At 63.9% G+C, this 57,381-nt stretch carries 51 protein-coding genes and 2 pseudogenes (1 of these 53 only partly in view); 30 read left to right on the top strand and 23 right to left on the bottom strand.

What is annotated here, in order from left to right; translation table 11 throughout:
• From AB4118_RS00265 to AB4118_RS00250, 4 genes and pseudogenes are all read right to left on the bottom strand, one after another.
• Window positions 1-1,143 carry the 5' portion of an ABC transporter substrate-binding protein gene (locus tag AB4118_RS00265; protein ID WP_441487842.1) on the bottom strand. Its footprint begins 387 nt before the window's first position, so 1,143 of the gene's 1,530 nt are visible here — the first part of the coding sequence; it begins with the start codon at window positions 1,141-1,143; its stop codon lies off the left edge, out of view.
• A 98-nt stretch (window positions 1,144-1,241) separates the two neighbouring features.
• Window positions 1,242-2,735: an amidase gene (locus AB4118_RS00260; RefSeq protein ID WP_441487841.1), complete on the bottom strand. Its 1,494-nt coding sequence runs from the start codon at window positions 2,733-2,735 to the stop codon at window positions 1,242-1,244.
• 185 nt (window positions 2,736-2,920) lie between these two features.
• Window positions 2,921-4,015, bottom strand: coding sequence for a calcium/proton exchanger (gene cax / locus AB4118_RS00255; protein ID WP_441488327.1), 1,095 nt, complete (start codon window positions 4,013-4,015; stop codon window positions 2,921-2,923).
• A gap of 67 nt (window positions 4,016-4,082) precedes the next feature.
• A pseudogene (locus AB4118_RS00250) lies at window positions 4,083-4,254 on the bottom strand (potassium channel family protein); the annotation flags it as partial.
• Between the two features lie 569 nt (window positions 4,255-4,823).
• Here AB4118_RS00250 and AB4118_RS00245 point away from each other — a divergent pair.
• Window positions 4,824-5,888, top strand: coding sequence for an AI-2E family transporter (locus tag AB4118_RS00245; RefSeq protein ID WP_441487840.1), 1,065 nt, complete (start codon window positions 4,824-4,826; stop codon window positions 5,886-5,888).
• A gap of 119 nt (window positions 5,889-6,007) precedes the next feature.
• On the opposite strand, the gene aptA is transcribed toward AB4118_RS00245, so the two are convergent.
• Window positions 6,008-7,357: an omega-aminotransferase AptA gene (aptA, locus tag AB4118_RS00240; RefSeq protein ID WP_441487839.1), complete on the bottom strand. Its 1,350-nt coding sequence runs from the start codon at window positions 7,355-7,357 to the stop codon at window positions 6,008-6,010.
• Between the two features lie 351 nt (window positions 7,358-7,708).
• Here aptA and AB4118_RS00235 point away from each other — a divergent pair, with 351 nt between their 5' ends.
• The gene (locus AB4118_RS00235) at window positions 7,709-8,257 is read left to right on the top strand and encodes a cupin domain-containing protein (RefSeq protein WP_441487838.1); all 549 of its coding nucleotides are present in this window, start codon (window positions 7,709-7,711) and stop codon (window positions 8,255-8,257) included.
• 149 nt (window positions 8,258-8,406) lie between these two features.
• Here AB4118_RS00235 and AB4118_RS00230 read toward each other — a convergent pair whose 3' ends face one another.
• A complete protein-coding gene (locus AB4118_RS00230) occupies window positions 8,407-9,630 on the bottom strand; it encodes an MFS transporter (protein WP_441487837.1) in 1,224 nt (407 codons plus the stop codon).
• A gap of 101 nt (window positions 9,631-9,731) precedes the next feature.
• On the opposite strand from AB4118_RS00230, the gene AB4118_RS00225 reads away from it, so the two are divergent.
• Together AB4118_RS00225 and AB4118_RS00220 are read left to right on the top strand one after the other, a co-directional pair.
• Complete coding sequence (locus tag AB4118_RS00225; RefSeq protein ID WP_441487836.1) at window positions 9,732-10,325, top strand: TetR/AcrR family transcriptional regulator; 594 nt, start codon at window positions 9,732-9,734, stop codon at window positions 10,323-10,325.
• A 48-nt stretch (window positions 10,326-10,373) separates the two neighbouring features.
• Window positions 10,374-10,856, top strand: coding sequence for a Rid family hydrolase (locus AB4118_RS00220; protein ID WP_441487835.1), 483 nt, complete (start codon window positions 10,374-10,376; stop codon window positions 10,854-10,856).
• A gap of 167 nt (window positions 10,857-11,023) precedes the next feature.
• On the opposite strand, the gene AB4118_RS00215 is transcribed toward AB4118_RS00220, so the two are convergent.
• Window positions 11,024-12,232, bottom strand: a complete 1,209-nt coding sequence (locus tag AB4118_RS00215) for an MFS transporter (protein WP_441487834.1) — start codon at window positions 12,230-12,232, stop codon at window positions 11,024-11,026.
• A gap of 299 nt (window positions 12,233-12,531) precedes the next feature.
• Complete coding sequence (locus AB4118_RS00210; protein WP_441487833.1) at window positions 12,532-13,143, bottom strand: TetR/AcrR family transcriptional regulator; 612 nt, start codon at window positions 13,141-13,143, stop codon at window positions 12,532-12,534.
• Between the two features lie 310 nt (window positions 13,144-13,453).
• Here AB4118_RS00210 and AB4118_RS00205 point away from each other — a divergent pair, with 310 nt between their 5' ends.
• Complete coding sequence (locus AB4118_RS00205) at window positions 13,454-14,572, top strand: helix-turn-helix transcriptional regulator (RefSeq protein WP_441487832.1); 1,119 nt, start codon at window positions 13,454-13,456, stop codon at window positions 14,570-14,572.
• Between the two features lie 84 nt (window positions 14,573-14,656).
• Here AB4118_RS00205 and AB4118_RS00200 read toward each other — a convergent pair whose 3' ends face one another.
• Complete coding sequence (locus AB4118_RS00200) at window positions 14,657-14,974, bottom strand: winged helix-turn-helix transcriptional regulator (protein WP_441487831.1); 318 nt, start codon at window positions 14,972-14,974, stop codon at window positions 14,657-14,659.
• A 140-nt stretch (window positions 14,975-15,114) separates the two neighbouring features.
• Between AB4118_RS00200 and AB4118_RS00195 the strand changes: the two genes are divergently transcribed.
• The 10 genes from AB4118_RS00195 to AB4118_RS00150 all read left to right on the top strand — a co-directional run bounded on the left by AB4118_RS00195 (window position 15,115) and on the right by AB4118_RS00150 (window position 27,120).
• Window positions 15,115-15,768, top strand: a complete 654-nt coding sequence (locus AB4118_RS00195; protein WP_441487830.1) for a hydrolase — start codon at window positions 15,115-15,117, stop codon at window positions 15,766-15,768.
• Window positions 15,769-15,770: 2 nt separating this feature from the next.
• The gene (locus AB4118_RS00190; protein WP_441487829.1) at window positions 15,771-16,601 is read left to right on the top strand and encodes an alpha/beta fold hydrolase; all 831 of its coding nucleotides are present in this window, start codon (window positions 15,771-15,773) and stop codon (window positions 16,599-16,601) included.
• A gap of 33 nt (window positions 16,602-16,634) precedes the next feature.
• The gene (locus tag AB4118_RS00185; protein WP_441487828.1) at window positions 16,635-16,919 is read left to right on the top strand and encodes a XapX domain-containing protein; all 285 of its coding nucleotides are present in this window, start codon (window positions 16,635-16,637) and stop codon (window positions 16,917-16,919) included.
• Entirely contained in the window at window positions 16,916-18,883 is a 1,968-nt protein-coding gene (locus AB4118_RS00180) for an amidohydrolase (protein ID WP_441487827.1), read from the top strand. Before AB4118_RS00185 ends, AB4118_RS00180 begins: the two co-directional genes overlap by 4 nt.
• A 19-nt stretch (window positions 18,884-18,902) precedes the next feature.
• Window positions 18,903-19,349 carry a DoxX family protein gene (locus AB4118_RS00175; protein WP_441487826.1) on the top strand — a complete coding sequence of 149 codons (447 nt, stop codon included), beginning with the start codon at window positions 18,903-18,905 and terminating at the stop codon, window positions 19,347-19,349.
• Window positions 19,349-20,977 (top strand): MFS transporter, encoded by a 1,629-nt coding sequence (locus AB4118_RS00170; RefSeq protein ID WP_441487825.1) that lies wholly within the window; start codon window positions 19,349-19,351, stop codon window positions 20,975-20,977. The genes AB4118_RS00175 and AB4118_RS00170 overlap by 1 nt, the downstream gene beginning before the upstream one ends.
• Window positions 20,978-21,236: 259 nt before the next feature.
• Window positions 21,237-21,698 carry a hypothetical protein gene (locus AB4118_RS00165; RefSeq protein ID WP_441487824.1) on the top strand — a complete coding sequence of 154 codons (462 nt, stop codon included), beginning with the start codon at window positions 21,237-21,239 and terminating at the stop codon, window positions 21,696-21,698.
• Window positions 21,699-21,727: 29 nt separating this feature from the next.
• Window positions 21,728-22,369: a L,D-transpeptidase gene (locus AB4118_RS00160; protein WP_441487823.1), complete on the top strand. Its 642-nt coding sequence runs from the start codon at window positions 21,728-21,730 to the stop codon at window positions 22,367-22,369.
• Window positions 22,370-22,442: 73 nt separating this feature from the next.
• Window positions 22,443-23,480: an amino acid ABC transporter substrate-binding protein gene (locus tag AB4118_RS00155; RefSeq protein ID WP_441488326.1), complete on the top strand. Its 1,038-nt coding sequence runs from the start codon at window positions 22,443-22,445 to the stop codon at window positions 23,478-23,480.
• 298 nt (window positions 23,481-23,778) lie between these two features.
• Window positions 23,779-27,120 carry an autotransporter family protein gene (locus AB4118_RS00150; RefSeq protein ID WP_441487822.1) on the top strand — a complete coding sequence of 1,114 codons (3,342 nt, stop codon included), beginning with the start codon at window positions 23,779-23,781 and terminating at the stop codon, window positions 27,118-27,120.
• Window positions 27,121-27,270: 150 nt separating this feature from the next.
• Here AB4118_RS00150 and AB4118_RS00145 read toward each other — a convergent pair whose 3' ends face one another.
• The 8 genes from AB4118_RS00145 to AB4118_RS00110 all read right to left on the bottom strand — a co-directional run bounded on the left by AB4118_RS00145 (window position 27,271) and on the right by AB4118_RS00110 (window position 36,377).
• Complete coding sequence (locus AB4118_RS00145) at window positions 27,271-27,933, bottom strand: peroxiredoxin (protein ID WP_441487821.1); 663 nt, start codon at window positions 27,931-27,933, stop codon at window positions 27,271-27,273.
• A gap of 235 nt (window positions 27,934-28,168) precedes the next feature.
• Complete coding sequence (locus AB4118_RS00140) at window positions 28,169-29,149, bottom strand: peptide ABC transporter ATP-binding protein (protein WP_441487820.1); 981 nt, start codon at window positions 29,147-29,149, stop codon at window positions 28,169-28,171.
• Entirely contained in the window at window positions 29,146-30,171 is a 1,026-nt protein-coding gene (locus AB4118_RS00135; protein ID WP_441487819.1) for an ABC transporter ATP-binding protein, read from the bottom strand. The genes AB4118_RS00140 and AB4118_RS00135 overlap by 4 nt, the downstream gene beginning before the upstream one ends.
• Before the next feature lie 2 nt (window positions 30,172-30,173).
• On the bottom strand, window positions 30,174-31,085 hold the full coding sequence (locus AB4118_RS00130; protein ID WP_441487818.1) for an ABC transporter permease subunit: 912 nt from the start codon (window positions 31,083-31,085) through the stop codon (window positions 30,174-30,176).
• A 48-nt stretch (window positions 31,086-31,133) separates the two neighbouring features.
• Window positions 31,134-32,144 (bottom strand): ABC transporter permease subunit, encoded by a 1,011-nt coding sequence (locus AB4118_RS00125; RefSeq protein WP_069879020.1) that lies wholly within the window; start codon window positions 32,142-32,144, stop codon window positions 31,134-31,136.
• Window positions 32,145-32,212: 68 nt separating this feature from the next.
• A complete protein-coding gene (locus AB4118_RS00120) occupies window positions 32,213-33,037 on the bottom strand; it encodes a M55 family metallopeptidase (RefSeq protein ID WP_441487817.1) in 825 nt (274 codons plus the stop codon).
• A 66-nt stretch (window positions 33,038-33,103) separates the two neighbouring features.
• On the bottom strand, window positions 33,104-34,714 hold the full coding sequence (locus tag AB4118_RS00115) for an ABC transporter substrate-binding protein (RefSeq protein ID WP_441487816.1): 1,611 nt from the start codon (window positions 34,712-34,714) through the stop codon (window positions 33,104-33,106).
• Window positions 34,715-34,787: 73 nt separating this feature from the next.
• Complete coding sequence (locus AB4118_RS00110) at window positions 34,788-36,377, bottom strand: ABC transporter substrate-binding protein (protein ID WP_441487815.1); 1,590 nt, start codon at window positions 36,375-36,377, stop codon at window positions 34,788-34,790.
• A 413-nt stretch (window positions 36,378-36,790) separates the two neighbouring features.
• Here AB4118_RS00110 and AB4118_RS00105 point away from each other — a divergent pair, with 413 nt between their 5' ends.
• The 11 genes and pseudogenes from AB4118_RS00105 to AB4118_RS00055 all read left to right on the top strand — a co-directional run bounded on the left by AB4118_RS00105 (window position 36,791) and on the right by AB4118_RS00055 (window position 46,153).
• Complete coding sequence (locus AB4118_RS00105; RefSeq protein ID WP_441487814.1) at window positions 36,791-37,486, top strand: RNA polymerase sigma factor; 696 nt, start codon at window positions 36,791-36,793, stop codon at window positions 37,484-37,486.
• 84 nt (window positions 37,487-37,570) lie between these two features.
• The gene (locus tag AB4118_RS00100; RefSeq protein WP_441487813.1) at window positions 37,571-38,095 is read left to right on the top strand and encodes a DUF4142 domain-containing protein; all 525 of its coding nucleotides are present in this window, start codon (window positions 37,571-37,573) and stop codon (window positions 38,093-38,095) included.
• A 10-nt stretch (window positions 38,096-38,105) separates the two neighbouring features.
• Window positions 38,106-38,426, top strand: coding sequence for a cupredoxin domain-containing protein (locus tag AB4118_RS00095; protein ID WP_441487812.1), 321 nt, complete (start codon window positions 38,106-38,108; stop codon window positions 38,424-38,426).
• A gap of 73 nt (window positions 38,427-38,499) precedes the next feature.
• Window positions 38,500-38,700, top strand: a pseudogene (locus AB4118_RS00090) (patatin-like phospholipase family protein); the annotation flags it as partial.
• Between the two features lie 92 nt (window positions 38,701-38,792).
• The gene (locus AB4118_RS00085; RefSeq protein WP_441487811.1) at window positions 38,793-39,395 is read left to right on the top strand and encodes a patatin-like phospholipase family protein; all 603 of its coding nucleotides are present in this window, start codon (window positions 38,793-38,795) and stop codon (window positions 39,393-39,395) included.
• Between the two features lie 154 nt (window positions 39,396-39,549).
• On the top strand, window positions 39,550-40,452 hold the full coding sequence (locus AB4118_RS00080) for an amino acid ABC transporter permease (RefSeq protein ID WP_441487810.1): 903 nt from the start codon (window positions 39,550-39,552) through the stop codon (window positions 40,450-40,452).
• A gap of 10 nt (window positions 40,453-40,462) precedes the next feature.
• A complete protein-coding gene (locus AB4118_RS00075; protein ID WP_441487809.1) occupies window positions 40,463-41,227 on the top strand; it encodes an amino acid ABC transporter ATP-binding protein in 765 nt (254 codons plus the stop codon).
• A 20-nt stretch (window positions 41,228-41,247) separates the two neighbouring features.
• Window positions 41,248-42,078, top strand: a complete 831-nt coding sequence (locus tag AB4118_RS00070; RefSeq protein ID WP_441487808.1) for an ABC transporter substrate-binding protein — start codon at window positions 41,248-41,250, stop codon at window positions 42,076-42,078.
• Between the two features lie 124 nt (window positions 42,079-42,202).
• The gene (gene argH, locus AB4118_RS00065; protein ID WP_441487807.1) at window positions 42,203-43,600 is read left to right on the top strand and encodes an argininosuccinate lyase; all 1,398 of its coding nucleotides are present in this window, start codon (window positions 42,203-42,205) and stop codon (window positions 43,598-43,600) included.
• A gap of 85 nt (window positions 43,601-43,685) precedes the next feature.
• A complete protein-coding gene (locus tag AB4118_RS00060) occupies window positions 43,686-44,795 on the top strand; it encodes an aminotransferase class I/II-fold pyridoxal phosphate-dependent enzyme (RefSeq protein ID WP_441487806.1) in 1,110 nt (369 codons plus the stop codon).
• Window positions 44,796-44,800: 5 nt separating this feature from the next.
• A complete protein-coding gene (locus AB4118_RS00055) occupies window positions 44,801-46,153 on the top strand; it encodes a M20/M25/M40 family metallo-hydrolase (protein WP_441487805.1) in 1,353 nt (450 codons plus the stop codon).
• A 65-nt stretch (window positions 46,154-46,218) separates the two neighbouring features.
• On the opposite strand, the gene AB4118_RS00050 is transcribed toward AB4118_RS00055, so the two are convergent.
• The 4 genes from AB4118_RS00050 to AB4118_RS00035 all read right to left on the bottom strand — a co-directional run bounded on the left by AB4118_RS00050 (window position 46,219) and on the right by AB4118_RS00035 (window position 52,274).
• Window positions 46,219-47,190, bottom strand: a complete 972-nt coding sequence (locus tag AB4118_RS00050; protein ID WP_441487804.1) for a Rossmann-fold NAD(P)-binding domain-containing protein — start codon at window positions 47,188-47,190, stop codon at window positions 46,219-46,221.
• The gene (locus AB4118_RS00045; RefSeq protein WP_441487803.1) at window positions 47,183-47,800 is read right to left on the bottom strand and encodes a helix-turn-helix transcriptional regulator; all 618 of its coding nucleotides are present in this window, start codon (window positions 47,798-47,800) and stop codon (window positions 47,183-47,185) included. Before AB4118_RS00045 ends, AB4118_RS00050 begins: the two co-directional genes overlap by 8 nt.
• Before the next feature lie 25 nt (window positions 47,801-47,825).
• Window positions 47,826-48,941 (bottom strand): aminotransferase class I/II-fold pyridoxal phosphate-dependent enzyme, encoded by a 1,116-nt coding sequence (locus AB4118_RS00040; RefSeq protein WP_441487802.1) that lies wholly within the window; start codon window positions 48,939-48,941, stop codon window positions 47,826-47,828.
• A 285-nt stretch (window positions 48,942-49,226) separates the two neighbouring features.
• Complete coding sequence (locus tag AB4118_RS00035; protein ID WP_441487801.1) at window positions 49,227-52,274, bottom strand: aminotransferase class III-fold pyridoxal phosphate-dependent enzyme; 3,048 nt, start codon at window positions 52,272-52,274, stop codon at window positions 49,227-49,229.
• A gap of 140 nt (window positions 52,275-52,414) precedes the next feature.
• On the opposite strand from AB4118_RS00035, the gene AB4118_RS00030 reads away from it, so the two are divergent.
• The gene (locus AB4118_RS00030) at window positions 52,415-52,849 is read left to right on the top strand and encodes an Lrp/AsnC family transcriptional regulator (RefSeq protein ID WP_441487800.1); all 435 of its coding nucleotides are present in this window, start codon (window positions 52,415-52,417) and stop codon (window positions 52,847-52,849) included.
• Window positions 52,850-52,907: 58 nt separating this feature from the next.
• On the opposite strand, the gene AB4118_RS00025 is transcribed toward AB4118_RS00030, so the two are convergent.
• The gene (locus AB4118_RS00025; protein ID WP_441487799.1) at window positions 52,908-53,447 is read right to left on the bottom strand and encodes a phosphatase domain-containing protein; all 540 of its coding nucleotides are present in this window, start codon (window positions 53,445-53,447) and stop codon (window positions 52,908-52,910) included.
• A 186-nt stretch (window positions 53,448-53,633) separates the two neighbouring features.
• On the opposite strand from AB4118_RS00025, the gene AB4118_RS00020 reads away from it, so the two are divergent.
• From AB4118_RS00020 to AB4118_RS00010, 3 genes are read left to right on the top strand one after another with little or no spacing between them, the layout of a single operon-like run.
• A complete protein-coding gene (locus tag AB4118_RS00020) occupies window positions 53,634-54,728 on the top strand; it encodes an amino acid ABC transporter permease (protein WP_441487798.1) in 1,095 nt (364 codons plus the stop codon).
• 2 nt (window positions 54,729-54,730) lie between these two features.
• Window positions 54,731-55,828, top strand: a complete 1,098-nt coding sequence (locus AB4118_RS00015) for an amino acid ABC transporter permease (RefSeq protein WP_441487797.1) — start codon at window positions 54,731-54,733, stop codon at window positions 55,826-55,828.
• Between the two features lie 25 nt (window positions 55,829-55,853).
• Window positions 55,854-56,540 (top strand): GntR family transcriptional regulator, encoded by a 687-nt coding sequence (locus AB4118_RS00010; protein WP_441487796.1) that lies wholly within the window; start codon window positions 55,854-55,856, stop codon window positions 56,538-56,540.
• Here AB4118_RS00010 and AB4118_RS00005 read toward each other — a convergent pair.
• Entirely contained in the window at window positions 56,516-56,980 is a 465-nt protein-coding gene (locus tag AB4118_RS00005; protein WP_441487795.1) for a protein-tyrosine phosphatase family protein, read from the bottom strand. The genes AB4118_RS00010 and AB4118_RS00005 overlap by 25 nt on opposite strands.
• Window positions 56,981-57,381: the final 401 nt, after the last annotated feature.

Here is a 57,381-nt window from a genome sequence, read left to right as displayed (position 1 = left end):
CTGCACATTCATGCCGAGACGCTGCAGCAATTCGCCGGTGACCTGCCCGAGTGGGCCGATATCGGGGAAATCGGTGGGGCTGATGATGACGACCTTCTCGCCAGCATAACCGGACGCCGCCAGGGCGGCCTTCGCCTTGTCCAGGTTTTGCGGCATCAGGTCTTCCTGCTCGCCGGTATAATAGGGCGTGCCGCGCGGCCAGAGGCTGCGGCAGGTCTGCCAGAGCGTGGTGTCGTCGCCCTGCGTCGCCTGCATGTAATCCTCCTGGTTGACCGCCATGCGAACGGCCTGGCGCACCTTGGGATTGTTGAAGGGCGGGTGCAGGTGGTTCAACCGCATGATAGCCATCCGGCCGGAGGTGTCCGTCGCCTCCCGCCTGATCTCGGGATTGCTCGCGAGCAACGGCTGCAGGTCGGTCAGCGGACGCTCCCACCAGTCGACCTCGCCCTTCATCAGGGCCGAAGCCGCGGTCGCGGGATCGGGCAGGACCTGCCATTCCACCCGCTCGAAATAGCCGGTCTTGCCGCCAGCATTGCGGCTCGCCGGCTCGGGACGTGGCTTGTAGCCGGCGAATTTCTCGTAGACCACCCGGCTGCCGGAGACATACTCGCCCGGGATGAAGCGGTAGGGGCCGGAGCCGACGATCTCCGTCACCTGCTTGCTGGCATCGGTCACGGCCAGCCGTTCGGGCATGATGAAGGGCGGCGTATCGACCTTGGCGAGAGCCTCGAGCATCGTCGGGAAGGCGCGCGTCAGCTTGATCTCGAAGACCCGGTCATCGACGACCTGCCAGCTTTCAACCACCTTGGCCAGCAACTGCCCGTACGGGTCGCGCTGGCACCAGCGCTTCAGGCTGGCGACGCAATCGGCGGCCTTGACCGGCGCGCCGTCATGGAAGACCAGACCGTCACGAAGCGCGATGCGCCAGGTCTTGCCATCGTTCAGCACCTCGTGCCCTTCGGCCATTTGTGGCTGCGGCTTGAAGTCCATGTCGGCGCCGAAGAGCGTGTCGAAGACATAGTAGCCGTGATTATTGGTCACGGTCGCGGTGGTCCAGATCGGGTCGAGCGCGCTCAGATTGGCCTGCGGCACGAATTTCATCAGCGTGGAGCGCCCGGCCTGGGCCCGGGCGAGAGACGTCAACGAGGTACTGCCGAGGCCGGCTGCAACGGCCCCCTTCAAGAATGTACGGCGCTTCAACGGAAATCCCCTCTTGTCATTGTATTGGCGGCGACGGCGCGTCAGTCGAACCCCAGGAACCCTGGACTGTCGCTCAGGTGTTGAGCCTTCGCCAGCGCGGCGATGTCCGGCACCGGTCGCGCCGTACGTGGATCGCCTGCCAGCACCCGCTCGAGGGCCGCCGCAACGGCAAGCACCTTGGCGTCGCCGCCGCGCGGACCGACGATCTGCAACCCGAACGGCATGCCGTTGCGATCCAATCCGACCGGCAGCGAGATCGCGGGATGGCCAACCACGGTGACGGCATAGGCAAGTGCCAGCCAGTGGAAATAGGTTCGCGTCGCCTTGCCGTCGATTTCGGCCGGATAGAGTTCGCTCCAGGGCCGCGGGCTCAACGTCACGGCCGGCGACAGGATGACGTCGAAGCGCGAGAAGAAGCTCTGCCAGTTCTTGTAGAGCGCGGTCTGCTGCTTCAGCGCCTGGGTGACGTCGAGTGCGCTGTAGCGCAGTCCTTCCTCGACATTGGCGCGAACATTGGGGCCGACCTGTTCGGGCGTGTCGCGCACCCGCTCATGCATCGAGGCCAGGAAGGAGAGCGAGCGCAAGACCTCGAAGGTTTCGTCCGTGCCGCTGCAATCGGGCGTCGCCTCGTCAGCGACGGCAAAGAGGTGATTGAACAACCCGGTCTTCTCGGCAAAGACCTCACGGATATGCCGCTCGGTCGGCGCGAAACCGAAATCGGGCGTCAACGCGACCTTCAGCGAGGCGAGGTCGATCTCGGCCGGCCGCGCGAAATCCTCCGGTTTGCGCACGGTCTGGCCGAAGATCGTCGTTGCCAGCGGATCGCAGGCATCGTCCGAGACCATGGTCGAAAGCAGCAGGCAGAGGTCGGGCACGGTCCTCGCCATCGGGCCCAGCACACTCAGCGGGTTCCAGCCGAAGGGTCGCTTGTCGCTCGGGACCAGCCCCGGTGTCGGCCGAAAGCCGACGACGCCGTTGAAGGCCGCCGGATTGCGCAGCGAGCCGCCCGTATCCGAGCCGGTCGCGATCGGCACCATGTTGGTTGCCAGCGCGACGCCGGACCCGCCGGAGGAGCCGGCCGCCGATTTGGAGGGATCGAAGGGATTGCCGGTGACGCCATAGACGGCATTGCGCGTGTTCGCGCCGGCGCCCCATTCCGGCGTGTTGGTCTTTCCGGCGATGATGGCGCCGGCCTTGCGGACCGAGGCGACGATCAATTGGTCTTCAGGCGGCACGAAGTCCCGAAACAGCGGGCTGCCATAGGTCGTCCGCAGGCCCGCGACATTCTCGAGATCCTTGATGCCGACCGGCAGGCCATGCAGGGCGCCGAGCGCATCGCCGCGCATCGTCGCCTCATCTGCCATTCTCGCCGCCGCCCGCGCTCGCTCGTCATCGCGCGCAACCATGGCATTGACGGCCGGGTCGACGGCATCGATGCGGCGGATGCAGCTTTCCAGCAATTCGCTGGCTGAGAGGGACTTCGCCCCGATCAGGGCGCGCGCCTCTACGGCGCTGAGATCGCAAGGTTCGCTCAAGTCAGGGCCCCTTCCATTGGCATGGCGCGGCAGGCAAATGCCGCGTCTCGTCAGCCAGATCGACAGGAGGCCACGCTGGCACCACGAGGACCGGCCTCGCAATGCACAGGATTGCATCGGCCCGTTGCGCCGGCCGGCGGTGCGGCCCGATGACCGGCTCGCGAGCCAAGATCGGGCCGCTTCGCCTACTGCGTATTTGGCGGCAGAAGGTAAAGCGTCATGGCGAAAATCAGATAGACCATCAGCAGGAGCACGCCGACGAACCAGGTCGAGCGACCACCGCTGGTCGTCAGGAACGCGGTCAGCGTGGAAATGAGCACCATGACCACCGCCCCCGGCCAGAACAGCAAGTTCATCGGCGCTGGACCGATGACGTAGCTGAGCAGGACCAGCACCGGAGCGACGAAGAGCGCGATCTGGGATGCGCTTCCCAAGGCGATGCCCACGCTCAGGTCAAGCCGGTTTTTGCTCGCGCCGGAGAACGCCGAGGCCATTTCGGCAGCGCCGCCGACCAGGGCCACGACGATGAATCCTACAAACGCAGGCGTCATCCCCAGCGCAACAGCGGCCTGCTGCACGGATTCGATGAAGACTTCACTGACCAGTGCCACGAGGACCGTAACGCCAGCCAGGGTCGCGAGAGCCAAGCCCAGCGGAAATGCCTCTTCGCCAGCCTCCGCTGTATCCGTGCTGCCGAAGAACTCCCGGTGTGACTTGAGCGAGAATACCAAGCCCAACGCATAGGTCCCGATCAGCAGCACCGACAGACCCACGCTCAATTGATGGGCGAAGCTCGATGACGCCGCGGAGCCCGCATCGGGAACGATCGACGGAGCCAGCATGGCGACAACGGCAAGAAAGAGAAGGCTCGTCTGGAGGCGGGCACTGACCCGATTGTAATCCTGCACATGGTATTTGAGACCACCGATCAGAAATGACGCCCCCAACATGAACAGAGTGTTGGTCACGATCGCTCCGGCGATGGACGCCTTCACCAACGTGAATTCACCGGCGCGTAGCGCGGCCAGCGCAATGATCAGCTCGGTCAGGTTGCCTAGCGTGGCGTTGAGAAGGCCGCCCACGGCATCCCCTGTCTTCACGGCAACGGACTCCGTCGCGTGACTCAGCAACGTCGCCAGGGGTACGAGTGCCAGTACGGCAAGCACGAACAGGAGTGTATGTGCTTCGGGCTTGAGGCGCTGAGCGATGAATACTGCGGGCACCATCGCCAACAGCCAGAGAATGGCATTGTGGCGGATTTCCCGGAGAAGCGGGGCAATCATTGCCATCAGCTCGGCCTTCCTTGTCTTGGAACTGGCACCTTCGTTTGGGTTCCGAGTATTCTCAGGTGACGAACGTGAAGTAGAGAGCTTCGTTTATCCGCCAATCCTCTATGCGCTCAATCACCAATCCCGAGCCCGATCATGACAACCAGAACTCCGGACAGAATTGGCCCTATCACACGGAATTGTTGCGCGAGGGCGAAGAAAGAGGCGCGCCTTTTCTCTTTGGGCTCCATCAGATGAAACCTCGTAAGATTAGGCACCCACACGCCCCCAAGCAGACCGCGGCAGCCTTCCATTATAGTAAGGCAAGCGCTTCCATCTGTGCGTCGAACGCTAGAACAAGGCGTCGGCCACCGAACGGATCGAAAGCTGCCATGAGCGAATTTCCGACTGCCGGAACTGTCTATCGATCGTATTCACCGGTCAAGATCGCCGTTTCGGATGGATTAATCTGTTCTCGCGAAGATGGGTGCGCCGCCGGTACGCTGACGAGCGCGTTGGAGAGTACTCGACTTTCTGCCAGTCGCCAGCGGAACCGGACATGCCGATTCCCGGGCACATCATCGAATGCCAGAACGTTAGTTTACAGGGCTTACGTTCATTGTACTGTGTTCTGCGTGTCAGCCAACGATGAGCCGTGGTTGTTCGGCCAATCGGATAGGCAGGCACTTGGAACTCGTCTTCCGCTGCGTCCACCGGAGATCCAGCCCATTCTCGTCGCAGTTCCGACCTGGTCCAGAATGGGCTGAGTACTACACACCACGCGAGGCTCTTGCAGCAAACTGTTTAAGGGGGCAGATCGATGGACGGGAAGGCTCCAAACCTCGGTCGCCCATCGACCATGATCGACAATGCCATTCGGGTCGGTCTGGTTGCCCTGCTGGTCTATGCCTGCGCACGGATCGTGCTTCCCTTTGCATTCCTTTTGATTTGGTCAGCGATCCTGGCGGTGATGCTGTATCCGCTCCATCTGCGCTTGATGCCGCGGCTCGGGAATCGTGGATCGGCGCTGCTGATCGGACTGATCGGCGTCGTGTTGATGCTGGGGCCGATGGTGATTGCGGTGACGTCGCTTGCGACGACGCTCTATTCGCTGATCTCGACCTTGCAGAGCCAGAACGTAACCATCCCACAGCCACCCCTATGGCTCGATGGCACCCCTTTGATCGGCAAGAAATTAACGGAGATCTGGACACTCGTCGCCTCCAACCTGCCGGCGGCGCTGGCAAAATACGGCCACCTGCTCAGCGGGCCCTTGGCATGGCTGGCTACGTTCGCTGGTGGCCTTGCCGTTGGCGAACTCTCATTCGTTCTTTCCTTCGCGATCGCCGCGGTACTCATTGTCTACGGCAAGGACGCAGCAACCTTCGCTAGACGCCTGTTGACACGCGTCACAGGGAGCAACGAGCGCGCGGTGCAACTGGTCACGCTCACTGCAGCCACGATCCGCGGCGTGGGACTCGGGGTTGTTGGCGTTGCTCTGATCCAGTCATCGCTTTTAGGCCTGGGCTTCTTCGCCATAGGAATTCAGGCAGCCGGTCCCTTGACCCTTGTTGCGCTCATATTGGGCATCATGCAGGTGCCGCTGATTTTGCTGACGCTGCCTGTGGTCGGCTATGTCTTCATTTACGAAGCAACGCAGCCGGCAGTCATCTTTCTGATCTGGAATATTGTCGTCGGTCTCGGCGACAACATTCTCAGACCATTGATGCTCGGCAGAGGGCTGAATGTCCCGATGCCGGTCATTCTGATGGGTGTTATCGGCGGCATGATCGTCGACGGGCTCCTCGGACTATTCGTCGGGCCCGTTCTTCTGGCCGTCAGCTACGTGTTGCTGCTGGAATGGCTGCAGCAACACCCGGTGTGAATTGCTCTCCTACGGCGTCCTTACCTCGATCGCAGGCAGCGCCGCACCGGCGGAGGCGCGCCTCACGCCCTCCGTCGAAGGCGGCAAGCGCAATGGCCGCGAATGCACCGGCGCTTGCTCTAGGCTGCGCGCTTCAGCGCTTCGCCGAGCAGGGACACCATGTCGTCGATCTGCCCGGGCTCGACGATCAGCGGTGGCGACAGAGCGATGATGTCGCCGGTGACGCGGATCAGCAGCCCCTTCTCGAAGCAGTCGACGAAGATGTCATAAGCCCGCGCCCCGATCGCTCCAGCGCGCGATTCGAGCTCGATGCCGACGACGAGGCCGATGGTGCGGATATCGATCACATGCGGAGCGCCCCTGAGGCTATGCATCGCCTCCTGCCATTTCGCCGCGAGCTCGGCGGCGCGCGTCAGGAGCCCCTCTTCGGCATAGATGTCGAGCGTCGCGAGACCAGCGGCGCAAGCGATCGGGTGGCCGGAATAGGTGTAGCCATGGAACAGCTCGATCGCAGCCTCCGGACCGGTCATCAGCGCATCATGCACCTTGCGGCTGGCGAAGACGGCGCCCATCGGCACCGCACCATTGGTCAGCCCCTTGGCCGTCGTCATGATGTCCGGCACCACGCCAAAATACTCGGCCGCAAAGGGCGTGCCGAGACGGCCGAACCCGGTGATGACCTCGTCGAAGATCAGCAGGATGCCGTGACGCGTCGCAATCTCGCGCAGGCGCTGCAGATAGCCCTTCGGCGGCAACAGAACGCCGGTCGAGCCTGCGACGGGCTCGACGATCACCGCCGCGATCGTTTCCGCGCCATGCAGCGCGACCAGGCGCTCCAGATCGTCGGCAAGTTCGGCGCCGTGCTCCGGGAGCCCCTTCGTGTAGGCATTGCGGGCAAGATCATGCGTATGGCGCAGATGATCGCTGCCCGGAAGCTGCGGGAAGACACGCCGGTTATTGACCAGTCCACCGACAGAAATGCCGCCGAAGCCGACGCCGTGATAGCCGCGCTCGCGGCCGATCAGGCGGGTTCGCGTCCCCTGCCCGATCGCGCGCTGATAGGCGATGGCGATCTTGAGAGCCGTATCGACTGATTCCGAGCCCGAACCGGTGAAGAAGACGCGATCGAGTTTCGCCTCTCCGGCCCCTGGCGCCAGGGCGGCGAGGCGCTCGGCGAAGTCGAAGGCGATCGTGTGCCCCATTTGGAAGGACGGCGCATAATCGAGGGTCGAAAGCTGGCGCTCGACCGCTTCCGTGATCTGGCGGCGGCCATGTCCGGCATTGACGCACCAGAGCCCGGCCGTGCCGTCGACCACCTTGCGACCATCATCGGTGGTGTAGTGCATGCCCTGGGCCGAGGCGAGGAGCCGCGGCGCGGCCTTGAACTGCCGGTTGGGGGTAAAGGGCATCCAGTAGCTGTCGAGCGAGCGGGCGTTCTGCAATGAGGCTGGCGGAGTGTTGGCGGTCATGGCGTGCTCCCTTGTCTGCCTGCCACAAGCCACGTTCCATCATTGCCAACAAGTCTGTTTCGGATGAAACATAAGACGCTGATTTATAAGGAGACAAAGATAGATCGATGCAGATATTGAACAGAAGGAACAGCGGGTGATCGGCATCGATGTCGGAGGGGTGACTGCGCCATGCCGGTAAGCTCCGACACGAAAATGAGCTCATTTGGGGCCCGTGGGCGTCGGTTTGACAGATAAGCTGTCCCCTTCGCGTCAAACACAGTTGGCATATGTCCCACGGCAAGCGCACGGGACGAAGATGTGTCGAGGATCGTCGCGGGACAAGCACGGGTTGGCGGGGAGGAGAGTTCGGTGTCTGTGGACGTAGGTGCTCGCCTTAGATTCATCCGACAGAAATACAATCTATCGCAGCGCACGCTCGCTAGGCGTGTCGGCATAGCCAATTCGTCGATATCGCTGATCGAGTCGAACTCCATTAGCCCATCCGTTGGAGTCCTGAAGCGAATTCTCGATGGAGTTCCCATTGGACTCAGCGAATTCTTCTCAATGGAGCCTGACAGGCCGCAACAGACCTTCTATCAAGCCAGTGAATTGGTTGAGATTGGCAAGGGCGGGATTTCGTATCGGCAAGTGGGCGAGAGCCTGTTCGGTCGCGCACTTCAAATCCTGAAGGAACGCTACGAACCAGGGACCGACACAGGTCGTGTGCTGCTCGCCCATGATGGCGAAGAGGGCGGAATTGTCCTCATTGGCCGGCTGGAGGTCACGGTCGAGGATCAGCGCCGAATACTGGGCCCCGGCGATGCGTATTATTTCGATAGCCGAAGGCCGCATCGGTTTAGATGCGTGGGGCCGGTTGCCTGCGAAGTTGTAAGTGCCTGCACGCCGCCATCGTTTTAGCCCCGAGTTTGGGCCGGTGACGCGCCAACCGCTCTTGACGCCAACCGTCGATCGCGGACGGCATCTGCGATTGGCCGTCCAGGCTGCCCTGGCCTGCGAACCGTCTGAGTGCCTGCATCCCCGGATATTGCTTGGCGTCCGTTAGGCAGTCATTGCACCGATCTCCTGACGCTGCGCGGCATGAGGCTGACGAGACCGAGCAGCGCCAGCGCGACACCGATCCAAAGCGGCGAGCGCAAACCATAACCGGCGACGATACCGATGCCACCGAACCAGGCGCCTGCCGCAAGACCGATATTGATGACCGATGTGTGGACTGTGTTCACCAATGGCCCGGGGTGCGCTGTCTTCATGACGCGTGAAATCATCGCCGGGTTCATGGGGACCCCGACCAATCCTATCGCAATGAAAGCAACGACGCTGACAATGCGGTGATCGGCAAAGACTGCGAATGTCGCGAGCGTCCCCGCCAATGCGATCAGGCCGCCGACGAGGATCGGAATCGTATGCTTGTCGGCGAAGCGCCCAACGATCGCGTTGCCGATGACGTTGGCTGCACCATAAGCGCCGAGCAGCAGGGGTACCGTGGCAGGAGAAAAGCCCGTCACATCCGTAAAGATCGGCGAGAAATAACTGAATGCGGCAAAGGTCGCGCCAATGATCAGACCGCTCGTGGCATAGGCCGCCCAAAGCTGGCCGTTTCGGAACGATGCCAGTTCAGTGCTCAAGCTGATTTGGGCCGATTTCCTGGATGCCGGAACCAATGCTGCTATGACAGCGGCACACAGCATCGCGAGCGCGACGACCAGCCAAAAGCTCGCTCGCCAGCCAAAGCGCTGGTCAATCAAGGTCGCAGCCGGCACGCCCAGGACCGTCGCGAGCATCAACCCGGCGAGCACGATCGATGAGGCCCGCCCTCTCGCGTCCGGTCGAACGACTTCGGCACAGATGGCCAACGACACCCCGAAACATGCCGAACCGGCAACACCGGTGATGATCCGCGCAGCAACCATGATGCCATACCCATCCGCCGTCGCGGCGATGATCCCTCCAACACTGTAGAGCGCAAGCAAACCAAGCAGTGCGCGCTTGTTTGGAACTCCGAGTTTGAGAAGCGCGAGGGTCAGCAGCGGCCCACCGACGACCATCCCCGCCGCATAGATCGAGATCAGATACCCGACCTCGGCAATCGTTACGCCAAGCGCGGCCGACAGCGAGGGCATCATGCCGGCGACCATGAATTCCGACGTGGTCAGCGAAAAGATCGTCAATCCCAGGACATAGACCACTACCGGGAGTCCTTCCCGCACGGCCTGCGCTGTCGGCGTTCCGGAAGCCGAGCTCGCCGGGCTGCTGCGATCGACAGTGTCCATTGTCACTCAATCCATTCTATAATTCTCACTATAAAATTCGCTACCCGGCTTGCGTGCCATGGTCAAGGATTTATATAATTCACGCTACAGAAAGGAACACCATGGCAGTCCGAGGCCGCCCGCGCAGCTTTGCCCGTGACCACGCACTTCAGCGCATCATGGAAGTGTTCTGGGCCAAGGGGTATGAGGGCACTCAGCTCAACGACCTGACGGCAGCGATCGGGATTACGCCGCCGAGTTTTTATGCAGCCTTTGTCTCGAAGGAATCAGCGTTTCGGGAGGCGGTAGAGCTCTATGTGGCGACCGCGGGATCTGGCGCCCTGCGCGCGCTCGACGAAGGCACCACCGTACGGGAGTCGATCCGCGCCATGCTTCAGGCCAGCATCGACACGGCGCTCAGCGCACCACACTCTGGCGGCTGCCTGCTGATCCTCGGCGTGGTCAACTGCCAGATTGAAACCGAACCACTGCGCGAACTGCTCAGGAGCATTCGCGAGGAAACCGAGATGCGTATTCGCGCCAGGCTGGCTCGGGGCGTGGCGGAGGGTGACCTGGTGGGTTCGAGCAATATCCCGGTGCTGGCCAACTACTACAGCGCAGTGATGCAAGGCCTTTCAATGCAAGCTCGCGACGGCGCCACGAGAGACGAGCTCGAGGCGCTCATCGCTCCGTCAATGACCCCGCTGCACGTGTAGATCGCAGGCCGACCTGCCCAAACCATGCCCCCGAGAGGTCGAAACACGATGGAAGAACAGGTCAATCGTTCGATCCGCGATCATGCTACGTCCACTGGCAAGGTGGTGGTGCCCGCCGTGCTCAAGGACGATGTCGAACAGTTCCATTATGCCCCGGCGCGGCGCGCTGGAGATTTCGTATTTCTGTCCGGGCTTGTCGCCAGCAACAGGCAATCGACAGCGATGGACGCCGAGCGCTTTTGTAGCGAATTGCGTCGTGTCTTCACATTGATGGAACAGCTTCTGAACGCATGCGGGGCGCGTGTGGATGATGTCGTGGAACTTCAGATGTTTCATGTGCTCGGCAGCGACCGACTGGCGTTGGACAAAGCAGGACAACTGGCCGCGATTGCGGCCGTCCGGGACGAGTTCTTTCCCGCCCCCTATCCCGCCTGCGTCGAACTGGCCGTCGCTGAACTCAACGCGGCAGATGGGCTGGTGGAGATCAAGGCGACGGCATTTGCCCCCCTATTGCCTCGTGAACAGATGTAACGTGGTGAGCGCTCGACGCGCCTGGTTGCAAAGCGATGAATAGCAAACAAGACGACGAGCGATGAGCGAAGCCAAACAGGCCTTGGCAACAGCGACTATCTTACGGCCGGACGGAAGTGTTGCTTCTATCCATGACAGATGTCCCTTGCGGCAAGCGGATTGCATCCTCATCGGTGAGCATGGCTCTCCGATTTCATCGACAATGACAGCACCAATGCCATGGCTGCCAGCACCGCAGCGACGAGGCCGAGATTGTTCGAGCCCAGCCACTCAATTCCTAGACCGCCGATGGAACCCGATAGTGCGATGGCGAGGTACAGGATTGCCTGGTTGAGCGAAACGAGAACACCGGCGGCTTCAGGCTTCAGGGAGATCAGCCGGTGCTGTTGCGGCGTCGTAATGGCGAAGGCGGCGATGCCGTAGACCGCGATCAATGCAAAGGCCCATGCCAGGTTATCGATGGTCAATCGCAGGACGACTAGGCTGAGAATGAGCCAGACCAAGGCGATCGCCACCACCCTGCGGCCGCCAAAGCGGTCGGCGAGCATACCGGCGCCCAGGTTCCCGACAGTGCCAACCACGCCAAGCGTTGTCATGAGCCCCGCAAGGTAGAGACTGTTTCCCTGCGTCGCCGTTTCAAAGATGATCCCCATATAGGTGTAGCGCATATACACAGCGGTGAAGGCCAGCAGGGTCACTCCGAGGACCGCAGCGATTTGAGGCTCGAGCAGGAACCGCATTTGCTGGCGTAACCCCGGTGCTGTCGCGATCGTCGTTGTCTTCGGGACGGAGATGACGATCCCGATGACGCCAACCACGGCCAGTCCGGTTGCAAGCCACATGGTCGACCGCCAGCCGAACATCCCGCCGAACGCTGTACCCAAGGGTGCCCCAAGCGCAGTCGCCGCAGTGAAGCCGCTCACGACCAAAGCAATGGCTCGGCCCCGGTGTGCTGGCGAAACCATCGCGGCAGCAGTTACGGTGGCGGTCGGCACAAATAATCCAACGCCGAGAGCAGCCACGACCTGACCGGCCAGAACATGAGCATAGGAGGGCGCGAGCGCAGTCCAGACACTCCCCGCAAGATAAGTCACCACTGCGGCGACCAGTACGGTTCTTCGGTCCCATCCCCCGGTGGACGTCGTCAGGACCGGGCCCGCGAGTGCGCAGGTCAACGCGAAGATCGTGATGACCTGCCCCGCGACGGACGGCGCGATCTTGAGCGAACTGCTGAGAAGGGGCAGCAAGCCCGCCAGGACGAACTCGCCGGTTCCGACGACAAAGACACCGAATGCGAGCATCGAAACCGGGAGCCATGGGCTCTTGGCCTGCGGCCGATCGACTTCACGTGGAGTTTGCAGCGGCGCAGCGACCATGAGTGGACCTTTCCGGCCCGGCGATGTCAGCACCGATGCCAAGTCGTTTGGTTGGACAATTGGGATATGAGCGGCCTGCCGGCGCGGCGGCGCGGCTCATCAGGACGTTCGGCCTCAAGCGCACGAAGCCGTTCGATGAGAGGTCCTTTAGGGGCCCGGCAGGATGAACTTCAGGTCTTCAAGGAAGGTTCGGAAAGCTGGCGACAACCCGTCTCGCCTCGCCAACAAATCCGCAGATCGGCCACGAGCGGCAGGTCGCTGCTGGTGTTCCGGCTCTCCGGAGCGGAATGGGTCGCCGCTCATCTTAGACCCCGCGCCGCCCGGAGCCGCTGCCTGGATGCGAGCCGCGCCAGTTCGAACTGGTCGGCTTCCTCCATCAGGGCCGCCACATTGGCCGATGCCTGATACGAAGTAAGCTCAAAGGCGAGCTGCTCAATATCGGTGTCGGGCTGAAGCTCTCCCGCCCGCATCGCTTCGGTCGACAGATTGACGATGCACTGCCTCGCCTCGAGCCGATGATGCTCCACCCGATCGCGGATCCGTCCCGGACGCGTGCGGTATTCACTGCTCAGCGCGTGAACCAGGCAGCCGCCCGGAAGCGTTCTTTGCTCCACGAATGTGTACCAGCCCTCGATAAGAGCGATGAGACGCTCGACCGCGTTTGGCCTTGCCCTGGCGGGGCCAATGACGGCGTCCGTGTATAGCGACACGCCGTTCTCGATCGTCGCGAGCTGCAGCGCCTCCCTGTCGCCAAAGAGGATTTGGATGTTGCCTCGTGCAACCCCCGCATCAGCGGCCACGCGCCCGAACGTCAGACCGTCCAGCCCCTCGACGGAGGCGATCCGGGTTGCATGGTGAAGAATGTTGGCCCGGGCGCGGTCACCGCGCTCCTTCCTCTTATCGCTCGTCATCACGTCACCTCACAGTTCGCAACACATATACAGTCGTATGTATATTGTAAAGCCCGTACTGAAGGGATTGACCGGATGTTGTCCCTCTGAGAAGCGGCCGCCAGGCCCGTCGAACGCCGGGGCCAGACTCTCAAACGGACCTAAATGGCCCGCTGGGAACCGGAAACATGCCGGCGCGCCTCAGTCGATCGTGGACTGGCACCGGACTTTGTCTGATAGTGAGCCGGCTGATGGCCGAAGCGCCCTACTATTGTTGTATTGCTGAATCAGCGCGGTATCGGCCGATGATCGGTCAGGACCAGAGGGTGGCATGAGCGATCCACGCGAGCATCAGCTCATCGATGCCGTCTACGAGGCAGCCCTTGTGCCAAGCCTCTGGCCATCCGTGCTCGCCAAATTCGCCGATATCTGCAGTGCGAAGGACGCGGTGCTTTGCACCGTCCGGGGCGAGGAGATGCGCTTCATCAACTCCTCACCCGCGTTCGAACAGCTCTGGCTCGATTTTCTCAGCCTCTATCCCGGGGCGTCCAACGAGCGGACCAAACGTCTGATGGCGCTGCAGTATCCCGGTTTTGCAACCGATGCCGACGTCTTCACCATGCAGGAAATGGCTCAGGACCCGATCTATCGCGACTTCTTCATCCCGCGTGGCTATGGCTTCGGCGTCGCGACCGCAATCGAGGTTCCGAGCGGCGACACCATCATCGTCCATGCCGAACGCGACTATGCCTCGGGGCCGGTCGGGCGCGATCTCGTCACGCAGGTCGATCGCACACGGTCCCATTTTGCTCGCGCCGGCATCCTGGCAGCGCGGCTCGACATGGAGCGTGCCCGCACCGTTGCCCACGCGCTCGAGATGATCGGCCTTCCTGCAGCCGTGCTCGGATGGCGCGGACAGGCCCTCGCTGCGAATCCGCTCCTCGTCAGGCTGATGCCGGATGTCGCGCAGGACCGCCCATCCCGGCTCGGGCTCGCCAATCCCTCTGCGGACCGCTTGCTTCTCCAGGCGTTCGCAGCCCTGGGCAAAGCGCCGCACGATGCCGCCGTCCGCTCGATCCCGATTGCCGCCGAGGGCGATAATCCGCCCTTCATCGCGCATCTCGTGCCGGTGACCGGGGCGGGTCACGATGTGCTGTCGCAAGCCCATGCGATTCTGGTCGTAACGCCGGTCGTCCCCGGAGAGGTCCCGACCGCTTCGGTCATCCAGGGCCTGTTCGACCTGACGCCGGCGGAGGCCAAGCTCGCTGCCTTGATCGCCGCCGGAAGCCGCCCCCGCGATGCCGCGCTCGCCCTCGGCATTGGGGAGGAAACCGTTCGGACCACTCTAAAACGGGTCTTTGCGAAAACGGGCCTCGAACGCCAGGCCGATCTGGTCGGGCTCTTGCAGGGCGCCAGCCTCGGCGGGCGCGTTCTCCACACCCAGCCGTAAAGGGCTGCAACCCCCACGACGTCACCGATCTGAACGCCAGGCGGCTCAAGACAGCAATCTTGGGGTGGTTCTCCCCGCGGATGCTTACTCGCCCGCCGAACGTGCCAGGACCTGGCCATACCGTGCGTGGGAAAAGGCCTCGCTCCGCCTCAGTTCGGCGTCGAGAGCCTGCCCCTCCTCAGTCAGGCTATATTCGACATGGCGGACATTCTCGCTCAGGTCGCAACGGATGACGAAACCCTTGCCTTCAAGTGACTTGAGCCGGGCGGAAAGGACACGCGCGGAGATCGATCCGGGCAGCGCGCGGCGAAGCTCCGCAAACCGCAGCGCGTTATTCTGGCCGAGAGCCCAGATGATATGGCTCATCCATTCCTGGGCAAGGAACTTGAGCAAAGGTTCCACCCGGCATTTGCTATCGTCGACTTCAATTCTTTCAACCTTGTTCATGGCAAGCTTGCGGTATCCATAAGGTTACTACTGGTCGAGGCCGTATTGCAGCGCTAGCGTGCAGCCGTGTTCACTGCCGCGATGGAGGTTGGTTCATGGCTCGCGCAACTCCGGTTCCAGGTAAACTGCTGCTCTCTCCTCAGGATCACACCCTGATCCTGATCGACTTTCAATCGCAAATGTCCTTCGCAACGAAGTCGATCGATGCCGTGGCATTGCGCAACAACGCCGCCCTGATTTCCCATGCCGCCGCCGGCTTCGGCGTTTCGGCCATCCTGACCACCGTCGCCGAGAAGAGCTTCTCCGGGCCGATGTTCGAGGAGATCACGACCGCCTTCAACGGCCAGAAGCTGCTTGATCGCACCTCCATGAACACCTGGGAGGATGCCGCGGTGATCGCGCGCGTCAACGAGATCGGCAAGAGCCGCATCGTGCTTGCCGGCCTTTGGACCTCGGTTTGCATCGTCGGCCCGGCGCTCTCGGCCATCGACCAGGGTTTTGAAGTCTACGTCATCACCGACGCCTGCGGAGACGTCTCCGACGAAGCGCATGAGCGGGCCGTCGAGCGGATGGTACAGGCCGGCGCCCGTCCGATGACCGCGTTGCAATATCTGCTCGAGTTGCAGCGCGACTGGGCGAGGACGGACACCTACGATCTCACCACCGGCATCGCCAAGAAGTTCGGCGGGGCCTACGGTCTCGGCATCATCTACGCCAAGACGATGTTCGGCGCACAAGAGGGACATTGATCATGCCCAAGGTCAGCACGAAGGACGGTCTCGAAATCTTCTTCAAGGACTGGGGTCCGAAAGACGCCCAGCCCATCGTCTTCCACCATGGTTGGCCGCTCAGTTCGGACGACTGGGACGCGCAGATGCTGTTCTTCCTCGCGAAGGGCTACCGCGTCGTCGCCCATGACCGGCGCGGCCATGGCCGTTCGACCCAGACCGGAGACGGTCATGACATGGACCATTACGCGGCCGATGCCGCGGCGGTGGTCGAGCATCTCGACCTGCGAAACACCGTTCATGTCGGCCATTCGACCGGCGGTGGCGAGGCGCTGCACTACACGGTCCGCCATGGCAAGGGCCGCGTAGCCAAGCTGGTGCTGATCGGCGCGGTGCCCCCGCTGATGCTGAAGACCGCGGCCAATCCGGGCGGGCTGCCGATCGAGGTCTTCGACGGCTTCCGGCAGGCGCTCGCCGCCAATCGCGCGCAATTCTTCCTCGATGTGCCGAGTGGGCCCTTCTACGGCTATAATCGCCCGGGCGCGAACCCGTCACAGGGCATCATCCGGAATTGGTGGCGCCAGGGCATGATGGGGGGCGCCAAGGCGCATTACGACGGCATCAAGGCCTTCTCGGAGACCGATTTCACCGAGGATTTGAAGGCGGTCGAGGTGCCGACACTGGTGATGCATGGCGATGACGACCAGATCGTGCCGATGGCCGACGCGGCCCTGCTCTCGATCAAGCTGCTGAAGCACGGCACGCTCAAGGTCTACGAGAAGCTCCCGCACGGGCTCTGCACGACCCATCCGGAGCTGGTCAACGCCGATCTGCTCGCTTTCGTGAAAGGCTGATTGTCGGGCGGCCAGAGCCCCAGGGAGGTCGATATGAAGCCCTATCTGCTGGCCCTGGGGGCCGGCCTGCTGGTCGGCATCATCTACAGCCTGCTCAATGTCCGCTCGCCAGCGCCACCGGTGGTGGCGCTGATCGGTCTCCTCGGCATCCTGGCCGGGGAGCAGATCGTGCCAATTGCCAAGCGCGTCCTCGCGGGCGAGCGGCTCAGCATCGGCTGGCTCAAGAGCGAATGCGGTGAGCACCTTTTCGGCGCCCTACCCGCGCGCTCCGCCGAGAAGCAGGCCGAACGCAACGATGCCGGCAGCAAGCCTTCATGAACCCGACCCGCAGACAGACCACGCTCGGCGGCGCGGCCGGCGCGCTTTCCACGCTGCTCGGCGGCCGGGCCGCCGCCCAGACATCGACGACAGGACAAGCCGCCATGACCGCCGACCTTCTTCTCGTGAACGGACGCTTCAGCACTCTGGACCGCAGAAACCCCGATCCGCAGGCGGCTGCCATCTCCGATGGCCGTTTCATCGGTGTCGGAGCGGAACAGGACATGCGCGCTCTGGCCGGCCCGACGACTGCGATCGTCGACCTCGGCGGCCGGCGTGTCATTCCGGGGCTGATCGACAGCCATATGCACATCATCCGCGGCGGGCTGAACTACAATATGGAGTTGCGCTGGGACGGCGTGCGCTCGCTTGCCCAGGCGATGGAGATGCTGAAGCGCCAGGTCGCGGTGACCCCGCCGCCACAATGGGTGCGAGTGATCGGCGGCTTCACCGAACATCAATTCGCCGAGAAGCGTTTGCCGACGGTCGACGAGATCAACGTGATCGCCCCCGAGACGCCGGTCTTCATCCTGCATCTCTATGACCGCGCCCTGCTCAACGCCGCGGCCCTCCGCGCCGTCGGTTACGGCAAGGAGACGCCCGATCCACCGGGCGGCGAGATCCAGCGCGATGCAAACGGCAACCCGACCGGACTGCTGATTGCCAAGCCTAACGCCAACATCCTCTATGCCACCTTGGCGAAGGGCCCCAAGCTCCCGCCCGAGTACCAGCTCAACTCGACGCGCCATTTCATGCGCGAGATGAACCGGCTCGGCGTGACCAGCATCATCGATGCAGGCGGCGGCTTCCAGAACTACCCGGATGACTACGCAATCATCGAGAAACTGCATGCCGCAGGCGAGCTGACCTTGCGGCTCGCCTATAATCTCTTCACGCAGAAGCCGAAGGAGGAGCTCGCCGATTTCGCGGGCTGGGCCAACCAGGTGAAACCCGGCCAGGGCGATGATCTCTATCGCCATAATGGCGCTGGCGAGACGCTGGTCTATTCGGCCGCGGATTTCGAGGATTTCAGGGTCGAGCGACCGGACATGCCGTCCACGATGGAGGGCGATCTCGAACCCGTCGTGCGGCTGCTCGCCGAGAACCGCTGGCCCTGGCGCCTGCATGCCACCTACGATGAGACCATCACCCGCGCGCTCGACGTCTTCGAGAAGGTCAACCGCGACACGCCCTTGCAGGGGCTGCACTGGTTCTTCGACCATTGCGAGACGATCAGCGATCGCAACATCGATCGCATCGCAGCGCTCGGCGGCGGCATCGCCGTGCAGCACCGGATGATGTTCCAGGGCGAGGATTTCGTCGAACGTTATGGCGCCAGGGCGGCCGAGCGCACACCGCCGATCGCGCGCATGCTCGAGGCCGGCGTCCCCGTCGGTACCGGCACCGACGCGACCCGCGTCGCGAGCTATAACCCCTGGGTCTCGCTCGCCTGGCTCGTGACCGGCAAGACGCTGGGCGGCCTCAGGCTCTACCCGCAGCGCAACCTGCTCGACCGCGAAAGCGCGCTTCGGCTCTGGACGCAGGCCAATACCTGGTTCTCGACTGAGGAAGGCAAGAAGGGCCAGATCAAGACCGGCCAGCTTGCCGATCTCGTCGTGCTCGATCGCGACTACATGACCGTGCCGGAGGATGAGATCCAGGACATCGAGAGCGTGCTAACGCTGCTCGGCGGCAAGCCGGTTCACGGCACCGGCGACTATGCCGGGCTTGCCCCGCCACTGCCGCCGGCCATGCCGGACTGGTCACCGGTCAGGACCTTCGGCGGCTACCAGAGGCGTGCGGGCATGGATGGCCGCAAATATGCCTTCGCGGCCGCCTGTGGCTGTGCCAGCGCGTGCGGCGTCCACGGACACGCACATGCTTCGGCCTTGGCCGCAACCGTGCCGGTGCGCGACGAGGGTTCGTTCTGGGGAGCTCTTGGCTGCTCCTGCTGGGCCTTCTGAGCGCACGAAGGGATCGATCATGTCCGGTTCGCCACTCTCTTCCGCTCAGCAGGCCGTCGAACGGCTCCTTGGCCAGTCATGGCTGGTTGTTCTCGCCCGCATCGCTGTGGCGCTGCCCTTCATGCTCAGCGGCATCGCCAAGCTGTTCGATTTCGCAGGAGCGACCGCCGAGGTCCGCGGTCTGACCGGGCTCGAGCCTGCCGCACTCTTCGCCACGCTCGTCATCCTGACGCAGCTCGGCGGCTCTGCATTGCTGATTGCCGGCGGCCGCTATGCCTGGATCGGCGCGGCGGCGCTGGCCGGCTTCACAATCCTCGCGACACTCTACGCCCATGCCTTCTGGATGAAGCCCGCAGGCGAACGCTTCCTGCATCAGAACATCTTCTTCGAGCATGTCTCGATTGTCGGCGGGCTGGTGTTGCTGGCGATGCTTTCCGCCCGTTCGAGCTGGGGAGCACGAGTCTGATGGCCCAAGTGCCACACGATACCGCAGCCAGACCGGCGTCTTCGGCCTTCGCGCCGCTACAGCACTCCGTCTTCGCCGTACTCTGGGCGGCCACGGTCCTTGGCAATGTCGGCTCCTTCATGCGCGACGTCGCAAGCGGCTGGCTGGTCACCGATCTCTCCGGCTCGCCTGCGGCTGTCGCCATGATCCAGGTCGCCGGTACCTTGCCGATCTTCCTCCTCGCTATCCCGGCCGGCGTGCTCTCCGACATCGTCGACCGCAGGAAATTGTTGATCGGCGTCCAGCTGCTGCTGGGCTGCACCAGCGCTGTCCTGATGACGCTGGCCCTGACCAACCGGCTGACGATCGAATTTCTGGTCGGGCTGACCTTCATCGGCGGTGTCGGCGCTGCCTTGATGGGGCCGACCTGGCAATCGATCGTCCCCGAGCTCGTGCCGAAGACCGAGCTGCGCAATGCCGTCGCCCTGAACTCGCTCGGCATCAACATTGCCCGCGCGATCGGCCCTGCCGCCGGCGGCGCGCTCCTGGCGGCCTTTGGTGCCGCCTCGACCTATGGCGCCGACGTCCTGAGCTATGTCTTCGTCATCGCGGCACTGCTCTGGTGGCAGCGCCCCGCCGGCGCCGACGACGAGCTCCGCGAACATTTCGGCGGCGCTTTCAGGGCGGGGCTGCGCTACGCCCGCGCCAGTCGAGAGCTTCACCTGGTTCTTCTGCGGGCCGTCCTGTTCTTCGCCGGCGCCAGCGCCATTTGGGCGCTGTTGCCCCTCGTTGCCCGACAGCTGCTCGGCGGGGGCGCCGGTTTCTATGGCCTCCTTCTCGGAGCTGTAGGAGCCGGCGCGATCGCAGGGGCCATCGTGCTCCCGCGGATCCGGGCCCATCTCGATGCCGACGGCATCATGCTCGGCGCCGCGCTCGTCACGGCCGCCGTGACGGCGGCGTTGGCGGCGGTGCCACCGCAATGGCTCGCCATTCTCATGCTGCTCGTCCTGGGCGGCGCCTGGATCGCTGCGCTGACGACGCTGAACGGCACGGTACAGGCCATTCTGCCAAACTGGGTGCGCGGGCGCGGCCTGGCGATCTACCTCACGATCTTCAACGGCGCGTCGGCCGCCGGAAGCCTGCTCTGGGGGCTTGTTGCCGAAGCAATCGGGCTGCATGCCACCTTGCTCGTCGCAGCACTCGCGCTCGCGCTGGTCGCCGTTGCGGTCCTGCGCCTGCGGCTACCGGCGGGCGAGGCCGATCTCACCCCCTCGACCCATTGGCCGGAGCCGGCGATCGCCGATCCGGTCGAACACGATCGCGGCCCCGTCACCATCACGATCGAGTACCGTGTCGCTCGCGAAAGCCGGGCCGCCTTCCTCGAGGCGGTGGCGCGGCTCGCTCCGGAGCGGCGCCGGGACGGCGCCTTCGCCTGGGGCGTCAGCGAGGATGCCGCCGACCCCGACTGCATCCTTGAATGGTTCATGGTCGAGTCCTGGGCCGAGCATCTGCGTCAGCACAGGCGTGTCTCGCAGGCCGATGCCGATATCCAGGCGGAAGTCACGAAATTCCATACAGGCCAGGACAAACCGGTCATCCGGCATTTCCTGGGCTTGCAAGCGCGCCCCAACTCCGTTCCAGGCCAATAACCAGGGAGGCGCCTGCGCTGTTCAGGCGCGTTCAACACCGCGTGGGGAAGGTCATAGATCTCGCAGCGGAAGATACATCGATGCTTGTGCAAGTGATGGCTTGAATTCTGCCGGCGGCTTCGTCCATGATGACCTGTGTCCGAAGATGCTGGAGTGTAATGTGGTACCGCAACACGACAGAGGCCAAGCCACTTTCCCGGCAATTCTGCACCATTCAGGCGGTGCAAACCCTCCCAGAACAACTTCTCTTCGATCTGGCATGCTGACCCGCCTCGCCGCGGCGGCGTTCACGCTGGCCGCAGCAGGCTGCGCCGGAACCAGTGAAAATGCAGGCAGCTCGTCCGCCGGTGCCGCAGCTGGACCGAGCAGCATCCCGCGCGAGCGCCTGATCGGGAAATGGGGCATCGCCTCCTTCCACGCCGACAAGGACCGCAAGCGGACCGAGGCCCAGGCCAAGGCCCAGTGCAACATGCCCTACTCGATCACCAAGGGCCCGACCGACGGCGTCATGATGCATGTCGCCGACGATCCCAAGCTCTATGAGCTCAAGCTCAAGGGCGGACCGGGCGGACGGAACTTCCTCGGCTTCGAGGCTCCCGCCGGCGACCCGCAGGATCGCGAGATCCTGTCCGCGACCGACAGGGAGTTGGTCATGCGCTTCGTCGATCCCGACGCGCATCGCCGCTATGGAACCTTCATCTTCGTGCGCTGCGGAGCCTGAGCGCATCTTACAATCCGGGAGTGAGCAGTATGCGGGTAAGCGGACGGAAGCAGACAATCGCTGGAACCTGCCTCGGCCTTGCGGCTCTGGCCTTGGGTGCTGTCGCGACACTGCCCGGCAGCGCATTCGCGGCCCCCAAGGCCGGCGAGGCGGAGACCCTCGACATCGGTGACGAGCCGGGGCGCATTTCGGGTGAGGAAACCGTTGTCGCCGACGGCCCCTACGCGCGTCAGGCCGTGCTGTTCCGCTCCAACGAGCCGCCGGGAACCGTGGTGATTCATACCTCGGAACGCTTCCTCTATGTCGTCCAGGGCAATAACCGCGCTCTGCGCTACGGCATCGGCGTCGGCCGTGAAGGCTTCCAGTGGTCGGGCCTGGTCAAGATCAGCCGCAAGGCGGAATGGCCGGACTGGCGCCCGCCGCCAGAGATGATCGCACGCCAGCCCTATCTGCCGCGATTCATGGCCGGCGGTCCGGGGAACCCGATGGGAGCGCGAGCGCTCTATCTCGGCTCGACGGTTTTCCGGGTCCACGGCACCAACCAGCCTGAGACCATCGGCCAATCGATTTCGTCCGGCTGTTTCCGCCTCGCGAATGGCGACATCATCGATCTGTATGAGCGCGTCCCGCTCAACACCAAGGTCGTCGTCCGGCACGGTGCAAGTCTCTGACACGGTGCAAGTCTCTGACTTGCGCGAGCCCCCTGCCAATTCCGCAATCTGTCCCAACCGGAGACCGATGGTCATGCTGAACGCGGCCAAGACCTACCTTCGCAGCGCGCTTGCCTGTTTCGCGGCCGTCACGCTCTGGGGAGCGCCGCAGCCGGCCGCAGCCGGAACGCTCGACACCGTCAGGCAGCGCGGCAACCTGCAATGCGGCGTCAGCGAAGGCCTGATCGGCTTCTCCGAGAAGGATGCGCAAGGCGCGTGGTCGGGTTTCGATGTCGATTTCTGCCGCGCCGTCGCGGCAGCGATTTTCGATGATCCGGCCAAGGTCAGCTTCGTACCGCTTTCGGCAAGCCAGCGCTTCGACGCGCTGCGCGCCGGGCAGGTCGACCTGCTCTCGCGCAACTCCAGCTGGACTCTGGCGCGCGAGGCCGAGCTCGGCCTGTCTTTCGCCGGCGTGACCTATCACGACGGCCAGGGCTTCATGATCATGAAGTCGGTGACGGCGACCTCGGCGCTCGAACTCGACCGCACCAAGATTTGCGTTGAAGCGGGCACGACGACGCAACTCAACCTCTCGGACTTCCTGCGCTCGAACTCGATAACCTATGAAGAGCGTGCCTTCCCGACGGCTGCCGCTGCTCTCGCGGCCTTCCAGGCTGGCGAATGCAATGTGCTGACGCGCGACCAGTCGGCGCTTTATGCCGAACGCCTGAAGCTTCCTCGTCCCGCCGATGCCGTTATCCTGCCCGACGTGATCTCGAAGGAGCCGCTTGGCCCGGTGACGCGCGGTGACGATTTCGCCTGGTTCACCTTTGTCAAATGGGTGAATTTTGCTCTCGTGAACGCCGAGGAGCTTGGCATCACCTCAACCAACACGGCCGAGGCCCTGGCCTCCGCCAAGCCTGACGTCCGTCGCTTCATCGGCGCCGAGGGTGGTTTCGGCAAGATGCTCGGGCTCGACAATGCCTGGGCCATTCGGGCCGTGAAGGCCGTCGGCAACTACTCTGAACTCTACGAGCGCAATCTTGGTGTGAAATCCCGCCTCGGCATCCCGCGTGGCTTGAACCAGCTCTGGAGCATGGGCGGAATCCTCTACGCTCCCCCGCTGCGCTGAATCCGCTGAACGCGGCGAAGTCCTCCGATCCTTCGCCGCCCTCAACGGCTGCCCCTCCGGCTACCCCACGCAACATGACCGCCATGGCCGACCGGCCACGGCGGTCATGTTGCGTGGGAGCCGTCGTTAATCTCATGGAAACCAACGAAGCCTCGAATGCCGCATCTCAGGGCTTTCCCTGATCGACAGTTGTCCGCGCTGCAGCCAGTATCCGGAGATACGGCAGAAACACGGGTGATTCGGCGCAAGGCGAGAGCAGAACAGAAGGACGCAAGCGCCACCGCAATCGGAGGGCATCATGAGAATGATGTACCGTTGGGTCGTGCCTACGAGTGGCCTGCCAGCCTGCGGAGCAGCAAGCGTCGGACTGCTCCTGTCCTCCCTCCCGCTCGGCGCCCAGACGGTCGGGCCGAGCCCACCGACGATCACGGCGACGATCAATGTCACGGCGGGCACCACGACCGTCGTCGGCAGCACGAATGTCGCGACGGCCGGTGCCACGAACGCAAGCAACGTCACCGGTGGCACGCTCGTCATCGACAGTCTGGCAGGCCCCCTTCCCGGCGCGATTACCTTTCAGGCATTGAACGGCAATGCGCTCCAGGCCAATGGCGGCGCGATCACCGTGCCAAACGGCAATCTCAGCATCCTGACCCAAGGCGGCCACGCAGTTCTTGCCAATGGCGCGACCAGCAGCGCAATTCTCGGCGGCGTTTCGATCACGACGACCGGCGTTGGAGCGGCACTGGTTGCGATCGGCGGCAGAATCGACGCAACCAACGTCATCGTCAACAACACCGCGACCGCAACCCCCACCATCTCGGCTGGCCATGGCGCGATCGCGGAGGGCGGCGGCGCCGTCAATCTTCATAGTGGCACGAGCATCACGACGGCTGCGTTCAACTCCGTCGGTCTCGGGGCTTCAGGTGCCGGCAGCCGCGTCATTGCGGACGTTCTCATTCCGGTCACGATGAATGGCGGCGGCTCGATGGGGATCTATCTCCATGACGGCGGCCAGGTCAGCATCCTTCCCGGGTCGACGTTTCAAATGAACGGCACCGGCAATGTCGGCATAGGCGTCGACAATACGACGGTGGCACTTGGAACCATCGGCAGCGGATTAACTATCAATCTCAACAACACTTCGGGCGGACCGGGCAGCACCGGCCTCTTCGCCGCGAACGGTGGCTCGCTCAACATCGCGAATGTGACGGTTCAAGGCTCCAATGCCGCTGCCGGTGCCTGGGCGAGAGACAATAGCAGCATCACGCTGTCGGGGAGCAGCGTCATCAACATCAACTCCGAGCAGGGCCCGAACGCCTACGTGCTTCAGACGGCCAATCTCGCGACGGCCGCCGGCCCCGTCGGCTCGGTCTTCAGCTTGGTCGGCGCCATTCCGGTCAGCGGTCTGCTGGCACAGGGAGCCGGAGCCCTGATCACCAGCACCGGCACGACCATCACTGTGACCTCGAGCAATGGTGCGGCCGGCGCCGATGCCGGCCTCGGCGGCACCGTCGACATGACCGACAACACCATCACCACGACCGGGACGAACGCATTCGGCATCCGCGTCGATTCCAACGGCACCGTCATCGGGCGCGCTTCGCGCGTGACCACTTCCGGCGCAGGAGGCGCCGCCCTCTTCATCAATGGCGGGCCGGGCTTGATCGACCTGACCGGCACGACTGTGCAGGCGACGGGTCCGGGCACCGTTGGTCTTTCCTCCCTGAATCTCACCGCGGCCAGCGTGAATATCGTCAGGCTGTCGGGCGGCAGTCTGACCAGTGCGACCTCGACCGCGGTGGAGGCACAAGGCCCACTCAATCTGACAACGGCTGGAACAGTCGTGACAGGTGGTGGCGGGCTCTTACTCCAGACCTTCGCCAGCACCTTCGGCCCGGCGCAGCCAACCGCCGTGCAGTTTGACGCCTCGAACGGGAGCGTCCTGACCGGCGATGCGCTCGTCGCCGCGCAGACCACCGCCAACATCAGCCTCGCAACCGGCTCGCAATGGACGGGGGCGGCCTTCGACGTGACCAATGTCACGGTCGACCCGACCAGCACCTGGACGGTCACCGCGAACTCGACCGTCACGCAGCAGGTTGCGAATGCCGGGCTGATCCAGTTCACGCCGCCGGGTGGCGATCCAACGATATTGGGCAGCTACAAGACGCTGACGACACGGAATTATTTGGGCGCAGGCGGAACGCTCGGACTCAACACCTTCCTCGGCAGTGATGGCTCTCCCTCGGACCGGCTGGTGATCAACGGCGGCGTTGCCAGTGGCAATTCGTTCCTGCGCGTGACGAACACCACGGGCCCGGGCAATCTCACCATCGGCAACGGCATCCTGGTGGTCGACGCGATCAATGGTGGCACGACCGTGCCTGGAGCCTTCGCGCTCCGCCAGCCGGTGGTCGCGGGCCCTTATGAGTATTCACTGTACCGCAGCAGCGTCGACGCCTCGGGTCCGGAAAACTGGTACCTGCGCTCCGAGATAACCCCTGCGCCGCCCGGTCCCGGACCGACGCCATCTCCACCAGGAACGGGCATCCCGGATTTTCGCCGCGAAACCTCGCTCTATGCGGCGCTGCCGGCGATGCAGCTGATCTATGGCCGTACCCTGATCGACAGCCTGCATGAGCGCGTCGGCGAACTCGCGCCGCTGGAAGCGCCGGCGGTCAGCGAGGAGCGCACGATCTGGTGCAAGAACCCCGACAAGAACTTTCGCTGCACGACCACCGTGCGGCTGCCGGCGAGCGCAGCCGCACCCGGTCGCTCTTATGCCTCGGCCGGCTGGGCCCGGATCATCGGCACCCATGGCAACCAGGATGGCGGGCCCTGGGGCATCTTCCGCAACGGCCCGAATTACGACTACGACCTCTATGCCTTCCAGGCCGGTCTCGACCTCTATCGCAGCGTGAGCGCCGACGGCTCGCGAGACCATGCCGGCATCTATGCCGCGATTGGCCGGATCGAGAGCGACGTCACCCATTTCAACGGCATCAGGGCCGGGCGGAACACCATCGATGCCTACTCGCTCGGCGGCTACTGGACCCATTTCGGGCCGTCGGGCTGGTATCTCGACGGCGTCGTCCAGGGCACCTGGTATGATGCCAAGGCCGATTCCAAGCGCGGCTTCATCCTCAACCGCGACGCGTTCGGCTTTGCCGCCTCGCTCGAGGGCGGCTATCCGCTCCAGCTCGGCTACGGCGTCATCCTCGAGCCGCAGGCGCAACTGGTCTATCAAACGATTTCGAACGGGAGCGCCTCCGACACGGCAGCGCTGGTGCGCTTCTCCGATGCCGACTCACTCGCCGGCCGGATCGGCGCCCGCCTTGCGCGAAGCTGGACGCTGGAGGACGCCACTGGCGGCGTCAAACCGCGGATGCTGACCGCCTGGCTGAAGGCCAGCCTCTGGAACGAGTTCATGGGCAATCCCAAGACCGCGTTCTCCTCGGCCACCGGCTTCATCCCGTTTCGCGCCGATCTCGGCGGCAGCTGGGCCGAGTTCAAGGTCGGCGCCGACGCGCAGATGACCAGGAACACCGCCCTCTACGCCAGCGCCGGCTACTCGATCGGCCTCAACGGCCGCTCGCATGCCTATGACGGCAGGCTCGGCATCAAGGTCAGCTGGTGAGCCGCAACACCAAAGCGAGGAATTGACGGGCGCTGATGCAACCAGCCGCCCCTCTGGCGCAGAACCGGCCACGGGCGGGCTGCAATCCTGCTCCCACAGCTCGTCGCCTTACTGCGACTGTAGCGAGCATCGCTTGAGGCAAAGTCTCTCTCAGCCCCCAGGCTGCGCCACGATGCGGATATAGGGCTTGGGTTCCCTCCAGCCATCCGGGTAGAGCTGCTTTGCTTCATCGTTCGACACCGAGCCGGCGATGATCACGTCTTCACCCTGCTTCCAGTTGGCGGGGGTCGCGACCCGGTGCTTCGCCGTCAGCTGGAGCGAATCGATGACACGCAGAACCTCGTCGAAATTCCTCCCTGTCGTCATCGGATAGACCAGGATCAGTTTGATCTTCTTGTCCGGCCCGATGACGAAGACATTGCGCACGGTCTGGTTGTCGGCCGGCGTCCTGCCATCCGAGGTGCCGGATGTGCTGGCCGGCAGCATGCCGTAGAGCTTGGAGATCTCCAGATCCGGATCGCCGATCATCGGGTAGTTCGGCTTGTGGCCTTGCGTCTCCCCGATGTCCTCCGCCCAGCGTGCATGGTTCCCGACCGGGTCGACGCTGAAGCTGATGATCTTGACGTTGCGCCGATCGAACTCGGGCTTGATCTTGGCCATGTAGCCGAGCTCGGTCGTGCAGACCGGCGTGAAATCCTTGGGGTGGGAGAAGAGCACACACCAGGAATCGCCGATCCAGTCGTGGAAGCGCATGCGCCCTTCCGTCGTTTCGGCCTCGAAATCAGGTGCTGTACTGCCGAGCTGGAGAATCATCACAAGCCTCCTGTCGCAACGACCTTGTCGCACAGGCCGATATTAACACGGAACGGCTGGGCGAAGGACATTCGCGACCGGCCACTGGACCAGATCAATGGTGGCGTAAGGCAGGCCATCGCGGCGAACGCAGGCAATCAGCCCTGACGCGGCCGCCCCCCGATCTTCAACAAAAACCACGTCCCAACACTGTCGCGGTCGATCGAAGTCGACCGCGACTGCTCGCGCTTGCAGCTCAGGCCGCCTCGGCCAGGAAGCGTTCCGCGTAATGGCAAGCGACGAGCCGCTCATCCAGCTGGCGCGCCACCGGGCGCTCGGCCCGGCAGAGATCGGTCACATAGGGGCAGCGGGTCGAGAACACGCAGCCCTTCGGCGGATCGAGCGGCGACGGCAGCTCGCCGCGCAGCACGATGCGTTCGCGCTTTCCTGCCGCCACGCTTGGCGTCGAGGCCAGCAGCGCCTGTGTATAGGGATGCAAGGGCCGAGCGAAGATCGCATGCTTCGGGCCATGCTCGATGGCGTGACCGAGATACATGACCATCACGTCATGTGCGATGTGACGCACGACGCCGAGATCATGCGAAATGAAGAGATAGGCGAGCTTGAGCTCATCCTGAAGGTCGGCCAGCAGATTGAGCACCTGGGCCTGGATCGAGACGTCGAGCGCCGAGACCGGCTCGTCGGCCACCAGCAGCTTCGGCGAGAGGATGAGCGCGCGCGCGATCGCGATGCGCTGGCGCTGCCCCCCCGAGAACTGATGCGGATAACGGTTGTAGTGCTCCGGACGCAGGCCGACCTTGGCCATCATCGCCCGCGCCCGCTCTGTCCGCTCCGCCTTCGTCAGCGCGGTATTGATCAGAAGTGGTTCTTCCAGGATCGCGCCGATCTTCTTGCGCGGGTTCAAAGAGCCATAGGGGTTCTGGAAGACGAGTTGCACGGTTCGCCGCAGGCGCTTGGCTTCGCCCGGAGGAGGCGTGACGGCGTCAAGACCGTCGAGCATCAACGCGCCCGAAGTCGGCTTCTCGATCAGCGTCGCCATGCGGGCGAGCGTCGACTTCCCGCAACCGGATTCGCCGACGACGGCGAGCGTCTTGCCGGCTTCCACGGAGAAGGACACGCCGGTGACCGCCTGCAACTGGGCCGGCGCGCGGAGGAAGCCGCGATTGACCGAATAGACCTGTGTCAGCTCGCGCGCTGTGACGATGGGAGTGCTCACGATGTGCTCTCCACCGTCACGGGGTGAATGCCACCCGCCGCTCTGGCCTTCTCCCGCTCCGGATCGCCGAGCGGGTAGTGGCAGCGGATCTGCCCTCCCTGCCAGGGCCGGAGATCCGGGCGCACAAGGCGCGAATGATCCGTGGCATAGGCGCAGCGCGGGCTGAACAGGCACCCCTGCGGGCGGTCATGCGGGCCGGGAACCATGCCGGGAATCGTCGCGAGCCGGTGCTCGCCTTCGCTGCGCTCCGGCAGGGCGGCAAGAAGTGCTGCGGAATAGGGATGCTGGGGGGCCGCGAAGAGGGACGCCACATTGCGCTCCTCCATCACCTGCCCGGCATACATCACCATGATGCGCTGCGCAGTCTCCGCGACCACGCCCATATTATGAGTGATCAGGACGAGCGCCATGCCGCGCTCCTTCTGCAGCGACATCAGGAGATCGAGGATCTGCGCCTGGATGGTGACGTCGAGCGCCGTCGTCGGCTCGTCGGCGATCAGCAGCCGGGGGTTGCACGCGATCGCCATGGCAATCATGACGCGCTGGTTCATGCCGCCGGACAATTGATGCGGGAAGGCCTTGAGGCGGCTTTCCGGCGCAGGGATTCCAACCTGTTCGAGCAGCTCGATGCTGCGCCTGCGCGCCGCCTTGCTATCCATCCCCTCATGCGCCTTCAGCGTCTCGGCCAGCTGGAAGCCGATGGTGAAGCAGGGATTGAGGCTGGTGCTCGGCTCCTGGAAGATCATCGCGACATCCTTGCCGGTGAGCTTCCGGCGCTCCCGATCGGAGATCTTGAGCAGGTCGCGCCCGGCAAAGGCGAGTCGGTCGGCCTTGATTCGGCCGGGATATGCGACAAGTCCCATCAGCGCGAGCATGGTGACGCTCTTGCCTGAACCGGACTCGCCGACCACCCCGAGGATCTCTCCTTCCTCGAGCGACAGGCTGACACCGTCGACCGCCCGCATCACCCCCGTAGAGGTCGGGAACTCGACACTCAGATTCTCAACTTCGAGCAGCGGCATGGTCAGCGCTTCAGTTTGGGATCGAGGGCATCGCGAAGGCCATCACCGAGCAGATTGAACGCCAGCACGGTGATCAGGATCATCAGGCCCGGCAAGGTGACGACCCACCAGGCGCGCAGCACGAATTCACGCGCATCGGCCAGCATCGTGCCCCATTCGGGCGTCGGCGGCTGGGCGCCAAGGCCGAGGAAGCCGAGCGCCGCCGCGTCGAGGATCGCGGTGGAGACGCCGAGCGTCGCCTGGACGATCAGAGGGGCGGCGCAATTCGGCAGCACTTCCTTGAACATCAGGCGTAGCGTGCCGGCACCGCTGACGCGGGCTGCGATGACATAGTCCTTGGAGGTTTCGCCAATCACCGCCGCACGCGTGATGCGGACATAGTGCGGCAGCACCACGATGGCGACCGCCAGCATCGCGTTCATCAGGCCCGGCCCGAGGATCGCGACGATGACGATGGCGAGCAGCAGGCTCGGCATCGTCAGGACGATGTCCATCAGCCGCATGATGACGATTTCGGTGATGCCCTTGAAGAAGCCGGCAACCAGGCCGAGCGCGATGCCTGCCGCCATGGCGATGGCAACGACCACGATGCCGATCACCAGTGAGAGACGCGCGCCATGAAGCAGTCGGGACAGGATATCGCGGCCGATCGCGTCGGTGCCGAGCGGATAGGCCAGCGAGCCACCCTCCTGCCAGAAGGGTGGCTTGAGGAAGACGGCATTGTTGGTGAGATAGGGCGAGTGTGGCGAGAGGACATCGGCGAACACCGCCATCAGCAACACCGCCACGATGACGACGAGCCCGGCAACCGCGCCGCGATTGGCGCTGAAATAGCTCCAGAACTCGCGCAGCGGATGCGGCGGCGTGCCAGCCGGCACGGCAGCGGAGGGTGCTTCAAGCGTTTCGGCAGTCATCTGTCAGCGTCCCGCGAAGAAATCAGCCATGTCACGATCACAGGTCCTTCAGCGCGCATGTCTGATGCGTGGATTGATCAGGCCGTAAAGCAGATCGACCAGGAGGTTGACGCTCATGACGACGACGCCGATTAACAGGGTGCCCCCCTGCAGGACCGGATAGTCGCGCCGGCTGATCGCCTCGATCAGCCATTTGCCGACTCCCGGCCAGGAGAAGATCGTCTCGGTCAGAATCGCGCCGGTAAACAGCACGCCGACCTGCAGACCAATGACCGTCACCACCGGAATGAGCGCATTGCGCAGCGCGTGCAGCGCAATGACCCTGAGAGGCGCCATGCCTTTGGCGCGTGCCGTGCGGATATAGTCCTCACCGAGCACTTCAAGCATGGCGGAGCGCGTCATCCGGGCAATGACCGCAAGCGGGACCGTACCCAGGACGATCGCCGGCAGGACGAGATGCGACAGCGCCGACTTGAAGGCGCCGAAATCGCCCGCCAGCAGGCTGTCGATCGTCAGGAAGCCGGTTACCGGCTCGATATAATACTGCACAGCGATGCGGCCGGAGACCGGCGTGATACCGAGCTGCACGGAGAACAGCAGGATCAGCAGCAGGCCCCACCAGAAGATCGGCATGGAATAGCCGGTCAGGGACAGTCCCATGACGCCGTGATCGAAGATCGAGTTGCGTTTGACCGCAGCCAGGATGCCAGCCGGCAGGCCGATCGCCAGCGCCAGGAAGATCGCGCACAGCGCAAGCTCGATCGTCGCCGGGAACAGCGCCGAGAATTCCGAGATGACGCTTTCGCGTGTCACGATCGACTTGCCGAGATCACCCTGCAGGACACGGCTGATATAGATGCCGTATTGCGTCAGAACCGGCTTGTCGAAGCCGAACTCCTTGCGCAGAAGCTCGTGGCGGGCCGGATCGATGCCACGCTCGCCGGCCATGGTTTCGATCGGATCGCCCGGGACCAGCCGGATCAGGAAAAAGGCGAGCAGCGTGATGCCGATGAAGGTCGGAATCACCAGGCTGACGCGGGTCAGGATGAAACGCAGCATGGATGAGCCAGTCTTGTCGGGGTACCGGCGGCCTGAAGCATGGACCGCGAACGGGATGTTTCGTCCTGCTATTGCAAATTAGAACTATATCCTAATGCGAAGACCAGGAAACGCTGCAAATCGAGGATATCGTCGGCGATGTAGCGCACCGTGAACGCGTCGAGGCGCTCGATGCCCTTCAGCATGACGAGGTACTCGACCGGCTGCCGATAGAGGAAGCTGAGTTCCAGCGTGATCGGGCCCGGCAGCCGATAGGGGACGATCCCCGCCCGGCGTGCGATGGCGCGCTGCACGCCCTCGGCAATCAGCTCGTACGAGGCCTCCGGCATCAAGGTGCGCGCCGAGAGGCGGCTATGCGCCCATTTGACCGTGACGGCCTCGATATCGGGCAGGAGCGCCCTGGTCTCCTCGATGCAGACATCATCGCCGCTGACCAGCAGCACGGGCGTGCCGAAATGCCCGGCGATCGCGGCATTGATCATCGCTTCCGGGGCCGAGACGCCATTGACGCGAACCTCGCGCAGCGAAGCGCTGCGAAAGGTGTGCGCCAGGATGCCGTCCGGGTTGGTGGCGCCAGCGTGGTAGCCGATGAAAAGCGCGCCGGCATACTCGCCCGACTCCATGCCCTGCATCATCGAGAGCGGGCGCGGCCAGGATCGGACGACCTGGACTGCCTTGGGCAGGCGGTCCAGCAGCAGGTTCTGCGCGTTGCCATGGCTGTCGCTGATGACAACCTCGCTCGCCCCAGCCGCGAAGGCGGCGTTGGCGGCGGCGGCGACGCTGTCGGTCATCCAGATGCGCGCCGACTGATACTCAAACCCTTCGGGGCGCGTGTGCTCGCGCGTCACGACACCGGCGATGCCCTCGATATCCGCCGAAATATAGATCCGCATGATACTGCGCCCCCGCCACCAATTGTATTCGGGCGCGGTTCGCCTCTCCGCGCCCGAATGTCAACGTCATTTCGCCAGCGATACACCGGTAAAGGGCTGGCCGCCGAAGAAATGGATCTTGTAGTCTTTCACATCCTTGCGCACCGGCGTGAAGGCCTGCGCGTTTGCAAAGAGCAGACCCCCGACATCTTCCTGGAAAATCTCCTGCATGCGCAGGAACATCTTGGTGCGCTCGCCCTGATCCGTGATCGTATTGGCCTTGGTCAGGAGGTCGGAGAATTCCTTGTTGCACCAGCGGGCACGGTTGGCACCAGTTTTCACGCCATCGCAATGCCAGCCTGACAGCAGGATCTGGCTCGGATCCGGATAGTCCCAGGTGTAGCCGAACATGCCGACCTCATGGTCGCCGGCGCGGCCGCGCTTGAGATACTCACCCCATTCGAAACTCTGGATCTCGGCCTGGACGCCGATCTTCGCCCAGTCCGCCTGAATCAGCTCGGCCGCACGGCGTCCGTTCGGCATATAGGCGCGAACGACGGGAATGGCCCAGAGCGTGGTCTTGAAGCCGTTCGGCAGGCCCGCCTCGGCGAGCAGGGCCTTGGCCTTCTCCGGATCATAGGGGCGCGGCTTCAGGCCTTCGTGATGCGACCAGAGCGATGGCGGGACGATCGCGGCTGTCTGCTTGCCGGTGCCCTGATAGACTGCATCGATGATCGCAGGGATGTTGGTCGCATAGACCAGTGCCTCGCGCACCCGCTTGTCGTCAAAGGGCTTCTTCTGCTGGTTGAAGGCGAGGAAGCTCTGATCGGCAATGCTGCCGGAGAGCATCGTCAGATTGGGATCGGCCCGCATCGCCGGCAGGTCGCCGGGATTCGGATAGCGCGCGATCTGGCATTCGCCCGATTTCACCTTGGCGAACCGCACCGAGGCATCCGGCGTGATCACGAAGATCAGGTCGTTGACCAGCGCCATGCGATCCCGGTTTCCGGCCGCCTTGGTCCAATGGTCGGGCACCGCGCGAAAGCGGATCGTGGCGTCCTTCTGGTAGGCCAGCAACGAGAATGGGCCGGTACCGATCGGCGCCTGGTTGACCTGCTCGGGCGTGCTCGCCTTCAGCATCGCATCGCCATATTCCGCCGACAGGATCGACATGGGCTCGACCGAAAGCGCGCTGAGCAAGGGTGCGTAGGGCCGTGACAGGATGAGCCGGACGGTCTGGTCATCGACCTTCTCGACCGCCTTCAGGCTGGGCCGGACGATCTCGTTGAAGAACTGATAATTGGTGCTGCCGACCTTATGGTAGGGATGGTTCTCGTCGAACATGCGCTGGAACGAAAAGACCACGTCATCGGCCGTAAAGCCGCGTGTCGGCGTGAACGCCTTGTTCGCGTGCCATTTCACCCCGCTGCGCAGCTTGAACGTATAGGTCAGCCCATCCTCGGAAATGGTCCAGGATTCGGCCAGGCTCGGAATGATCTGGGAACCGCCGCGCTCGGTGGCGACCAGGCGATCATAGATCTGGGCCGCCACGTCGTAAGCCGTGTTCTGCGAAGAGAACTGCGGATTGAGGAAGTCGGGACTCGCCTCTGAGCAGACGACGAGCGTTTGAGCCGCGACCGCGCCAGCCTGTAAAGCTAACGCAACGGCAGCCGCCGCTGCGAAATGTCTAATCTTCATGACGCTCTCCCGAAGTAAAAAGGGCGCGGCCTCTCGGCCGCGCTCCAATCAATGCATCAGTCGGGGCGGGGCCTCAATTGATGTCAACGCCATAGAAGGTATGCCTGCTGAACGGGGATAGCTTGAAGTCCTTCACTTCCTTGCGGACAGGCTTCAGTTGCACCGCATGCGCGATGGTGAACCAGGGCGCCTGCTCCTTGAAGATCACCTGGGCCTGGCGATAGAGCTCGGTGCGCTGCGCCGTATCGGTAATCTTCTTGGCCTTCTGCACGATGTCCTCGAAGGGCTGGTAGCAGAACTTCGCGACGTTGCCGCCATTGTTCTTCGACGCATCGCAACCCAGCAGCGTGTGCAGGAAGTTGTCCGGATCGCCATTGTCGCCGGTCCAGCCGAACATGCCGGCCTGATGCTCGCCCGCCTGCAGGCGCTTGCGGTACTCGCCCCACTCGAAGGTCTTGATCTCGGCCTTGATGCCGACCTTGGCGAGATCCGCCTGCATCAGCTCCGCGATGCGCTTGGCGTTGGGGTTGTACGGCCGCTGCACCGGCATGGCCCAGAGGTCCATCTCGAAGCCGTTCGGATAACCCGCCTCGGCAAGCGCCTTCTTGGCGGCCTCGGGATCGAAGGGATCGTCCTTCACGGTCTCGTTGTAGGACCACATCGAGGGCGGAATCGGATTGATCGCCGCGATGCCGCTGCTCAGATAGACGGCGTCGATGATCGCCTTCTTGTTGATCGCCATGTTGACGGCATGGCGCACCTTGACGTCGTCGAACGGCTTCTTGGTGGTGTTGTAGGCGAGATAGCCGATGTTCAGGCCCGGCTGCTCCAGGATCTGGACATTGGCGTCCTTCTTCATCGCGTCCAGATCGGCCGGGTTGGGATAGGGCATGACATGGCATTCGCCCTTCTGAAGCTTGGCCCAGCGGACCGAGGCATCCGGCGTGATGGCGAAGATCAGGTCGTCGATCTTGGCCTTGCCGGCCCAGTATTCCGGGAACGCCTTGTACCGGATGATCGCGTCCTTCTGATACTGCACCAGCGAGAACGGCCCGGTTCCGATCGGATCCTGATCGATCTTCTCGGGCGTGCCGGCCTTCAGCATCGCATCGGCATATTCCTTCGACTGGATGCTGGCATATTGCATCGCGAGGTCTGACAGGAAAGGCGCCTCAGGGTTGTTCAGCGTGATCTTGACGGTGTAGTCATCGACCTTCTCGACCGACTTCAGCAACTTGGGCATGCCCATGTCGTTGAAATAGGAATGATTCGAGCTGGTGACTTTGTAATAGGGATTATCTTCTTTCCACTGCCGGTCGATCATGAAGATGAAGTCGTCGGCATTGAAGTCGCGCGTCGGCTTGAAGGCACGGGTATTATGCCACTTCACGCCCTTGCGCAGGTTGAATGTGTAAACCAGCCCATCGTCCGAAACCGTCCATTTCTCGGCCAGAGCGGGGAGGACCTTGGTCCCGCCGCGTTCGAACTGGACGATAGTGTCGTAAATCTGGGTATTGGCATCGAACGACGTGCCTGTCGTGTTGATGCTCGGAGCGAAGTTCTCGGGACTACCTTCCGAACAATAGATCAACGTCTTGGCTGACAGCGGTCCCGCCGCCATCAGGGCAGCCGCCGACAGCGTGGCGAACAGGATTTTTTTCATGGTCAGCTCTCCCACTTAATGACCCTCGGGCCGGATTGGTCCGCGCCCAGTTCCGCCGAACCCGCCCTGCCCGCGGCAGGATCGTCGGCCCGAACGGAAGTTGGTCCCGATTGAGGCTGAACCTATTGGAATGCGCAGAGAGTGGGTAGCTGATTTTCTGGGGTTATGAACGCCGATCGGACCTGAGCCCGGGACGGCCTCGCCACCGCATAAACCGGCCAGTCCCGGCCCTGCTTTCGCAATGGATGAGCGGCCTCGCTGCGGTGGCCGTCGCATGCTCACCAGGCCTATGCTGGGCAGGATCAGCTTCGCGGACCACTGCCGCCGCCAGCGCAGATCCCGCCGGCGCGTATCTGTTTTTCTGGGAACCTTTTCCGTCGCTTTCCATCTCTTACAGAGGGAGGAGATCGCCCATGCCGCAGGTTCGAAGAGATGCGCTCGACTCTATCTCGGTGCTCAACGACCTCGATCTGGCGCGCCGGGCGCTCGCGCGCGACGGCGATGCATTCCGCACGATCATGCGGACGCATAATCAGCGGCTCTACCGTCTCGCCCGCGGAGTCGTCCGCAATGATAGCGAAGCCGAAGACGTCGTGCAGGAGGCCTATCTCCGCGCCTTTACCCATCTCGAGAGTTTTCGCGGCGACTCCACGCTTGCCACCTGGTTGTCCCGCATCGTCATCAACGAAGCGCTCGGGCGTCTGCGCAAGAACCGGAAAGAGGCGGAACTCGCGCGATCCAGCGACCGGGGCGGCGCCGCCGCGCAGATCATTCAGTTTCCTTGCAACACGAGTTGTGACGATCCAGAGCGGGCCATGGCGCAACGACAGATCCTTCACCTTGTCGAGCGGGCAACCGACAATCTCCCCGATGCCTATCGCTCGGTCTTCATCGCCAGGGTCATCGAAGGCCTGAGTGTCGAAGAAACGGCAGTGCTGCTTGATTTGCGGACCGAGACCGTCAAGACCCGTCTGCATCGGGCCAGGCATCTCCTGCGCAAGCAGCTGGACGAACAGATCGGTCCCGTCCTGCTCGACGCCTTTCCATTTGCCGGCCGGCGCTGCGAGCGCCTGACCGACGCGGTGATGAAGCGGCTCGGCCTTCCCTGACTTATCCGGGAACGTTTTCGACCTCGCAGCATCCAATGAATGGCAAGGCCTGAAGCAATTCAGCAAGCAGGCGAAGGAGGCTCCATGATCATTCGACAGAACACGGCATTGGCCGCACTTGGCCTTCTCGGTGCGATGTCCTTGGCGCAAGCCGCCGACACGCCGACCGATCCGCAGATCGCGCACATCGCCTATACCGCCGGCACGATCGACGTCGAGGCGGCAAAGCAAGCAATCGCGAAATCCAAGAACAAGACCGTCGTAGCCTTTGCCCATGACATGGTTCGAGACCATGAAGCGGTGAACAAGCAGGCGCTCGACCTGGTGAAGAAGCTGAAGGTCAGCCCTGAAGACAACGATACCAGCCGCGCCTTGTCTCAGGCCGCGACAGCGGAGCGGAGCAAGCTCTCGAAACTCCAGGGCGCAGCCTTCGACAAGGCCTATGTCGATAACGAAGTGGCCTACCACAAGCAGGTGAACGGCGCGCTCCAGACACTGCTGATCCCCTCGGCAAGCAACACCGAGCTGAAGGGCCTGCTCGAAACCGGCCTGAAGATTTTCCAGGGCCACGAGCAGCACGCCGCACATGTCGCAGCCGAACTCCAGTGAGGACAAGATCATGTCGTTGAAGCGGCGCCTCTGGGCCATTGCCGGACTGTCGCTGACTCTGGGCGCTGTTCCGGCACAGGCGGAAACCATTCAGGTCGGGATCGACCGGCTGGTGTTTTCGCCTGCGGAGATCACCGTGAAGGTCGGGGACACCGTCGAGTGGCTCAACAAGGACATTCTCGCCCACACCGCGACCGTGAACGGCGGGATGGACGTGATGATCCAGCCGAAGAAATCGGCGAGTCTGGTCCTGCAGAAGGTGGAAACGGTCGAGTATTACTGCCGCTTCCACCCCAACATGAAGGGCCGCATCACGGTGTCGGCGCCATAGTCGCCGACATCCTGGCTTCGCGGTCGCGACAGCATCCGGCGCCACGACCGCGAGATCCGAAGGGGCTCTGCCCATGTCCAGCGCTGCTGCCCGACCAGCAACCGCCTTCGTCCTTGCGGGAGGTGGCAGTTTCGGCGCCATCCAGGTCGGCATGCTGCGATCGCTCGCGAGCCGAGGCATTGCAGCCGATATGGTCGTTGGTTCAAGCGTCGGAGCGCTGAATGGCGCCTATTACGCGGCCAACCCCACGCTTGAAGGTGTCCAACGACTGGAGACGATCTGGCGCGGCCTGCGCCGGCGCGACGTGTTCCCGTTGAGCTGGCGCACGATGCTCGGCTTCCTGTACCGGCGGGACTTCCTTATCGCTTGCATCAGCTTGTTGAGCACAATCTCTCCTACGCCAATCTGGAGGACGCAAAGATCCCGATGCATGTCGTCACGACCGACATTCTCTCGGGCGAGACGGTCGTGCTTTCGGAGGGCTCGGCTGCGCAGGCCATCATTGCGAGCGTGGCGATACCGGCAGCCTTCGCGCCGGTACGGTTCAACGGCCTCTATCTCGCCGATGGCGCGATATCGAGCAACACGCCGGTCAAGGTCGCAATCGCATGCGGCGCCAAGCGCCTGATCGTTCTCCCCACCGGCTACGCCTGTGCTCTCGACAAGCCACCGGTCGGGGCCGTCGCAAGCGCGCTGCATGCCTTGACGCTGCTGATCGTGCGGCAACTTTTCAGCGAGCTGCAAGGGCTCGACGGCAGCATCGATTTCTTCGTCCTGCCGCCGCTCTGCCCACTCGCCGGATCGCCCTATGATTTCTCGATGACCAGCGAGCTTATCGAACGGGCGGCGAACAGCACCGACGCCTGGATTGCCGACGGAGGCCTCGACCGACCGGGCGCTCTTGCCCATTTGAGCACACACAAGCACTCGGGATCACAGGGTGAATGCGGCAGCGTGCCCTCTCATTGAGGCCGCTCCTCTCGAAGAATCCTAGCGCGTCAAGCGCGAGGCAGCGCGCTTGCCACCCATGCCTCAGATTAGACAAAAATATTTGATTTGGAATTTACAGTCCATCTACCGCCTGTTATGGCTCCCGCAACGATCGGGAAGATCGGGGGGATGAATGGCTGCCGACAGGGTTGTTTGCCGGAAGGGCGCGATTTACGGCGATGAGATCCTGGAGGTCGCGGCGCTTCCCACGATCCGCAGACGTCATTACGGCCGCGTCGTCGGCGTCGCCCTGATCGTCGTCGCCCTGGCCTTCATCGCCAAGGCCTTCTCCGAGGGCCAGATCGAATGGAAGATCGTTGGCCAGTTCTTCACGGCCCCGGCCATCCTCTTCGGCCTTCTCAACACGATCTGGATGACCTTGTGCGCGATGGCGCTGGGCATCCTGCTCGGCGTGATCTTCGCGATCATGTACATGTCGCCCAATCCCGTGATCAGCCGCTGCGCGGTCGCCTATATCTGGTTCTTTCGCGGCACGCCGCTGCTGCTCCAGCTTCTGCTCTGGTTCAACCTCGCTCTGGTCTTCCCCACCATCTCGATCCCCGGACTCTTCGAAGCCCGCATGGTCGACGTGATGACACCCTTCGTCGCGACGCTGCTTGGGCTCGGCCTGAATCAGGGCGCCTACACGGCGGAGGTCGTGCGCGGCGGCATTCTCTCGGTCGATACGGGCCAGGTCGAGGCGAGCAAGAGCATCGGCATGACGCCGCTGGCGACGCTGTTCTACATCGTGCTGCCGCAGGCGATGCGGGTCATCGTGCCGCCGGTCGGCAACGAGGTCATCAGCATGGTCAAGCTGACCTCGATCGCCAGCGTGATCGGCTATAGCGAAGTCCTGCGCAACTCACAGGACGTCTATTACGCGAATGGCCGCGTCATCGAGCTCCTGATCGTCACCGCGTGCTGGTATCTCGCGGTCGTGACCTTGCTCCAGATCGGCCAGCACTTCATCGAGCGCTATTTCTCCAAGGGTTATACCCGGCGCAACGGGGTGCCCGCTCCGGCCGCGTCGGCGTGAGGTGGCCATCATGAACGAGATGGTCCGCGCCGCCGGCGTCAACAAGGTCTTCGGAACATTCGCAGCACTGAAGGACGTCTCGCTCGCGGTCTCGCGCGGCGAGGTGACCTGCATCATCGGCCCCTCGGGCTCGGGCAAGAGCACGTTCCTGCGCTGCATCAACCAGCTTGAGCGCCCCGATTCCGGTGCGATCGTCATCGACGGCGAGCTCATCGGCTATCATCGCACCAAACAGCACCTGCTGGAGCTCGCCGACAAGGAGGTTGCCCGGCAAAGGCTGATGACCGGCATGGTCTTCCAGCGCTTCAACCTCTTCGCGCATCTGACGGCACTGCAAAACGTGATGCTCGGGCCGATCAAGGTCCAGGGCAGGCCGCGGCGCGAGGTCGAGAAGGAAGCAGTGACGCTGCTTGAGCGGGTCGGTCTCGCCGATAAGCGTTTCAACTATCCCAGTGAACTCTCCGGCGGCCAGCAGCAGCGCGTCGCGATTGCCCGCGCGCTGGCAATCCAGCCGAAGCTGCTGCTTTTCGACGAACCGACATCGGCGCTCGACCCCGAACTGGTGGGTGAAGTCCTGAACGTCATGCGCGATCTGGCCCGCTCCGGAATGACCATGATCGTGGTGACGCATGAGCTCGCCTTCGCCCGCGAGGTCGCCGACCATGTCGTCTTCATGGATCAGGGCGCCATCGTCGAACGAGGTGCCCCCGGCGCCATCCTCGTCGATCCGCAGCATCCCCGGACACAGAACTTTATCAAAGCGGTCCTGAAGTGACCGAGCAGGAGGAAAGCCCCATGAAGAGATCAATTGCCCTTGGCGCCGGGTTGGCAGCGCTGCTCGCCTGCTCAGCCGCCCATGCCGACGACTCGCTCGCGAAGGTCAAGCAGGCCGGCAAGCTCGTCATCGCGACGATGCCGAACTATCCGCCGATCACCTACAAGGATCCCGCCACGAGCAAGCTGACCGGCTTCGACATCGACCTCGGCGAGGCCATTGCCGCAGAGCTCGGCGTCAAGGTCGAGTGGCAGGAAATCGCCTTCGCCCAGATGCTCCCCTCGCTCCAGACCGAGCGCGTCGACACCGCTCTCGCCGGGATGAGCGACACCGTTCCGCGGCGCGAGATTGTCGACTTCGTCGACTATATGCGCTCCGGCACCCAGTTCTATACGGGCGCCCAGCAGGCAGCCAAGATCAAGACCCCGGCCGATCTGTGCGGCAAGAAGGTCGGCGCCAGCCGCAGCACCAACAACCCGCAGCGCATCGCCGAATGGAGCACCGCAAACTGCGAGTCCAAGGGAGCGCCTGCGATCACCGTGGTCGGCACCGAAGGCTCGGTCGACGCGCGCAACCAGCTCAAGACCCAGCGCATCGACGCCTCCGTGCAGGGCAACGAGACCCTGCCCTATTTCCAGGCAATGGAGCCGAACACCTATGTCCTGCTCGGCGAACCCTTGACCGAGGAGATCACCGGTCTGCCGGTGCTGAAGACGAAGCCGGCACTGCGCGATGCCATCAAGGATGCGCTCGACAGGCTGGTGAAGAACGGCACCTATGCCAAAATCCTGGACAAATACGGCCTCGCCCGGAACGGTATGAGCGAGATCAAGATCAACAGCGCCAAGTGACACCCAATAGGTGACACGCAAAGGGGCGGCGCCTGCCGCCCCTTTCGCCTATCCCCCGCCTGAGCCTTGCCCTGTCTGTGCGGGGCTCAGGCCACCACGTTCTGAACAACAGGAAGCTGAAGAGATGTCGGAGCAGAAGAGTGGCGCCAACAAGATGTGGGGCGGACGCTTCACGACGGCGCCGGCGGAGATCATGAAGAAGATCAATCCGTCGATCGGCTTCGACTATCGCCTCTACCGGCAGGACATCGCCGCCTCGAAGGTCCATGCCCGGATGCTGGCGCGGCAGGGCATCATCGGCGAGGCGGACAACGAGACAATCCAGGCAGGGCTCGACCAGATCCTCCAGGAGATCGAGGAGAGCCGCTTTACCTTCAGCGTCGATCTCGAGGACATTCACATGAATGTCGAGGCGCGGCTGAAGGAGATCGTCGGCGAGCCGGCGGGCCGGCTACATACCGCCCGCAGCCGCAACGACCAGGCCGTCACCGACGTCCGCCTGTGGATGCGCGATGCGATCGACGGGCTCGATGCGGTCGTGCAGGAATTGCAGCGCGCCCTGATCGAACGCGCCGGCGAGCATGTCGAGACCCTGATGCCGGGCTTCACTCATATGCAGGTCGCGCAGCCCGTTACCTTCGGCCACCATCTCATGGCTTATGTCGAGATGTTCGGCCGCGACCGGCAGCGACTGGCAGGTGCTCGCGAGCGCACCAATATCTGCCCGCTGGGAGCCGCCGCCCTGGCCGGAACCGCCTTCCCCATCGACCGGCATTTCACGGCCGAGCAACTCGGCTTCTCCGCCCCGACCGAGAACTCGATGGATTCGGTCGCCTCGCGGGATCACATCGTCGAGCTGCTGTTTTGCTGCTCGATGCTGGCCGTGCATCTCTCGCGCATCGCCGAGGAGATCACCTTGTGGTGCAGCGACGGCTTCCGATTCATCGCCCTGTCGGACGCCTTCACGACCGGCTCCTCGATCATGCCGCAGAAGCGCAATCCCGATGCGGCCGAACTCGTGCGCGGCAAGACCGGGCGTGTCGTCGGCTCGCTGAATGCCCTGCTCATGACCGTCAAGGGTCTGCCCATGACATTCATGAAGGACATGCAGGAAGACAAGGAGCCCATGTTCGACGCATTGGAGACAGTCCAGCTCTGCGCCGAGGCCACGACCGGCATGATACGCGACCTGACCGTCCGCCCGGACCAGATGCGCAGCTTCCTGGAACGCGGCTTTCCGACCGCGACGGACCTCGCCGACTGGCTCGTGCGCGAGGGCGGCATCCCCTTCCGCGACGCCCATCACATCACCGCCAAGGTCGTCGCCAGGGCCGAGGCCAAGGGCTGCACCTTGAGCGCGCTTGATATCGAGAGCATGCGGGACGTCGATCCGCGCATCACCGAGAAGGTCTACTCGGTGCTTGCGCCGGAGCATTCGGTGAACAGCCGCCGCAGCTATGGCGGAACCTCGCCGGATGTCGTGCGCGAAGCGATCGCACGGGCAAACGCGCGCTGGCTGTGACGCCCGGCATCTGCGCGAAACCAGGGGAAGTGCTGCCGTTCCGCGGGGAGCCTGCAGCCTTTCCGTTCGATGGAAGGAATGAGCCTTGAAATTCGATATCTTCCAGATGGAGCGCAATCAGACGCTCTTCGAGAACGAGGTGGAGATCAATCTCACCGAGAGCGGCGTTCATCCCTGGGCGATCGAGGACATCCTCCCGCCAAGCGAGATGCAGGACCTGCTCAAGCTGCCATTGGGCTATGGCTGGACCGATGGCCGGCCTGACCTGAGGGCGAATATCGCCTCATGGTATCCGGGAGCCGGGCCGTCCAACGTTCTCGTCACCAATGGCTCCTCCGAGGCGACGATGATCGCGCTGATGACGCTCGTCGAGCCCGGCGAGCGCATCGTCTTTGCCGTCCCCAATTTCATGCAGGTGGATGGTCTTGGCCGCGCACTCGGATTCGACGTCCAGCGCCTTGAACTGAGCGGTGACAATGGCTGGCAGTTCGACCCCGCCAGCCTCGATGCGGCCGCGGCGGGAGCCAAGGTCATCGCCGTCACCAATCCGGCCAACCCGACCGGCAGCGTGCTGACGCAGGAAAGCCGCGACGCGCTTGTCGCTGCGGCAAGGCAGAGCGGTGCCTGGCTGCTGGTGGACGAGATCTATCGCGGAGGCGAGATCGACGGGCCTGAAACCCGGACGCTCTGGGGCACCTATCCGCGACTGGTGGTGACGAGCAGCCTGTCGAAATCCTTCGCCTGTCCGGGCCTGCGCCTCGGCTGGATCGTCGCACCAGTCGACGTGGTTGCCGGCGCCGCGGAACGTCAGGACTATACGACGATCGGCAGCGGCATCCTGAGCCAGATCCTTGCGGCAGCAGTCATGAAGCCCGATACGCGCAGCCGTCTCCTGTCGCGTGGCCGCGACCTGCTGCGAACCAATGCCAATCTCGTCGGCGACTGGATGTCGCGTCATCCCGGCTGGTCGTGGAAGCGGCCGGAGGCGGGCGGCATGGCCTTCCTGCGCTATCCTCTCAACCTGCCGTCCGAGGAATTCTCCCGCCTGCTTCGTGAGGAGGAGAGCGTCTTCGTCGTCGCCGGCAGCTGGTTCGGGATCGAACAGCACATCCGGATCGGCATCGGCGTGCCGACCGAAACGCTCGCCGAGGGGCTGAAGCGCCTCGACCGGTTTCTGGTCCATCACGCGGGGTGAATGCGGTGGATGACGCGGTCAGCCGTGGACGGGACGATCTGGCCCGTCTCGTTGCCATTCCCTCGGTCAGCGCCGAGGGACGCGGCCTGAACGAGGCGGCGACCCTCGTCCGGGATCTGCTCGACGACGCTGGCTTCGCCACCGAGATCCACCCTGGCTCGGTCGGTCCCTTCGTGGTCGGCACGGCTGGCGAGGGACCGCTGACCGTCGTGATCTACAATCACTCCGACGTGCAGCCGGAGGGTGACGCGGCGCTCTGGCTGAGCCCGCCCTACACCCTGACGGAACGCGATGGCCGCCTCTATGGCCGCGGCGCGGCCGACGACAAGGGCGAATTCGCCAGCCGTCTTGCCGGCTGGCGCCGCTTCCAGGCCCAGCAGGGCGGGCCGCTTCCGTTCCGGCTGATCTGGATCGTTGATGGCGAGGAGGAGATCGGCAGTCCTTCGCTCGATGGCTTCCTGGCGAAGCGCTTCGCCGGCGAGCGCGCCGATCTGTGCTGGTGGGAATTCGGCGAGATCGATGCCTCCGGCCGGCCTGTCATCCTGTGCGGCTTCAAGGGCATCACCGCGATCGAGCTGCGCTGCCGCACCGCGAGGGGCGACCTGCATTCGAGCTACGGGGCGGTCTACGACAACGCGCTCTGGCGCATCTGCGCCGCTGTCGCCTCGATGCGCGACGCCGCGGGGCGGATCACGATCGATGGCTTCTATGACGATGTGCGGGCGCCATCCGACGCCGAGCGCGCCGCCGCACTGTCGCCCCCCTTCTCGCTTGCCAGCGTCAGCGCCGCGACGGGCGGGGAGCGTACGCTGAGCGGCGTCGACGGCCAGAACTTCTTCTCCGCGATGAATTTCTTGCCTTGTCTCAATGTCAACGGCATCGGCGGCGGTTATCAGGGCGAGGGAGCCAAGACGGTGCTGCCCGCCGAGGCCTTCGCCAAGCTCGATTTCCGCCTTGTACCCGATCAGACCCCGACGCGCGTCGTCGAGCTCGTGCGAGACCATCTCGCGCGCCTCGGCATGGCGGATGTCGAGGTCATCGTTCACGACGCCATCGTCAGGCCGGTGCGCAGCGACGCGGGTCACTGGTTCGTGGCCGCCTGCGCGGAGATTCTCGAAGCTGAATTCGGCCGCCCCGCGATCGTCCAACCGAGTTCCCCGGCGTCCGGCACCGCCCATCCCTTCATCGACCATCTCGGCACCGATGTGTTCGGGATCGGCCTCACCCACCACGGGGCGCAGTTGCACGCGCCGAACGAAAACATCGAGATCGATCATTTCGAACGGATGGTCGCGGCGTCGTGCGCCATCTTCAGGATGCTGGCGCGCCGTGCGAATGCGGACCAGGCCGCCATCTAGCGCGACCTGTCATTCGCCGGCTACCCTTGGTCGAGACACCTGATCTCCGGTGCCCGCAGACACCATCAGGCACCCGGCCTCGGCGAGGCGCCGCGGCCTTCGAGGACGACGCGCGCGATCGCGATGTCCTGAACGGCAAGCCCGGTCAGATCAGCAATCGTGATGTCGCGGGCGTCGTTGCGTCCGATCGCGTGCCCGGCAAGGACCGCACCAAGTTCAACGCAAGCCCTGCGCTCGATCAGTCCCTCGCGGGCCGCGGCGGCAAATTCGCCATGGTCGAGGCATTGATCGAGGGAATCGGCGATTCTGATATCGGCTGCCGCGACGAGGCCGCTCTCGAGCTCCTGCTTGCCCGGCGCATCAGCCCCCATGGCCGTGATATGTGTGCCCGGGCGAATCCATGCCGCCTTGAGCAGGGGGCTCGTGGCCGGCGTCGTGGTGATGATGGCATCCGCCTCGGCACACAGAGCCTCGGGCGATGTCGCGAGGGTAACAGCAATGCCTTCGCCCAGCAGCTCCGCCTGCACCGCCTCGGCGCGCTCCGCCGAGCGCGCCCAGATCGCGAATTGCGGCGCCCGTTCGCGCATCAGATGCGCGGCGGCACGGATCTGAAAGCGGGCCTGCGTGCCGGCACCGACAATGCCGATGCGACGCGCGTCGCTGCGGGCTCCGGCTCTGGTCGCGATGGCACCGGCGAGCGCGGTGCGCAGATCGGTCAGCCACCCCTCGTCACGCAAGATCGCCACGACCGCACCGGTCTCGGCCGAGAGAGCGATCATCATGCCGCTGCTGGTCGGCAGGCCGCGCCTCGGATTGTCGTAGAAACCGGTCGCGATCTTCACCACGAAGATCGGATCCCCCGTGATGTGACCGAATTTGATATGGCAGTCGCCGTGATGCGCGGGAAAGCCGAGATAGCCGACGGGCGGCATCTGCACCCGTCCCGCCGAGGCGGCCTTGAACCCCTCCTCCAGCGCCACGACGGCCCGGTCGAGATCAATGGCGGCTTCGATCTGTGCCCGCGCCAGATCAAGCATCAGTCGGTCCGTTCGCCTGGTTCAGATAGTTGTAGACGGTGGCGCGCGCGAGCCCGAGGACGCGCGAGATATAGGCTGCAGCATTGCGCCCGCCAAAGGCGCCGCTCGCGGCAAGATCGGCCACCAGTTGCCGCTTCTGCTCGCGGCTCAGCGCGGTCACGATCAGGCCGCGCTCCTGCGTCCATTGCTGGACATACTCGTTGATGCGCTCATGCCAATCCTCCTTGAACAGGACAGGCGGCTTGTCGGCTCCCGCGGGCACGGCCACGAGCGCGCCGAGCGTCTGCATCACGGCGTGGAAATGCGAGACGTCGACATTGATGCAGAGCACGCCGATCGCCGCGCCATTGGCGGTGAGGACGACGCTGATCGATTTGATCCGGCGGCCGTCCCAGTTGATCTTCTCGTAGGGACCGATCGTCGTCTCGGCCTCGTCGAAACCGATCTCGTTCAGGAGCGATGGCTCGCCCAGGACGCGCTGCGAGAAGTTGCCGGCGATATGGACCACGGTCTGCGAGCCGAGATCGTGCAGCACGACCTCGGCATAGGGACGGAACAGCAGGGCGACGGCGTCGCAGATCGGCGCATAGGCCATGAGTTCGGTCGGCATGATCCAGGTCCTTGGCAGCCCCGGTCTAGCGCGGCTGCGACTTCAGATAGTCGCTCAGGCGTTCGAGACCGGCCTCCAGATGGTCGCCCGGAGCCCCGATTCCGATACGGATATAGCCGTCGAGACCGTAGACGTCTCCGGGCAGGAGCATGATGCCGCGTTCTTCGCGCAGCCGATGCACGAGTTCCGTCGAGTTCATCGAATGCGCATATTTCACGAAGGCCATGCCGCCGGCCTTGGGCGGAACGAAGGAGAAGAACTCGCTGTTGCGCTCGACCCAGCTCGTCAGGAGCGCCAGGTTCTGTCTCAGGATGGTCTTGCTGCGCTGGAGGATCTCGGCGCGCTTGGCCGGCTCGACGACGATGCGGGCGACATACTCGCTGATCGCGCTCGTAGTGATCGAGGTGTAGTCCTTGCGCTGCCAGGCGGCGTAAATATCGGCGGTGGGGCCGACCAGCCAGCCGATGCGCAGGCCCGGCAAGGCCATCGCCTTCGACAAGCCGCTGGTGATGATCGCCTGCTCGTAGAGATCGGCGAAGCTGGGCGGTTCGTCACCCTCGAGCTCGGCGCCTTTGTAGACCTCGTCGGCATGCAGATAGGTGCCGTTCTGGCGGGCAATCGCGACGAGCCCGTCCATCGTTTCGCGCGAAAGCAGGCTGCCGGTCGGGTTGTTCGGGTGACAGATCGTCATCAATTTGGTGCGTGGCGAAACGGCCTTGCGGACGTCGTCGAGATCCGGGGTCCAGCCCAGTTCCTCGCGCAACGCGACTTCCTTCACCGTGACCCCGATGGCCCGGGCCCAACCCCAGATCTGCAGATAGTTGGGCACGAAGACGACGATCTCGTCGCCGGGCTCGAGCAGCGACATCACCATCAGGAAATTGGCCTCGGCCGAGCCATTGGTGACGATGACCTCGTCGGATGTCCGGCCGCGATAGAGCCGCGCCACCGCTTCGCGCAACTCGACGGCCCCGTTCGTCCAGCCATAGCCCAGTTCGACATCGAGCAACGCATTGCGCTGGCCTTCGTCGAGCAGCCCGTTCAGGCTGTAGGGGTGAACGCCGCTATCCGAGAGATTGAACTCGACAGTGTTTTCGTAAAGCGACTGGATCCGCTCCAGGCTGAATTCTTCGATCTTCATGACGCTCGTCCAAACGCGGGTTCGAGCTGTCTAGCATATGGGATAAAGACAAAAAAGTCTAAATTAGAAGCATTGTCTAATTTAATGGATCCTGGGCCGCTCGAGCCCCTCTTCGCGACGGAGCCGATACACCGTCGTCGGCGTCGCGCGCAGGAATTCGCGTTTTCGTCATCGCAGCCGGGTTGCACAGGCGCGCCCCAAGATTGCCCCGGCGGAGGTTGCCCACCGCCGGGCCTGTTTCAGCGAGCGACGCGCCTCGCCTGCTCGGTGCGCCGATCAGTAGCTTCAGCCCAGCGTGTCGCGCATCGCCTCGTCGAGGGTCTCGAGCAGGATGTCTGCATGCTCGCGCCGGAAGGTCATGGGCGGGCGCAGCTTGATGACGTTGTCGAAGGGGCCGTCGGTCCCCATCAGCACGCCGAGCTCCCTGGACCGATTGACGATGGCCGAAGCGGGTTCGCCGGCATGCTCCTTGGTTGCCCGGTCCCGCACGAGTTCAAGGCCGAGGAACAGGCCGCGCCCGCGCACGTCGCCAATGACCGAATGACGGTCCATCAACTTGCGCATGCCGGTGAGGAGATAGTCTCCCTGCTCCACGGCGTTCGGCAGAAGACGCTCGTCTTCGAGCACATCGAGGACAGCGAGCCCCGCCGCGCAGGACACGGGATTACCGCCGAATGTATTGAAATACTCCATCCCGTTGGCGAAGCGTTCCGCGATCTCGCGGCGCATCGCGACAACGGCAAGGGGATGACCGTTGCCGATCGGCTTGCCCATCGTGACGATGTCCGGCACGACACCGTGCTCCTTGAAGGCCCACATCGATTGGCCCACGCGGCCGAAGCCCACCTGGACCTCATCCGCGATGCACAGGCCACCGGCGCGACGAACGGCATCGTAGATCGCACCGAGATATCCCGGCGGCAGGAAGACCTGCCCGGCGACGCTTGGGATCGTTTCGGCGATGAAGGCGGCGGGCGCATGCCCGTCCTTCACGAGCCGGTCGATGATCTCGCAGGCATGCTCGCCATAGCGCTTGCCGATCTCGCCCTCCGGCCACTCCGCCGGCGCGCGATAGGGATCCGCGACGGGCAGCACATGCGTATGCTCCGGCCGCCCGCTGCCTCCCTTGCGCTTGAACTTGTAGGGGCTGATGTCGATCAGGCCCTGTGTGTGGCCGTGATAGGCCCAGTCCAGGACGATCATGTCGCGTCGCCGCGTATAGGCTCGGGCCGCGCGCAGCGCGAGTTCGTTCGCCTCGCTCCCCGTGCACACCACGAAGAACGTATCGAGCTCACCCGGCAGCGTCTTCGCCAGGCGCTCCGTGTAGTCGATGATGTTGTCGTGGAGATAGCGCGTGTTGGTGTTGAGGCGCTGGGCCTGCCGCGTGATCGCATCCACCACGCGCGGGTGGCAATGCCCGATATGGGCGACGTTGTTGTAGCAATCGAGATGGGCCCGGCCGGTCTCGTCGATCAGCCAGACATCTTCGCCGCGAACCATCTTGAGCGGCCTGCGATAGGACAGCGACAGATTTGGGCCCAGTCGCTTCTTGCGCGCCGCCTGCAGGGCATCCTTTTCTTGTCCGGTCCTGTCGAAGGTCTCCGGCGGCAGGCCCGCGAAATCATAGGGCGAAGGAAAGAGGTCGTTCCAGACGCCGGGAAAAGCCGACTCGCCAACGCCCGGAATGACGCTGACGTCATCATAATCCGCGGCGACGAGCTGCAGATGGAGATGCGGTATCCAGCCGCCATTCTCTGCATAGTCGCCAAGCCGCGCCACACAGGCGCCGGCCGGCAGTTCCTCGCCGACGCGGCGCTCGCGAACCGACGCATGATCCAGGTGACCCCAGAGGCTCCGGAAGCGCAGGCCAGGTTCCGGCTCATGCTCGAGCAGCAGGAGCCCGCCATAATCTTGCGGCGCAGGATTGATCGTGGCCGCCACCACCTTTGCCGGCAGCGGGGTAAAGAGCGGCGCACCCGCAGGCGCGAAGATATCGAGGCCGAGATGGATGTTCCGGCGCGCGCCGTCGATCAGGGTCGAGTCGAAAAAGGGCGCCGTATAGACGGTGCGCAGTTCGCCATACGGCCCGAGGCCGAGCGTAAAGCCGTGTTCCCTCTGCAGATCGGCATAGGCCCGGTCGGCCGCAGCATGATCCTGCGCCGCGCTCGCCCGCGCCAGCGACGCCTCGGGATTGCCGAGATCGACCACATGCTTCTGCTGGCGCGCCGGATGCGGGTGCATGAGCGGCGCCAGCGTCCGGCGGTTTGCGGCCAGCCAGCCCCGCAGGCGCCCGGCCCCGGGCGTCGCCTCGAGGCCACAGGCGTTGCGCAGGATCGCCGTGGCGATACGGCGATCGACCTTGCCGAGCCGCTCCAGGAGAGTCCAGGCCGGCCTTTCGCTGACGAGGAGATAGGGATTCTCGATCGCTTCGGCATGACGCGTCGCCGAAATCGACACGCTCACCGCCAACCGTGCGGCGATCAGATCGAGCAGGATGTCGAGCTCGGCGTCCTGCAGCGGCAGTTCCGCGTGATAGCCCGCAGTGATCATGGCGGCTGTTTCGATCGGGCTCTTCTCGTCGAGCATCGCATACGTGCAGGCGACGGCGAGCTCGGCGATAAGCGGCGAATGGGCCGCGTCACCAAAATCGATAAGACCCGCGATCGCGCCCTTCTCGGGATCGGCGACCAACAGGTTCCAGTCATTGGCGTCATTGTGGATGACACCATGGCGCAGGCGCCGGAGCGTCGGCGCGACCCGGGAATCATAGGTGTCGAGCACCTTCTCCAGGCAGCGCCGCTGTGCCGCATCGGACACATGGGACAGGCGCTGGCGCGCCCGCGGCGTCTCTCGGATCTCCCAATCGAAGGCGACATGCGCACCGGGATGACCGAAGCTGCCGAGCACCCGGTCGAGCTGCCCGAGGACACGGCCGATGTCGCGCAGCGTTTCCGGCGTCTTGGCAACCTTGGCCAGCGGTGTGCCGGGGAGATAGGAGACGAGACGGACACAATGACGCTCGCCGCCGCGGCCGGTCAAAAGGCCGAATTCCAGCCCATCGCGCGTCGGCACCACACGCGGCGTCGGCAAGCTCGGATCGTTGATTTCGACGTGCCGCAGCAGCGCGGTCTGGAATTCGATCGCGGTGAGCGGCTCGGCCCCATTGACGATCTTCAGGATGAAACGCTGCCCATCGTCCGCGCGCACGTCGAAATTCTGGTCGCGCTCACTGGGCAGGCCATCAAGGCGGCCGACAACGCCGAAGCGTTGCCGCAAGACCTCCGCCGCCTCGTCGAGGGAGAATGTCGGGCGTGGGTGGTTGACGAAGGTCATCGCAGGCTTTCCGAATTGTCGCTCTGCCATCAATCTGACATTGATGCGGTGGCGGCCGCGCTGCTCCAATCGGCGGTTTTGCCGCCATTGTGGCGGTAGCAACCTGCTATCGCCGCCACACGGATATCTGCGAGCCCTTGATGGCGATGGACGAGACGAACGCGAAGATTCTGCGGCTGCTCCAGGACAATGCGCGGCTGCCGATCAAGACGATTGCGGGAAGCGTCGGGCTCGCCCGCAGCTCCGTGCGCGAGCGCATCGCCAAGATGGAGACCGACGGCACCATCCGCGGCTACACGGCAACCGTCATGGAGGGCCGTTCGGGTGTTGACGCATTCCGCGCCTTCCTGATCATCCGCCTCACCAAGACACCGGCGCGCGACACGGTGGATCGGATTGCCGTGCTCCCGGCGGTCAGGCGGTGCTACTCGATCGGCGGCGAAATCGACGTCATCGCCGAAATCGAGGCGGAGACGACCCGGGCGTTGAACTCCGTGCGTGACGAGATTGCGTCGATGCCGCATGTCGCCGACCTGACGACGGCAATCGTGCTCGCAGACGAGAAGCCAGCCTGAGCGATCGACGGACGCCGGCGGTCAGCTCTTCGTCACGCCCGCGCCGCGACAACCCGCATCACATGCGAGACCGCGCATGAGCGATCAGGTACTCGACCTGCGCGGGCGTCTCGATCGCGCCGGCTGCGTGTTCATGCCGGATTTTCGCGATCGCGGCCTCGGCTTCGAGGCCGCATTCGATGAGCAGCAGCGCTGCGACCGTCCCGGTGCGCCCAAGCCCCGCCTTGCAATGGATGGCCCAGTTCTCCCCCGCCGCGAGGCGACGCAACAGCGCAAGCTTCTGCCAGTCCGCGGCGAAGGCCGCAGTCGGCGCGCTGTAATCGGGAATGGCTGCATGGGCCCACTCCAGTCCGGCCTCCCGGACAGCCACGGAAAACAGCTTCTGCTCGCAAGGCAGCTCATGCGCCTCGACGAGACTGAGGAGCCCACCGGCTCCGAGCCTGGCGAGATGATCGAGATCCTGGGCGAGAGCCAGCACGGGATCGGCGCCTGGCAAGGGGCGCCCTCGCCACGATCCCGGACAAGGGGCCAGCACCAGCTTTCCGGCGATCCCGGGCAGCGCGATGATCGATGCTGGCTTCGAAGCTGACTTGTCCAAGCAGACCCCTCCGGCCCGCGCGCAAAGCGCGCAACGCCCATCAATTGACTCAGTGATATAGCTGTGTACAGCTATATCACTATGGAGTCCATGTCAGCCCCTCCGCCCAACACAGTGAGTTCCATGCCGCCTCCGCCACGGACGAGGCGTGAGCGGCTCGCGGCCGTGCTTTGGCCGGCGGCGACAATGCTCGGGATCGCCCTTCTCGGTCTCCTCGCGGCTCGCAACGTCTCTGCGAACCTTGCGGCTGCGGGAATGGAAATCGACTTCTCGTTCCTCTGGCAGGAAGCGGGTTTCGATGTCAGCGAAAGCCTGATCGGCTATTCGCCCCGCGACACCTACGCTCGTGTGCTGCTCGTCGGCATCTTGAATACCCTCGCCGCGGCGGCCCTCATCCTCGTCCTGGCAAGCGGCATCGGGCTGTTCGTCGGCATCGCCATGACCAGTTCCAACTGGCTCGTGCGCACGTTGGCGCGCACCTATGTCGAGTTGCTCCGCAATCTGCCGAAGCTCCTGATCGTGATCGCGCTCTATGTGGCGATGGTGCGCAACCTGCCCCATATCCGCTCGGCCTGGACCAGCCCCTTCGGCGCGATGCTGAGCAATCGCGGTCTCGTGCTGCCCTGGCCGATCATCGAGCAGGGCGGCCAAGCGCTTGCTATGGCAGCCTGCCTCTGGCTCGCAGGCGCGTTTCTGTGGCTCCGCGCCGCCCGGCTGCACCAGGACCGCACAGGCAAGCGCCGCCCGGTCTTCCTGCCTGTGGTCGCTGCCGCGGCGAGCCTCTACGCGGCGCTCGACCTGACAGGGACACTCCACGTCACCTGGTCTGTGCCGAAGCTGGCGGGCTTCAATGTTACCGGGGGCGTGAGCCTGTCCTTGCAGTTCACCGCGCTTGTGGTGGCCCTGTCGGTCTATCACGGCGGGCAAATCGGCGCGATCGTGCGCGGCGGCATCATCGCCACTTCGCACGGGCAGCGCGAGGCAGCACAGGCGCTCGGCCTCGACTGGTTGAAGACGATGCGGCTCATCGTGCTGCCCCAGGCACTGCGCGTGATCACGCCGCCGCTGGGTAATCAGTACTCCAACCTGCTGAAGAACACCTCGATCGCGCTGGCGATCGGATACTCCGATTTGCTCAGCGTCGTGAGCACATCGGTGAATCAGACATTCCGCCCGATCGAACTGATGGCGCTCGTGGCCGCCTTCTTCCTGATCGCGAACCTGCTGATCTCGGCCTTGGTGAACTGGTGCGACCATGCCTTCCGGCTGAAGGCGCGCTGAGAATGACGCTGACAGTCGAGACGATCGCCCGCGCGAATGCCCTTCCCCGGAAAGGGCTCGCGCCCATCCAGGGCTGGCTGCGCCAGAATCTGTTTTCGAGCTGGTGGAACACGGTGCTGACCGTCGTCACGCTCGCTCTTCTGGTCCTGTTCGCCTGGAGCGCGCTGACCTGGGTGGTGCTCGAGGCGGTCCCGTTTTCCGGCAACCGAGCCGAATGCCTGAATGCCTCGGGAGCCTGCTGGGCCTTTCTCAGCGAGAAGGCCAATCTCGTCCTGACCGGGACCTACCCGGCCGCCGAGCGCTGGCGCGCGCAACTCGCCAGCGGCCTGATCATCGTGACGATCCTCGTCTTTGCACTTGTTCCGATGAGGCTTGCGATCCGGGCAGCCATGGTCGTGGGCACTGCTGTGCTCTCCTACCTGCTTCTGCGCGGAGGTTTCGCTGGCCTGCCCTTCGTCGAATCCCACCGCTGGAACGGCCTCCCCCTCATCCTGTTCCTGTCTGCCTTCACGATGGCCGCAGCATTTCCGCTCGGCATCCTGCTGGCGCTGGCTCGCTGGTCGCAGCATCGCGCGCTGAACCTTGCCGCCGTCGCCTATATCGAGACGGTGCGCGCCATTCCGATGGTCGCGGTCTTGTTCGCCGGCATTTTCGTATTGCCGCTGCTGCTGACGCGCGGCGCGACCATAGAGCCCGTCGCCGCCATCCTGATCGTGCTGACCCTCTTCTATGCGGCCTATTTCGCCGAGGACATTCGCAGCGGGCTGCAGGCGCTGCCCAAGGGGCAGATCGAGGCGGGAGCCAGCCTCGGCCTCACCGCCGCGCAACGCATTCGCCTGATCGTGCTGCCCCAGGCCTTGCGGACGGCCATCCCCGGCATGACGAACACGATTATCGGCAGCTTCAAGGACACCTCGCTCGTCGCCATCGTCGGCATGCATGATTTGCTTTCGACAGCCCGCATGGCATATGCCGATCCTCTCTGGCAGGCCTATGCTTTGGAGGCGAACATTGCGATCGGGCTGTTCTATTTCCTCTGCTGCTGGATGATCTCCGAACGAGCTCGGCGGCTCGGGCACGGCGCCGGCAAGCTCGGCTGAGACCGGCCTTGCGACAGGGAGAGCTATGACGATTGAACTCACCAGCCCCGAGGCGCAGCAGCTTCGCCAGATGGTCCGCTCGCGCAACGACGTGATCTTCGAGATCGTGCGCGACCGCATCTGCCTGCGTGAATATGACGAAGGGCATGTCATCCACGAAGCGGCACTCGCCGCGGAGTTCCACGTCAGCCGCACGCCGATCCGGCAGGTCCTGCAGCGCCTTGTCTACGAACAGCTCGCGGAGACGCGAAACGGCGTCGGCACCATCGTTTCCTATGTCGATCATCACGCTGTCGACATGCTGCGTTTCCGCATCGGCCTGACGGGTCTGATCGCCGATCTCGTGCCGCTGCAGCTCCCGACTTCGCTCCGGTCCGACTATGCGCGGTTGCGCTCATTGGCCGAGGGGCTGCGTGACACCTCCCCCGTCAAGGATGTCTGGGGCGTCTGGCGCGCCCATCACGAGGCGCGCAACGCCTTGATCGGCGACGAGGCGCTGCGCCAGATGGACGACATGATTTTCTTCCGCATCGCGCGAAGCTGGGTCAGCTGGCTGAAATGCGATCCGGAGCTCGTGCGCGCCCTGCTCGTGCAGGAAATCGCGGCGACCGCCGAGAAGACCGAAAGCCTGCCGGCATCGGAGCTGTTTCGCCTGCATGCGGCGCATCTCGAATTGCTGCTCGCACGCTATGGCGAGGACGATAGCAAGTAGGAGACCTGGGCCTCGCTTTCGATTGCGCCCGGCCGAGCCGAGCGCACCGCGGCGATCGCGTCCTGCGGCGGCATTCCGGTCTCGATCAGCACGCGCGCGGCCATCATGCCGCTGCGGCCATATCCAGCGAGACAACAGAAGGCGACACCCCGGCCGAGGCTTAGCTCGCCAAGGATCGCCTGGGCCAAACGCGGCCAGTCCAATGTCTCGTCCGGCGCGGAAAAATCCAGGATAGGCGCACAAACGAGGCGGATCCCGCGCAGCTCCGCAGCGCGTTGCAGATGTTCGCTGTCATCGGCATCGCATTCCGTCTGGTCCAGGAGGCTCACCAGGAGCGTCGTTCCCCTCGACTTCAGAACATCGAGAACCTGCTCCTGCTGATCCGCGTCGATGGTCCGTTCGCCCCGCCGGAGGATGACGAGCCCCGGCAGCGGCAACATGCCCACGGCTCCGGCATGCCCGCGGACCGTAACCCATACCGGCCCTTCCTCCATGCCCGCCCCCTGCAAACCTTGCCGGATCCAGTGTTCCGATCGGTGCCGACTAGAGGCAGATCAGGTGGAACTGTCCAGAACAATGGCATCGGCCGTCTTGGAAGAGCAGGCGAAGGCGGTGCGGAACGCATTCCGGCTCGCCGAGCGGTCGGCGAGCCGGAAGAAGGACACGCAGTCGCACTGCGGTTGAACGACGGCCTAGCAGGCTGTTGAAAAAGTCTGTAGCGGGGCGGCGTTTGGCGTGATTCACTCGGCTTGAGGAGTTGGCTGGGGGCATTTGATGCGCGGGTCGGATGAGCGCTCTGGATCGCTGTTTTCCTATGTGGATCTGGAGGCTCGGGTCGGAG

This window comes from Allobosea sp. 2RAB26 (assembly GCF_052115465.1).
In the GTDB taxonomy this organism is placed as follows: domain Bacteria; phylum Pseudomonadota; class Alphaproteobacteria; order Rhizobiales; family Beijerinckiaceae; genus Allobosea.
Note: the sequence above shows the minus strand (reverse complement) of the source record. Positions and strands in the feature narration are given on the sequence as shown.

Bases quoted from the DNA above. Each gene is read 5' to 3' on its own strand.
- AB4118_RS00190 (WP_441487829.1), top strand. From the start codon at position 15,771: ATGCCCAAGGTCAGCACGAAGGACGGTCTCGAAATCTTCTTCAAGGAC.
- AB4118_RS00210 (WP_441487833.1), bottom strand. From the start codon at position 13,143: ATGACGAGCGATAAGAGGAAGGAGCGCGGTGACCGCGCCCGGGCCAAC.
- AB4118_RS00125 (WP_069879020.1), bottom strand. From the start codon at position 32,144: ATGCTGCGTTTCATCCTGACCCGCGTCAGCCTGGTGATTCCGACCTTC.
- AB4118_RS00030 (WP_441487800.1), top strand. From the start codon at position 52,415: ATGGCGATGGACGAGACGAACGCGAAGATTCTGCGGCTGCTCCAGGAC.
- AB4118_RS00155 (WP_441488326.1), top strand. From the start codon at position 22,443: ATGCTGAACGCGGCCAAGACCTACCTTCGCAGCGCGCTTGCCTGTTTC.
- AB4118_RS00195 (WP_441487830.1), top strand. From the start codon at position 15,115: ATGGCTCGCGCAACTCCGGTTCCAGGTAAACTGCTGCTCTCTCCTCAG.
- aptA (WP_441487839.1), bottom strand. From the start codon at position 7,357: ATGACCGCCAACACTCCGCCAGCCTCATTGCAGAACGCCCGCTCGCTC.
- AB4118_RS00015 (WP_441487797.1), top strand. From the start codon at position 54,731: ATGACGCTGACAGTCGAGACGATCGCCCGCGCGAATGCCCTTCCCCGG.
- AB4118_RS00220 (WP_441487835.1), top strand. From the start codon at position 10,374: ATGGAAGAACAGGTCAATCGTTCGATCCGCGATCATGCTACGTCCACT.
- AB4118_RS00150 (WP_441487822.1), top strand. From the start codon at position 23,779: ATGAGAATGATGTACCGTTGGGTCGTGCCTACGAGTGGCCTGCCAGCC.
- AB4118_RS00005 (WP_441487795.1), bottom strand. From the start codon at position 56,980: ATGTTGCCGCTGCCGGGGCTCGTCATCCTCCGGCGGGGCGAACGGACC.
- AB4118_RS00020 (WP_441487798.1), top strand. From the start codon at position 53,634: ATGCTCGGGATCGCCCTTCTCGGTCTCCTCGCGGCTCGCAACGTCTCT.
- AB4118_RS00215 (WP_441487834.1), bottom strand. From the start codon at position 12,232: ATGGTCGCTGCGCCGCTGCAAACTCCACGTGAAGTCGATCGGCCGCAG.
- AB4118_RS00185 (WP_441487828.1), top strand. From the start codon at position 16,635: ATGAAGCCCTATCTGCTGGCCCTGGGGGCCGGCCTGCTGGTCGGCATC.
- AB4118_RS00130 (WP_441487818.1), bottom strand. From the start codon at position 31,085: ATGACTGCCGAAACGCTTGAAGCACCCTCCGCTGCCGTGCCGGCTGGC.
- AB4118_RS00045 (WP_441487803.1), bottom strand. From the start codon at position 47,800: ATGCCGACCGAACTCATGGCCTATGCGCCGATCTGCGACGCCGTCGCC.
- AB4118_RS00175 (WP_441487826.1), top strand. From the start codon at position 18,903: ATGTCCGGTTCGCCACTCTCTTCCGCTCAGCAGGCCGTCGAACGGCTC.
- AB4118_RS00135 (WP_441487819.1), bottom strand. From the start codon at position 30,171: ATGCCGCTGCTCGAAGTTGAGAATCTGAGTGTCGAGTTCCCGACCTCT.
- AB4118_RS00145 (WP_441487821.1), bottom strand. From the start codon at position 27,933: ATGATTCTCCAGCTCGGCAGTACAGCACCTGATTTCGAGGCCGAAACG.
- AB4118_RS00075 (WP_441487809.1), top strand. From the start codon at position 40,463: ATGAACGAGATGGTCCGCGCCGCCGGCGTCAACAAGGTCTTCGGAACA.
- AB4118_RS00225 (WP_441487836.1), top strand. From the start codon at position 9,732: ATGGCAGTCCGAGGCCGCCCGCGCAGCTTTGCCCGTGACCACGCACTT.
- AB4118_RS00180 (WP_441487827.1), top strand. From the start codon at position 16,916: ATGAACCCGACCCGCAGACAGACCACGCTCGGCGGCGCGGCCGGCGCG.
- AB4118_RS00110 (WP_441487815.1), bottom strand. From the start codon at position 36,377: ATGAAAAAAATCCTGTTCGCCACGCTGTCGGCGGCTGCCCTGATGGCG.
- AB4118_RS00165 (WP_441487824.1), top strand. From the start codon at position 21,237: ATGCTGACCCGCCTCGCCGCGGCGGCGTTCACGCTGGCCGCAGCAGGC.
- AB4118_RS00105 (WP_441487814.1), top strand. From the start codon at position 36,791: ATGCCGCAGGTTCGAAGAGATGCGCTCGACTCTATCTCGGTGCTCAAC.
- AB4118_RS00230 (WP_441487837.1), bottom strand. From the start codon at position 9,630: ATGGACACTGTCGATCGCAGCAGCCCGGCGAGCTCGGCTTCCGGAACG.
- AB4118_RS00100 (WP_441487813.1), top strand. From the start codon at position 37,571: ATGATCATTCGACAGAACACGGCATTGGCCGCACTTGGCCTTCTCGGT.
- AB4118_RS00035 (WP_441487801.1), bottom strand. From the start codon at position 52,274: ATGACCTTCGTCAACCACCCACGCCCGACATTCTCCCTCGACGAGGCG.
- AB4118_RS00070 (WP_441487808.1), top strand. From the start codon at position 41,248: ATGAAGAGATCAATTGCCCTTGGCGCCGGGTTGGCAGCGCTGCTCGCC.
- AB4118_RS00205 (WP_441487832.1), top strand. From the start codon at position 13,454: ATGAGCGATCCACGCGAGCATCAGCTCATCGATGCCGTCTACGAGGCA.
- AB4118_RS00160 (WP_441487823.1), top strand. From the start codon at position 21,728: ATGCGGGTAAGCGGACGGAAGCAGACAATCGCTGGAACCTGCCTCGGC.
- AB4118_RS00080 (WP_441487810.1), top strand. From the start codon at position 39,550: ATGGCTGCCGACAGGGTTGTTTGCCGGAAGGGCGCGATTTACGGCGAT.
- AB4118_RS00115 (WP_441487816.1), bottom strand. From the start codon at position 34,714: ATGAAGATTAGACATTTCGCAGCGGCGGCTGCCGTTGCGTTAGCTTTA.
- AB4118_RS00040 (WP_441487802.1), bottom strand. From the start codon at position 48,941: ATGAAGATCGAAGAATTCAGCCTGGAGCGGATCCAGTCGCTTTACGAA.
- argH (WP_441487807.1), top strand. From the start codon at position 42,203: ATGTCGGAGCAGAAGAGTGGCGCCAACAAGATGTGGGGCGGACGCTTC.
- AB4118_RS00120 (WP_441487817.1), bottom strand. From the start codon at position 33,037: ATGCGGATCTATATTTCGGCGGATATCGAGGGCATCGCCGGTGTCGTG.
- AB4118_RS00050 (WP_441487804.1), bottom strand. From the start codon at position 47,190: ATGCTTGATCTGGCGCGGGCACAGATCGAAGCCGCCATTGATCTCGAC.
- AB4118_RS00095 (WP_441487812.1), top strand. From the start codon at position 38,106: ATGTCGTTGAAGCGGCGCCTCTGGGCCATTGCCGGACTGTCGCTGACT.
- AB4118_RS00170 (WP_441487825.1), top strand. From the start codon at position 19,349: ATGGCCCAAGTGCCACACGATACCGCAGCCAGACCGGCGTCTTCGGCC.
- AB4118_RS00010 (WP_441487796.1), top strand. From the start codon at position 55,854: ATGACGATTGAACTCACCAGCCCCGAGGCGCAGCAGCTTCGCCAGATG.
- AB4118_RS00245 (WP_441487840.1), top strand. From the start codon at position 4,824: ATGGACGGGAAGGCTCCAAACCTCGGTCGCCCATCGACCATGATCGAC.